Origin of the sequence: Roseomonas chloroacetimidivorans (genome assembly GCF_049629625.1) — a bacterium.
Lineage (GTDB): Bacteria > Pseudomonadota > Alphaproteobacteria > Acetobacterales > Acetobacteraceae > Roseomonas > Roseomonas chloroacetimidivorans.
Genome location: NZ_JBNBZS010000022.1, coordinates 55,463 through 100,100, shown reverse-complemented (window position 1 = coordinate 100,100; position 44,638 = coordinate 55,463). Strand labels below are relative to the sequence as shown.

Here is a 44,638-nt window from a genome sequence, read left to right as displayed (position 1 = left end):
GCCGGGGCGGACAGCTTCGTCCTGACGCCGGAGGCCTTCTACGCGGCCACCATCACCGACTTCCAGGACGGCATCGACCACCTCGTGATCGATGACGCCCTGATCCCGGCCTCGCTCGACACCCCGGACGAGCGGACCGCCCTGATCCAGTCGATCGCAACCGACATGGATGGCGGCGTGCTGCTGAACGGGCACGAGATCGGCGAGAACGGCACGCTGTTCCTCGCCGGCATCACCACCGCCCAACTCTCGGTCGACGACTTCCTCTTCACCTGATCAAACCAGGGAGGCGGGTGAAAAAGCCCGCCTCCGGACTGGCAGGCAACCCGGCGACTGACACACGTCCTTCATCGAACGGCAATGCGTATGACAGATTTGCCCCCTACTGCGCGACCCGATCTCCTCGGGGGCTGATGGTGGACGGAATTACGGTCACGGAGTTAGGTAAGCGCTTTGGCGCTACCGAGGTGCTGCGGGGCGTGTCGCTGGCTGTGGCCGCTGGCGAGTTCGTGGCGCTCGTCGGCCCCTCCGGTTGTGGCAAATCCACGCTTCTGCGCTGCATCGCCGGGATCGAGCAGCCCGACACCGGCCGGATCCGCATTGGCGGGCGTGAAGTGACGGGCCTGCGCCCGTCTCAGCGCGACGTCGCCATGGTGTTCCAGTCCTATGCCCTCTACCCCCACCTGACCGTGGAGGAGAATATCGCCGTCCCGCTCGCCATGGGTCGGCTGAGCGCGGCGCAGCGACTACCCCTGATCGGCGCCATGCTGCCTGGTACGCGGGCCATGCGGGATTCCATCACGCAGGAGGTGCGCCACGCCGCACAGGCGCTGGGCCTGAACGGGTTGCTGGACCGCCGCCCCGGGCAACTCTCCGGCGGGCAGCGGCAGCGTGTGGCACTGGCCCGCGCCATTGTACGCCGCCCCGCGGCCTTTCTGATGGACGAGCCGCTGTCCAATCTCGATGCCAGCCTTCGGGTGCAGACGCGGCGAGAGATTGTGGCAATCCATCGCGCTGCCCGTGTCGCGACCGTCTATGTCACGCATGACCAGTCCGAAGCCCTGACCATGGCGGATCGGGTAGCGGTCATGCAGGCCGGCGAAATACTCCAGATTGCACCCCCGACCGAGATCTATGCGGACCCACAGGATCTGCGTGTCGCCACCTTCATCGGCTCACCCCGTATCAACACCCTGCTGGCCGAGGCGGATGCGGAGGGGGTGCTGCGCGTCGCCGGCCAGGCCGTGGGGCTGCGCGTGGCAGGAAGTGGCCCCATGACCCTCGCCCTGCGGCCGGAGGACCTGCAGCCTGCCGGCGCAGGTCTGCCCGCCGTGCTGGAAGGGGTGGAGTTTCTGGGGGAGAGCCTGCTGGTCCATCTGCGCCACGGCGCGCTGGGTGCCCCGCTGGTGCTCCGCCTGGCCCCGGAGGAGCGCGATACACTGCCGCCCGGAGGGGAGGTGGCGCTGCGCTTCCCGCTCGGCCGCGCGCTGGTCTTCGATGTCGCGGGCAAGCGCGTGGCTGTGCGAGCCCTGTCGCCGGAGGCGGCCCTTGTCTGATGCTGCCTACGCCGTTCCTGCGCCGCGCCTTTCGGCCGGGGAGGCGATGGCCGGCTGGTTGCTGACCGCCCCGGCCGCTATCGCCTTCGCACTGATGCTGCTGGCCCCGACGTTGGCGACCGTCGCACTGGCCTTCACGGATTACGAATTGGGTGCCGCGGGCGCGTCCTGGGTCGGCCTTGATAACTTTGCGGAGCTTCTGCGGGACCGTGGCTTCGGCATCGCACTTCGCAATACCATCCTCTACGTTGCGGTCGTGGCACCCGTCTCGGTGCTGGGCGGTCTGGTACTCGCATTGCTGATCGAGGCCGGAACGCGCGGCCGCACTCTGTTTCGTGCCGTCTTCTTCCTGCCTGTTATCTCTCTGCCCGTGGCAATGGCATCGGCATGGCAGTACCTGCTCCACCCGACCATCGGGCCACTCAACGCGGCGCTGCGCACGGTCGGTGTTGAAGGGCCGGCTTGGCTCTCCTCCTCCGACACGGTGCTGCTGTCGCTCGCCGCCATCGGTGTGTGGGAGAATATCGGTTTCAACCTCGTTCTCTTTCTGGCTGGGCTGACGGCCATTCCGCGGGAGCTGTACGCGGCGGCTGAGGTGGATGGCGCGACGCGCGCCTGGGATCGCTTCCGCCTCGTCACATGGCCGCTGCTGGGGCCGACCACTCTCTTCGTGATCACCATCACCATGACACGCGCCATACGCGTCTTCGACAGCGTGGCGGTGCTGACGCAGGGCGGGCCGAACAAGGCTTCCGAGGTGCTGCTCTACACGATGTACGAGGAAGGCTTTACCTATTTCCGGCTGGGTTACTCCGCTGCCATTACCCTCGTTTTCCTCGCCATCGTCCTTGCCCTGGTCTGGCTACAGACGCGGGTTATCGAGAAGCGGGTGCATTATGTCTGATCGCCCGCTTCTCCGGGACCTGCCACGGCTCGCGCTACTGGCTCTGCTCGGGCTGGTCGTTCTGATGCCCTATATCTGGATGATCGCCGCCAGCCTGAAGCCGCTGGACGAGATCTTCCGCGCCTCGCTCTCCCTTCTGCCAGAGCGCTTCTACGCCGTGGAGAATTACGGGAAGGTCTTCGCCAAGATTCCGGTCTGGCGCTATTTGTGGAACGGCATTCTTGTCTGCGGTGGGATTCTTTTCTTCCAGCTTCTTTTTGCGGTCCCGGCGGGATACGCGCTGGCGAAGCTTCGCTTTCCGGGTAGTGGGCTCGCTTTTGGCGCGGTGATGCTCGGTCTGCTGGTGCCCTATCACGTTCCCGCGTTACCGCTCTATGTCGGTTTCAGCCAGCTGGGGCTTCTCGATAGCTACACGGCGCTCATCGCGCCTGCCACCATCTCCGTCTTCGCTATCTTTCTGTTCCGCCAGTTCTTCAAATCACTACCTGATGACCTGATCCATGCCGCCCGCATGGATGGGCTGGGTGAGGCAGAGATTGTCTGGCGAATCGTGCTGCCGAACGCCTGGCCTGCCGCGACGGCCTTCGCGATCTTCTCTGTTGTTGCGCATTGGAACGACCTGTTCTGGCCGCTGATCGTGGTGAACGGCCCGGCCCACGCCACCCCCGCGCTCGGGGTCCTCTACTTCCGCTCTGATGAGGCCGGCGATGATTTTGGCGCGCTGATGGCGGCCGCGGTGTTGATGACTGCGCCTCTCGTCATCGCCTTCCTGCTGGCCCAGCGCCGCTTCATCGAAGGCATCGCCACCACCGGCCTCAAGGGTTGAGGCTTATTATGGAGAATCTCATGCTCACCACCGCCCAGATCAGCCGGCGCATTGCGCTGGCTGCGCCCGCCGCCATGCTCTTCGCCCCGCGCGTCCTGCGCGCCCAGGTGCCGGTCGAGATCACCGTCCACTACGCCCAGCCCTTCATCTATAAGGAGGCTTATGACGCGATCCTGGCCGCCTTCGCGAAGCGCGAGCCGAACATCAAGGTGAATTACGTCACCACGCCGAACTATGAGGAGGGTGCGCAGCTCATCCTCCGCCAGACCGCGACCAACCAGCTTCCCGATCTCTCCTATCAGGGCTTCAATCGCCTCCGCGTTTTCGCGGAGCGCGGCATTGCCCAGGACCTAACGCCACTGCTGAAGGCCGAGGCCGCTGATCCGGCCACCGTCGGCTACACGCCGAACCTGCTGGCACTCGGCCATTTTGGCGGCTTCCAGTCCGGCCTCGCCTTTGCCGCCTCCAACCCCGTCACCTACTACAATGCCGACCTTGTCCGCCGGGCGGGTGGTGACCCCGACCACTTCCCGACCGACTGGAACGGCGTGCTGGAACTCGCCGGGAAGATCGACCGTCTGGGCGACGGTGCCGAGGGCATGTGGTTCACCTGGAATGGCGACGACTGGATGTTCTCCTCCCTGCTCTTTGGCCATGGCGGCCGGATGCTGACGGAGGATGAGCGCGATGTCGGTTTTGCCGGGCCGGAGGGGCTGGGCGCGCTGAGGCTGATCGACCGCATGGTGAAGGAGGGCGGCATGCCCAACCTCTCCGCCGTTGCGGCGCGCCAGGCCTTCACCGCCGGCAAGCTCGGCATGATCTTCCAGACCACCGCGCTGGTGCGCGGCATGAAGGAGGGCGCGGGCAACAATTTCGTCATGCGCACCACCGGCATGCCGGTGATCGACGCGCAGAAGGGCCGCCTGCCCACCGGCGGCGCCGCCGGCATGCTGACGGCGAAGGACCCCGCGAAGCGCGACGCCGCCTGGAAGTTCCTGCGCTTCTCCACGGGGCCTGAGGGCCAGGCGCTGATGGTGAAGAACACGGGCTACCTGCCCTGCAACCAGATCGCGATCGACGATCCGCAGTATCTTGGTCAGTTCTACCGCGAGAACCCGCTCTTCCTGGCCGCGGTGAAGCAGATCCCGATCTCCATCCCCTGGTATGCCTTCCCCGGCAGCAATAGCGTGCGCGTGACGCAGACGATGGTCGACAACATCGCCCGCATCGTTGAGCAGCGCGCGACGCCAGAGGAGGTTCAGCGCGACATGGCCGCCGAGGTACGCCGCCTGCTGCCGCGCCGCGCTTGATGCAGCCCCTTCGCATCCAGGAAACGGACCGATGACCTTCCGCCTCGCGCAGATCAGCGATACCCATCTTTCCGATCGCGTGCCCGGCTTCCGCGCGAATTTCGATGTCCTCGCCGAGCATTTGCGCGATCATCGGCCGGACCTGGTGGTGAACACTGGGGACATCTCGCTGAATGGCGCGGATGACGCGGCGGATCTCGCATTGGCCCGGGCCGCGCATGACGGGCTCGGCCTCGACTGGCTGGCCGTGCCCGGGAATCACGATATCGGCGACGATCCGCTCCCCGGTTGCCGCCAGCCTGCGAATGCCGAGCGCCTGGCCCGCTGGCATGCGCATCTCGGCGCCGACCTCTTCCTAAGGGACGTGCCGGGCTGGCGGCTGATCGGGCTCGACAGCCAGATCACCGCCACCGACCTGCCGGAGGCCGAGGCGCAGATGGAGGCGCTGGCCCGCGCGCTGGAGGGCGCGGCCGGCCGCTCTGTTGCGGTTTTCATGCACAAGCCGCTCTGCCAGGAGCGAATGGACGAGACGGACAGCACCTACTGGTGCATCCAGCCCGGGCCGCGCCGTCGTCTGGTGGACCTGCTCCTGCCGCAGCGGCCGGCCTTCCTGGCCACGGGGCACGTGCATCAGTGGCGCGACCGTGGCGTCTGCGAGGGTCTTCGGCAGATCTGGGGCCCCTCGGCCGCCTTCATCGTGGGCGATGCCTATCAGGAGACGGTGGGCGAGAAGAGCGTGGGCTTCGTTGAGCACCTTCTCCACGCGGATGGAGGCTTCCAGAGCCGTATGGTGCCGCTGCCCGGCTTAGTGCGGCACGATATCGGCGAGATGCCCGAGATCTACGGACCGCAGAAGCTCTTGGCGGCCTGACCGCGGGCCGGGAGGCGGCTGCGCCGTGTCGGTCAGCCGCGGACGGAGCTTCGGCACGAAGTCAATGATGGCCTCGTGCCTAAGGAGGGCTTGGGCGAGGCAACGGCGCCCCTGCTCCCCTCATGCCGGATGCCGGTCGCGCCATGGTGCGGCGCGCTCGTAGGCCGCGGCGGCTTGGTACAGGCGCGCCTCCTCGAAGTAGCGGCCTGCCAACTGGACGGAGAGCGGCAGTTGCTCCGGTTCCGCCAGCCCGCACATGAGGGTGATGGCGGGATGGCCGGTGACGTTGAACACGGTCCGCGCCTGGCGCGGATAGGTCCGCTCCACCTCGGCCGCGTCGTCGATCCGGCAGGCCGGGTCCATGGAGGAGGCGGTGAGCAGCAGGTCCACCTCCGCGAAGGCCGCCTGGACCGCCGCGGTCAGGGCGGCGCGGCGGCGCTGCGCCTGCACATAGTCGGCGCCCGACAGGAACAGGCCGGGCAGCAGGCGACGAAGGGTGATATTGGCATAGCCACCCGGTTCCTCGCGCAGCCAGCGCTCATGCACCGCGGCTGCCTCCGCGCCCATGATCACACGGTTCACCGCGTAGAATTCGCGAAGCGACGGCAGGGTCACGTCCCGGATGTCCGCGCCTTCCCGCGCCAGGGTTCGAACCGCTTCCTCCAGGGCAGCGGCCATGCGGGGCTCCGCGGGGTCGTCGCGCTCATGGAAATGACGCACGAAGCCGATACGCAGGCCCCTCGCGCCACCACCTAACAGGCGCGTGTAATCCTCGCCCGGTCGCATCGCGCTACCGGGATCGCCCGCATCGGGGCCGGCGAGCGCATTGAGGAGGATGGCGCTGTCTTCCACCGTGCGCGTCAGCGGGCCGACATGGTCCAGGCTGAAGGCGAGCGGAAAGACACCGCGCCGCGAGATCAGCCCGTAGGTCGGCTTCAGCCCGACAATGCCGCAATGGCTCGCCGGGTGTCGCACCGAGCCACCGGTATCCGTGCCCAGCGCCGCCGGCAACATGCGCGCCGCGACCGCCGCGCCAGAGCCGGAGGAGGACCCACCGGGATGGTGCAGCCGGTTCCACGGATTGCGTGCAGGAGGGAAGGGACCGTCGAAAGCCGGGCCGCCGACGGCGAATTCATGCGTCGCGAGCTTGCCGGGAAACACCGCGCCCGCCTCCCGTAGCATCGCGACCACGCGCGCATCCTCCGCCGCGACACGATCGAGGCAGAGCCGGGAATGGCAGGTGGTGGGATGACCGGCCAGGTCGATGATGTCCTTGATGCCGACGGGAATGCCGTGAAGCGGGGAGCGAGGTCCGTCGGCCATGATCTCGGCCTCGGCCCGGCGGGCCGCGTCGCGTGCTTCCGCCTCGTTCAGCCGGATGAAGGCGTTGAGATCCGGTTCCTTCTCGGCGATCCGCGCCAGCAGGGCGTCCAGATACTCCACTGGAGAGAGGCGCCGGGCGGCGATGGCGGTGGCGGCCTCCGCCAGGGTCAGGTCGATCGGTTGGGTCATGGCGCCACCGGCGGCCGGAAGGTGATGGCAGGCTCCTCGGCCGCGTTCTGCGGGCGGATCAGGCGTTCGCGCATGGCGGCGGCGGTGCGCAACGCCCCCAGCACCTCAGCAGGATGGGCCGCGAAGGTCGCGTCCAGCCCGGCAGCGGTGATCAGGACCCGTTCCTCCGGCGTGGGGGATCCCGCCGGCGCGCTCATGCTTCGATCCTGACGGCCGTCATGACGACTCCTGATCCCGTGAGCGAACTGGTTGGCCGGAATGCCGGTCCATCCACTGCAGATAACTGCTTGATGGCAAGCTTCATGCCATCTGTCCTCTACGAGCCGGCCATGGGCAGGGCGGGATCACCGACGTCATGGCACGGAGTTTGCTGCGTTGCACAGCTGGCCGGGGATCATCGCTGTTCCTGTGCGCGACGGAGGATGTGGAATGCAGGTTGGCGTGTTCATCCCCATCAACAACAATGGCTGGCTGATGTCCACGACATCGCCGCAATACCTGCCGAGCTTCGACCTCAACCGGGAAATCGTGCAACGCGCGGAGCGCTACGGCCTGGATTTCGCGCTGTCGATGATCAAGCTGCACGGCTTCGGCGGCCCGTCCCAGTTCTGGGATTATGGGCTGGAGAGTTTCACCTTGATGGCGGGCCTTGCCTCCATCACCACGCGGATCAAGCTCTTCGCTTCCGTCGCCGTGCTGACCATGCCGCCGCCGATCGCCGCCCGCATGGCCGTGACGATTGATTCAATTTCGCATGGGCGCTTCGGCGTGAACATCGTCTCCGGCTGGCAGGAGGCTGAGTACAGCCAGATGGGCATTTGGCCCGGCACCGCCCACTTCGCCAAGCGCTACGAGTTCTGCGCCGAATATGTCGAGATCATGCGCGAGCTATGGGAAACCGGGCAGTCCGACTTCAAGGGAGAGTTCTTCCGGATGGATGACTGCCGCCTGCTGCCGCAGCCCAGTACGCGCATCCCCATCATCTGCGCCGCGCAGAGCGACCGCGGCACGCGCTTCGCCGCCGAGTATGGCGACTACAATTTCTGTGTCGGCTTCGGCGTCAACCAGCCGCAGAGCGTTGCGCCGAGCATCGCCCGGCTGGTGGAGGCAACGAAGCAGAGCGGCCGCGATGTTGGCGCGCTGGTGATGACCATGGTGATCGCGGCGGAAACCGACGAGGAGGCCATGGCGAAATGGCAGCTCTACTGCGACGGCGTCGATCACGAGGCCCTGGCCTGGCGCAATCGTGCCGCCGGCGCTGACCCGAACCCGGACCCCTACGCGACGCCCAACCGCCACAAGATGCAGCAAGGTCCCGCCTACCCCACCAATCAGGGCGTGATGGTCGGCTCCTATGCCACCGTCGCGCGCCTGCTGGATGAGATGGCGGAGATTCCGGGGTTGCGTGGCGTGATGCTGACCTTCGACGATTTCGTCCAGGGCATGGACCAGTTCGGCCGGCACATTCAACCGTTGATGCGCAGCCGAACGGGTGTCCTGGCCACGGCCTGACCTGCTACGCCAATGGCCTCTGGGCGCCGCCGCCCAGAGGCCAAGTCACCTTCCTGTTCCGGAACGAATGTTCCGCGTCGTTCCGGCTGGCGGATCAGTTGATCCGCGGCGCCGCCTTTGCGTAGAGCGGGGCCGAGACGTCCAGCGGATTGCGGAATACCAGGCCCGGATTGGGGTAATAGTCGACGAACAGGTTGATCCGGTGATTGCGCCCCTTGTTGCGCACGGAATGCCGGATGCGGTTGTTGAAGTCGTAGGCGTGGCCCATCAACATGTTGAACTTGCGGCCACCGATCTTGTACTCGACCGTCGGCGTGCTGCTCAGCGAGACATGGATGCGGTGCGCCTTGGTCGCCATGACCTGGCCGTCGATATGCGGCGCGATCGTGGCGCCGCCGCGGAGCCGCACCAGCGCCAGCCGCGTAATGACACCCCCGGGTGCCCTCAGCGGGGCGATGGCCTGCTCGATCACAGGCTCCAGAACCTCCTTGAACCGCAGCCAGTCCGGCATGGTGTAAACCGGCCAGACATCGGTGTCCTCGCGGGCGATCGGGATGTACTTCTCCGGTTCGCGGCCGGTCTCCCTGGCCCAGACATGCGCCAGGTCCTCAAGGTGCTGCAGCCCGCTCGTGGAAGCGGAGGGATGCCACTCCGTCTTGATCAGGATGGTGTCGGCCGCGGCGTGCTCGCCGCCGGCCAGCGCGTCCTGCCGGAAGGTGTTGCTGGTCCAGTCCTCCTCCGTGAGCCCCTCCACCACTTTGAGGAGAGGCTTCACATCGACGGGTCCCAGGTCCCTCAACGGCACTCCGATATCCATGGGCACCTCCGGCCAGTCTTGGAACATTGTCACCGCTCCCGCGCCAAGCAGCAGCGCGTTCCAGGGTGCGGGCTCGTCAGGGTCATGCGGACGAGAAAGCGAAAATACGCGAGATGACGCCCCTTTGACCATCTCCAGAGTCGTGCCCCAGGCGGGGCTGCGGCTGGGAAGCTGCCGGAAGCCACCCCGATCCGCTCTCAGGACTGCGGGCCCGTTCCACAGCCTGGGCCGGGTGTGAGGAGGCCCGGGAATGGTCACGACCCTGTTGACGCGACTGATCTCCTGCGTGGAGACATGGAACATTGATGGAACATGTGCCATATATGGGGGGTACGCCGGACCGCTGAAGCCGGACCGCCTCAAGAGGACCCCGACCATGGCCCGACAGCCCTCCGCTGCCGCCCCGAAGCGCGCTCCGTCGCCTGAGCGTGCCGCGATGAACCGCCTTGCCGCCGTCATGCAGCGCGGCGCGACCCCGGACCGGATGGCGCGGGAAGTGGACGCCGTGGTGGCCCAGCTCCGTGAAGCCGCTGATCTCGATCAGGTGCAGACCTGGTTGGAGGAGCTGCGCGACGGCTTCGCCGAGAGCGCCGATGCCGCCGCGGAGGCGGTGGACGAGGTAGAGGTGACCGAGAAGGCTGCGCGCCGCCATGCCGAGAACGCTGCCCTGGCCATGGCCGCGACCCGCGACGCCTTTGCACGGCATCTGGCCGGGGCGTGATCCGGGCGGCCGTCGGGCAGCATTGCTGCCGTTCCCATCGCTGAAGGAGCCACGCCATGCTGACCCTTCGCCCCGGCACCCCGGAGCCGATCCGCACCGCACCGGGCCGTGCGGAGCTTCTCGCTATCTGGGACGCGCTCGACCAGGACGGACGGCGGCTTCTGATGGCGCAGGCGCGGGCCGTGGCAGAGGTGACTGGGCGAACACCACCTCCGCCATCGGAAGGAAAGGCGCGGCCATGAGCTGGTGCTTGCAGGTGCGGGGTGGGCGGCCCGCCGGAAATGCCCGGTGCTGATCGAGCCCGCGCTCGCCTGGATTGCCGAGCATCGGACCGGGATGGTCATCCTGGTCATCGTGATGCTGCTGACGCTCTGGACCCGCAGGCGTTAGATCGGCCTGCTGAAGGTCGGACCCCTAGGGGCTTGTTCTCGCCCATGACCGGTGCGGGCGTTACTTCCACTCAGACGGCAGGAAGCTCCGTCTCCATGGCGGCGGGCCCTGCAAGGCCATAGCTCGCCAGGCTGGCCGCAATCCTGGCCCGCACCTGCAGCGCTGTCATGACAGGCCCGTCGATGGGGGCGGTCACGAGGCAGCGCTCCAGCTCTTCGCGCAGGTCGCGCAGGGCCCTGGCCCGTCCCTCGGGGGCGATCCGACCGAGGATCAGGTCGATCGCGTTCTCGATGGCGTCCTCCAAGATCCGGTCTTGGGCCGGGTCTGCCGGATCCGGTTTGGTGTTCGGCACGGGAAAACTCCGGCGCTGGACTACGGAGCACGCATCGTGCCGCCCCCGGCCTGGCAAGGCACGTCATTCCTCCGTGATGTCGGACCGATCTGCTTCGCCGGAAGCCATGCGGTCTTGTTCCTGGCGCGCGAGGAAATGGACCGCCATTGACCGCCGCCCCATGCTACCCCGGTTGGCATAACGGCCATGGCCCGCTGCCAAGGGCAGCGTTCAGGGAGATGGGTGATGAGCGTCGAGACCGATCCGACCGGAACCATGCCCGAATGCGCGGGGCGCGATGCAGTGGGGCAGGTGATCCTGCCCCGTGCGCATGACATTGGCGGCTTCGAGGTACGCCGGGCCCTTCCGGCGAAGGAGCGCCAGATGGTCGGCCCCTTCATCTTTTTCGACCAGATGGGGCCGGGCGAGTTTCTCTCCGGCAAGGGGCTGGATGTGCGACCGCACCCGCATATCGGCCTCTCCACCGTGACCTATCTTTTCGAGGGCGAGATCCAGCACCGCGACACGCTCGGCTCCAACCAGCCGATCCGGCCGGGTGACGTGAACTGGATGACGGCCGGCCGCGGCATTGCCCATTCCGAGCGCACGGACCAATCCCGGCGCAGCCATTCCAACCCACTCTACGGCATCCAGTCCTGGGTGGCGCTGCCGCGCGCGCAGGAGGAAGCGGTGCCGGATTTCGCGCATCATCCCGCCACCACCCTGGCGGTGATCGAGGATGGCAAGGTCCGGCTGCGCCTGATTGCCGGCCATGGCTGGGGCGCACGTTCCCCGGTCGCGACGCCCTCCGACCTTTTCTATGCCGATGCCGTGCTGGCGCCCGGCGCCGCCTTGCCACTGCCGGATCATGAGGAGCGCGGCGCCTATGTGCTGGACGGCGAGGTGACGGTTTCAGGCGACCGCTTCGAACCGGGCCGCATGCTCGTCTTCCGTGCGGGGGACGGGCTGGCTCTTTGCGCAGGGCCGCAAGGTGCCCGGCTATTGCTCCTCGGCGGCGCCGCGATGGATGGGCCACGTCACCTGTTCTGGAACTTCGTTTCCTCCTCCCGCGAGCGGATTGAGCAGGCGAAGGAGGACTGGCGTGCGGGCCGCTTCGGCCTGGTGCCGGGCGACGAAGAGGAGTTCATCCCGCTGCCGGTGGAACGGGTCCGCGGCGGCGTTCAATCCCCTGGCGCCGGATCGCCGACGACCTGACGGCGCGGAGGGACCCGGCCCGTCCCTTTCGTTAGCCCAGCAGGCGTGCGCGCAGGGCACGCACCGCACTGTCTGGCGTCGTCAGCACCGGCTTGCCCGTGGCGGCCGTGACGAGAGGGGCCGCACGGGCGAGGCTGAACTGAGCGAGGGCGATGGCGTCGCAATCGGCCAGCTCCCGCGCGGCTTCAGCGGCTAACCTGTCATGGGTTTCGGCATTGCCACGGTTCAGGGCGTCCAGGGCGCCCTCGGCCAGCTTGGGGACCAGCACGACATTCTCCGGAAATTCCGGGGGCATGCTGTCCAGCGTGGGGCCGAAGCTGGCGAGCAGGCCAATGCGGCCACCCATCGCCGCCGCCTCCGCCACCATGGCCTCATTCGGTTTGAGGACGGGGATGGGGCCGAGTGCGGCGGCGCAGACTTCGATACAGGGGCCGAAGGCGGAGCAGGTGAAGAGGATGGCGTCCGCCCCCGTGCCCACAGCGTAGCGGGAAAGGGTAAGGAAGCGCTCCGTCATCGCCGGGGTGATGGAACCAACGCGGGCGAGGTCGGCGGAGAGGCTGTCATCGAGCAGGTTCATCAGCACTGCCTCGGGCCAAAGCCGGGCGAAGGCGGCCTCAATGGGCGGAGGGGAGTGGCGCAGGGCGTGGATGAGGGCGATCCGCATGGGCGGAATTCTGTCGCAGATCTTCGTTTGAAACAAATGTTGCATTGAGGTGGGATTGGTGCATGGTATGTTTCATGTCGCTGGATGCGCCGCTTGAACGCCTGCGCCTCGCCCTGCCGGAGCTGCCGCCCCGGCTTCAGGATGCCGCGCGCTATCTGGTGGACCACGCCTTCGACGCGACCACGCGTTCCATGCGGGAACTGGCGGCGGATGCGGGGGTGAGCCCGGTAAGTTTCACGCGGCTGGCCCAGGCGCTGGGCTATTCCGGGTGGGAGCCGCTGCGGGCCGTGCTGGTGGAGGCGCGCCGGCCGGCGGCCCCCTTCTCCGCGCGTGCCCGCGCGCGGGACGACCTGCCGGCAGCGATGCTGACTGCCGATTCAGCGGCATTAGCTGCGCTGGATGCGGGGCCGGTGGCGGTAGCCGCGGCGGCGCTGCATGGGGCGCCACGGATCTGGTGCGCCGGCTTCCGGTCCTGCCGCGCGGTGGCGGGGCTCCTTCATTATCAGCTTCGCCTGTTCCGGCCGGAGACGCGGCTGGTCGGGGCGGAGGGCCCCGAAGAGCTGGACCTGGATGCCTTCTCCTCGCGCGATGCGGTGGTGCTGGCGAGTTTCGCGCCCTATTCGGCCGAGGCGGTGCGGACGGCGGCCGCGGCGCGCGCCGCCGGATCGATGCTGGTCGCACTGGCCGATTCGCCCGCCGCGCCCGTGGCGCGCGGCGCGGCCCATCTGCTGCGCTTCGAAGCCGATGGTCCCGGCTTCTTCCATTCCCTGACAGGTGCCGTGTCGCTGGCGCAGGCGCTGGCGGCGGCGGTCTTTGCCCAGGGGGGCGCCGCCGCGCTGGAGCATCTACGCCAGGCCGAGGCGCGGCTGGCCGAACTGTCCCGATACGCATCCGATGAGGATTCCCGATGACCTCCCGTCTTCTGCACCGCAGCCGCAATGCGCCGCCTGTCGCCACGGGCGGAAAGGGATCCTGGCTGCAGCTTTCCGATGGAAAGGCGGTTCTGGATGCCTCGGGCGGTGCGGCGGTGTCCTGCCTCGGGCATGGACACCCGGATGTGGTGGCCGCGGTGCAGAAGCAGGTCGGGGCGTTGGAATACGCGCATACCGGCTTCTTCACGAACGAGGCCGCCGAGCGGCTGGGCGAGGTGCTGGTCGGGCATGAGCCCGGCGGGCTGAGCCGCGCCTATTTCGTCTCCGGCGGGTCAGAGGCGATGGAGGCGGCGCTGAAGCTGGCGCGGCAGCATTTCGTAGAGGCCGGGCAGCCCCAGCGCACACGCTTCATCGCGCGCCGCCAAAGCTATCACGGCAATACGCTCGGCGTGCTGGCACTGGGCGGGAACGCCGCGCGGCGCGCGCCCTACGCGCCGATCCTGGCCGATGCCTTCAGCCATGTGTCGCCGGCCTTCGCCTATCGCGGCATGCGGGAGGGGGAGAACGAGGCCGCTTTCGTCGCGCGGCTGGCGGCCGAGCTGGAGGCGGAATTCCAGCGGCTTGGCCCGCAGAACGTCGCCGCTTTCGTGGCGGAGACGGTGGTCGGCGCCACGGCCGGCTGCGTGCCGCCGCCTGCCGGGTATTTCCGCGCCGTGCGCGAGATCTGCGACCGGCATGGCGCGCTGCTGATCCTGGACGAGGTGATGAGCGGCATGGGCCGTACCGGCACGCTCCACGCCTGGGAACAGGAGGGCATCTCGCCGGATATCCAGGCCATCGCGAAGGGGCTGGGCGGCGGCTACCAGCCGATCGGTGCCATCCTGATGAATGATCGGGTGTTGGCACCGATTATGGCGGGCTCGGGCGCCTTCGCGCATGGTCACACCTACCTCGCTCATCCCGTGGCCTGCGCGGCGGCGCTGGCGGTACAGGAGGTGATCGCGCGGGACGGGCTGCTGGAGCGCGTGCGCGTGCTGGGCGCGCGCTTGGAGGCCGGGTTGACCGAGCGCTTCGGCAACCACCGCCATATCGGCGATATCCGCGGGCGCGGGCTGTTCCAGGCGATCGAACTGGTGCAGGACCGTGGCAGCCGCGAGGCCTTCGATCCCGCCCGCAAGCTCAACCTTCGCATCCGCGACGAGGCGCTGGCGCGCGGGCTGGCCGTATATCCGGGCGGCGGCACGGTGGATGGGCGCGTGGGCGATCACATTCTGCTGGCGCCGCCCTATACGGCCAGCGAGGAGGAGATCGATCTGATCGTGACGCGCCTGGGCGAAGCCGTGGACGCGGCCCTGGCAGCATGACGCCGCTGGCCTTGTCCTTCCATGCCGGCATGGCTGGCAGAATACCGACATTCCCAGCCATCGCGGTTCCGTTCCTCGCGGCGGCCGCGCTGGCCTTCGTCAAAAATCCATAACAGAAGGAACTTTCCATGAAGCGCTTCCTGCTGGCGGCTTGCGCGGCCCTTGGTCTGGCCGGCATCGCCAATTCGGTTACCCCGGACGCGGCAGAGGCCGCGACCCTGGATACGGTGAAGCAGCGCGGCACGCTCGCCTGCGGCGTCTCAACGGGCTTTGCGGGTTTCTCGGTACCCGACAGCCGCGGCGAAGTGCGCGGGCTGGATGCCGATTACTGCCGCGCCATTGCTGCCGCCGTGCTGGGCGATGCAACCAAGGTGCGCTTCGTGGGCCTGACCGCGCAGAACCGCTTCACCGCGCTGCAGTCCGGCGAGGTCGACGTGCTGCTGCGCAACTCCACCCAGACCTTCCTGCGCGACGCCTCCATCGGCCTGAACGCCGGACCCGTGAACTTCTATGACGGCCAGGGTTTCGCCGTGCGGCGCGATGCGGGCGTGACAGAGGTGAAGGGGCTGGATGGCGCGACGGTCTGCGTGGCCCAGGGCACGACCCATGAGGTGACCTTGGGTGATATCGCCCGAGCCCGTAACATCCGCTTCCAGCCCGTGGTGTTCGAGAGGGTGGACACGATGCAGCAGGCCTTCTTCTCCGGCCGCTGCGACGCCATGACGCAGGATGCCTCGGCCCTGGCCGGCGCGATCGCCACCGTGGCGCCAAATGCGGCGGATTACATGGTGTTGCCCGAGACCATCTCGAAGGAGCCGCTGGGTCCGTTTACCCGCAATGGGGACGACCAGTGGAGCAACATCGTGGCCTGGGTGCATTACGGCCTGGTGGAGGCCGAGGAGGCCGGGATCACGCAGGCGAATGCCGACCAGATGGCCGCCGGGCCCAACCCGGTGGCTCAGCGCCTGCTGGGGACGAGCGGCGAGTTCGGCTCCCGGATCGGGTTGGACAACCGTTGGATGCTGAACGCCATCAAGGCTGTGGGCAACTATGGTGAGGTGTTCGAGCGGAATGTCGGCCAGGGCAGCGCCCTGAAGCTGCCGCGTGGCCTGAACGGCCTATGGACTGCGGGCGGCCTGATGTACGCTGTCCCGTTCCGGTGAGGTAACTCCCGGGGATGCGGGCGCATCCCCGAACTTGCAGAACAAGAAGGGGCCGGGGAAGTTCGCTCGCCCGGCCCTTTTTCTTTCCCGCCCTGTCTTGACGCAGCGCCCCAAGAAGCGACCCTCGGTGGACCAGAGGGGAAGACGCCCATGACCCAGCCGACCGCCGCCCTGATCATTATCGGCAACGAGGTGCTCTCAGGCCGCACCCAAGATGCAAATTTGAAGTTCATTGCGACCCGTCTGGGCGAAGTGGGTATCCCGCTGCGGGAGGCGCGGGTAATCCCGGATGTGCCGGAGACAATCATCAACACGGTGAACGAACTTCGCGCGCGTTTCACCTATGTGTTCACCACGGGCGGCATCGGGCCGACCCATGACGACATCACCAGTGAATGCGTCGCCCGCGCCTTCGGTGTGCCCTGGGAGGTGCACGAGCCTTCCCGCGCCATCATGGAGGCCGACTATGCGCGCCGCACGCCGCCGGTGGAGATGAATGCGGCGCGGCTGCGCATGGCCACGCTGCCGCGCGGCGCAGAGCCCATTCTGTGCTCCGAGACCTCGGCGCCCGGCTTCCGCATGGAAAATGTCTACGTCATGGCCGGCGTACCGCGGATCATGCGCAGCATGTTCGAGGTGGTGGCGCCAACACTGCAGGGTGGAACCCCCGTGAAGTCGCGCGCACTACATGCGCATGGCCTGCTGGAGGGGCAGATCGCGGCGGGGTTGTCGGCGATCCAGGACCGGTACCCCACGCTCGATATCGGTTCCTACCCCTATTATCGGGAGAGCGGGAACGGCGTGGCACTGGTGGCCAAGGGCACTGACGAGGCGGCGCTGGAGGCGGCGGCACAGGAAATCGCGGCGCTGATCCGTGCGGATGGAAAAGAGCCGATGGAAGGAGAACCCGCCACCTGAGAAGAGATCGGGGGAAGGGCTTCTTCCCCCGGCCTTTTCAGAAAATGAAGTCGCTGGCCGAGAGGTTCGGATGGCCGGCCAGCGCGATCTGGAAGTCCGCCTGGCCATCCCCGTTCACATCGCCCTCCACTACGGAGTAGTTCCCGTCCTGGACGACATGCAGTTCGCCCGCGCGCTCCGTGAAGTCCTTCGTGCCGATGAAGGTGAAGTCCTGGTCGCCGCCCTTGCCGGTCTGGGCGTCGATCCCGCTCAGGTCGATCACGTCGCCCGCGCCGAAGTCAGTGATCACGTCCCGGTGGGAGCCGACCGCGCCATCCTTGATGCTGGTAAAGACGAACTGGTCGCGTCCATCTCCGCCGGTGAGGGTGTCCGTTCCCGCCCCGCCCGTCAGCTGGTCGTTGCCCGTATCCCCGGACAAGGTGTCGTTGCCGTTCCCGCCGGACAGGGCATCGGCATTCGTGCCGCCGGACAGCCTGTCATTGCCGGCTTCGCCGGAGATCGTGTCCTTGCCGCCAAGGCCCTTGATGGTGTCCGCGCCGGAGGTGCCGACCAGATCATCCGCGCGCGAAGTCGCCACAGAATCCGAGGAGTCATGGTCACCCGACGAGGTATCGCCGCCGGCGGAGGGCTTGTCCCCCGATGAGCTGTCCTCCGGGGTCGGCTTGCTGATGACGGTGCCGGTGCCGTCATCGGATACATCGAGCTTGCCCACACCCGCATGGGCCGTGACATAGGCCTTCACTGAGGAGGTGTCATCGAGCGTGTACTTGTAGGGCGCGGTATAGTCGGAGGTGGACTTGCCGCTCTGCGCGGAGGCCTCGCCCTTGCCGATCTTGCCCCAGGTGATGTTGTCGAACTCGTTTCCGCTGAGATTCCAGTAGCCGATCTTGTTGCTGTCGACGCTGACGATCGGATCCCGCACGTTCTCGAAGACGTTGTTCTGAATCTGGCCTTCCGCGCCCATGCGCAGGTTGATCGCGGAGGTTTCCACGTCCTTGTAGTAGTTCTCGTAGACATGGACATAGCCGTCGCGGACGCTCGGCGCGCGTGAGCCGATGTCCTCGAACATGTTGTGGTCGTAGGTGACGTAACGCGCACCCTCGTCGCTGTCGCTGTAGCCGTTCAGCGAGACCTTGTGGTGGTCGTGGAAGTAGTTGTTGGAAACGGTGACGTACTCCACGCCGCGCTTCATATCGAGCAGGCCGTCGTAATAGTCCTTGCCGACGGACATGGAGCTGTAGAACTCGTTGTGGTCGATCCAGATGTTATGGGATTCGCCCTCGATGCCGATTGCATCCTTGGGCCCGCTTTTCACGTCGTGGATCGACAGATTCTGGATGATCAGGTTCGACGAGTCACCCTTCACGTGGATGCCGATGCCATCGAACTCCGCGCCTTCACCTGTGCCGATGATCGAGAGGTTGTGGACGCCATCGAGAGTGATCTCATTGGCGCCGGAGTTGGACGTCGTGATCTCCCCCTTCACATAGATCGTCAGCGGCTTGGAGCCCGCACTCTCGATCGCCTCGATCAGTTCCTTCCCCGTTGACACCGTAACAGTCGCGCCGCCGGCTCCCCCGGTGGTGCCGCCATTCAGCGAAGCGAAGCCGTGGGCTGCGTTTACGGTCATCAACTAGGTCCCCCAAAAATTACGCCAACCGAACACGTACTGGTCGCGGAGGTGTTACCGGCGGCTGGGAAACCGGGACAAGTCTCATCCGTTGATAACGTCCTTTTTTAGACGCACTTCGCGGATGCGGTAGGAACGAACCTTTCAGAAGAAGGAATTTTTACTCATCATTAGTCTTTATGTCGAAATGAGAGACGGTGTGGCGGTATTTGAGCAACAAAGCTCTGGTTTGCTTACACGGCGGCGTGATGAATCCGAAAGCATAGGTGAATGCGTGCTGCCTACCGCCGGCACGAACCCGTGCGAGGCGGACGCGGCGCTGATTGGCTAGGCGGAAGCAAGGAGCAGTGAGCCGGCTCCCAAGCGGGCGGCGAGCCGCTTCCGCTCTCAGGGGCCTCCATGCGGCCAGCAGGGGGCCGCCGTGCTAGTCCGGTCCATCGGCCGTGGCGGTGGCTCCCGCATCCAGCCCGACAGCATCGCGTCAGGCCATGGCGCGAGGTAATGGGCCCATTCGGTGGAACTCGCGAAGACCGATTGCCGCGCGGCCTCCAGAAGGTCGCACTCGGCGCTCGCCTGCCAGGGCCGCTTGGCGAGCAGGCTGGCCTCCATCGCCGCGCCGGGCAGGGCCAGGATGCTGCAGGCCAGTAGCCCCGCGCGCGCCAGGCGCTGGGCACGTCCTGCGACAGGCGCCAGCAGCGCCGCGGCGGCTACCACGGCCAGCACGGCCAGAGGGGCCATGCCGCCGCGCGCGGTCATCTCATTGCCCGGGCCGAAGACATAACCGGGCAGCAGGCAGAGAAGGACAACAGCGACCTTAAAGGTCCAACTGCGGACCAGGACGGCCGCGGGCACCGCCCAGCACAACACCTCCAGCACCAGGAAGAGCGGCCAGACCCACAGGACCTTCAAGGCCGGATGGACCACGAAAACGAGGCCGTGTGGGACTTCCGAGGACCCGGCAACAAGATAGACGCAGAGCGGCAGGGCGAAGACGACGGCAAGGAAGTTTGCGGGCGTGACGGCCCGCCATACGGCGCGCATGCCCTGCCGGAGCAGTACGGCCGCGGCCAGGATGGCGGCCCCGGCGCTTCCCAGAGGGCTCCAGAAGGCGCCCGCGGCGAAGGGCAGGGCGAGGCCACGTGCAAAATCCGGATGCCGCCCGTATCGCAGTACCATCAACGCCAGCAGCCAGGCCGGCATGGCGTGGTTCGGCGCCCAGAGGATAGCGGTGACGTGCCCGGTATACTGGAACAGCCGTGCCCACCATTCGCCGCCGCGCCCCCAGCTTGCCAGCGGGCCAGTGCCGAAATTCCAGTCCAGCCAGATATTTGGCAGGATGTCCAGGCCGTGGAACAGCACGAAAATGCCCGTCATCACGGCAAAACCGCGGCCAGGCTGCCCCGGCGACACCGCGCGCGCCACCAGGGCGAGCAGCATGAGAACCAGCGCGAATCCAAGCCCGGTCCAAGCCCAGAGCGATGCCTGCGCCGCCGGAAAACCCGCCAAACGGCCGATCAGCCCGGCCGGTATGTAGAAGCCGAGCGGCGCGCGAAGGAGCCACAGGACGCCCCGGTCCATATCCGGGTAGGAAACCGGCCAGGGCTCCGCCATGAGGTCCCGCAGAACGGCGTCCCGGATTTCCCAGTCGGCCGAGCTGTAGACGAGGTGGTGCGCCCCGGTCGCCCCCGCCCAGAGCAGCCCGAGGGCAAGGCAGAGCGCCGTCATTCCCCCTGAAAGCGGCCAGGGCCGGCTCCATCCCGGTGCGAGGACGAGCGCCGCGGCACCGGCCAGCCCCGTCAGCAGCGCGGCCCAGGGGGCCGCCCAGCCGCCCAGGAACAGCAGGTCGGGCAGCGTCAGATAGAGGAGGATCGAGATCGCCAGGCGATCCGGCGCCACATCGCCGAGCACGCGGTCGAGGTCGAGGAGTGGCGCGCGGCGCAGGCTGGCGGCCTGCTCCGGCGGGGGCAGCGCGTCAGCCGGGGCCATGGGACAGGCGGGCTTCCTGGTTTCGCATCGGGATCGCCCCGCTGACTTCGCAATTGGGGTTCCCGGCCACCCGGCGTCGGCACGCACGGAATGGCGGAGCGGACGGGGTCGCGAGGAACCGTTCGAGTCGGTCTAGAGCGGATCGCTGCCAGGAGGAACCGCACGTCTGCGCGAATCCGCTCTGCGAACAACAAACTGAGAGTTGGGCTGGCTGACCTGAACCGACGTGGAAGCGAATGCTCCGGCCCATCATGGCCGGGGCGAATGGGCCAGGGCCACAGGGCGCGTCCTCATGAAAACACCCGAAGTGGTCGCGCCTCAGCCGGTCCGTCGCGCCAGGCGCACCGCCACCCAGCCGCACATCGCGCGCGGGCTCGGCATGACCAGCATACAGTCATCATAGGGGGTGCGAATCTCGGCCTCCCCGTCGCACGCGATCAATGTACCGGCGAGGGGAATGACCGTGCCGCCGCGGAAGGCCTCGGTGAAGGCGAAGTGCCGGGACGTGGCACGGATGTTCTCCGTCACGGTCCAGCATGCGGGCGGCGGGCAGGGCGACTGCGGCACGGGCGGAAGCATTCCGAGGGCGCGCAGCAGGCCGGTGGCACAGGCTTCCGCCATCATCTCCGTCTCCGGCTCCCAATGCTGCCCCGCCTCGGCCAGCAAGGCCGCGCGCGGCCCGTCAGGGGTCGCGAAAGGGGCGTGGTCGATCAGGCGTGGTCCTTCCGGGCGGGGGTCATCAGACACGATGGTCGGCGGCGCGCCAGTCGCGCGGGCCAGCTCCAGCGCCAGGCTTGAACGGCCCGTCAGGATCAGTGGATCAGAGGGCCAGGGCATGGAGTGCAGATCCAGAAGCACATCCGCCGCCTCCACCACGGGCCGCAGGGCACGGGCACGCCGCAACTCCCGACTGTCCCGCCCCCCGTCCAGGATCGCGGGGCTCCAGATCCGGTTCAGGTCCTCCTCCACATAGCGGGAAAGGGCAGGGTCAGCCGGGTCGAAGCGCGCGAAGGCATCGAGATTGGCGAAAACCAGAGTCAACGTGCCGCGCAGCGGCCGCATGTCCGCGCGCAGCCAACGCGCCAGCACCGCTGCGCCTGCGAATTCGTTGCCATGGATGAGGGAAACGAGAACGGCATGCGGCCCCGGCGCGCCAGAAGCGAAACGCCAGACACCGGGGATGCCGGTATTGCCCCGCGCGGCGTCGCGCAGGTCGGGCACAGGCAGACGAACAGCAAGCGGCGCGTTCAGGACCAAGGCGTAGGATACCTCGCCGCCGATCCGGCCTGTGCCGGGGCGGGGCATCGCGCCCATGGGCTGCCAGCCTCTCGCCATTCCCGGCCTCCAGCGGTCACTCTATACACTGGCGTCACGGCGACAATCCGCGGCCCCCGGGCAAAGCTTCTCAGGGGCGGCGTGGGAGCCCCGAGGAGACCCGGTATTGGACCTGCGCGCGCATTTCTCCCGCTTCCTCGCGGCAGAGCCGGGGCGTCTGCACTTCGCGGCGCACAGCCACCACCCCTGGCCCGACGTGACGCGCGAGGCGCAGCTCCGCGCCTGGGACCAAGCGGCACAGCTGCAGGATGATAAATGGGAGGCGGTGCTTGGCCCGGTGCTGGAGTCCTGCCGCGCGCGGGTGGCCGGGCATCTGGGGCTGCCCGATCCGGCGACCCTGGCCTTCGCGCCAAACACCCATGAGTTCGTGCGGCGCATTCTAAGCGGCATGCCCCTGGGGCGCCCGCCCCGGGTGCTGACCACGGATGGGGAATTCCATTCCTTTGCCCGCCAGGCCGCGCGGCTGGAGGAGGAAGGGCTCATCACCGTGACGCGCATCCCCTCCGAGCCCGGCGCCGAATGCCTGGCCCGCCTGGCCGAGGCGGCGCGCGGCGGATTCGACCTGATCTGGGTCAGCGAGGTCTTCTTCCATTCCGGCTTCGCTCAACTGGGGCTCGAGGCCCTGGCCGAGGCCGCCAGAGAGGCAGTGCTGGTGATCGACGGCTACCACGCCTTTATGGCGCGCCCGGTGGACCTGTCGCGCCTCGCGCACCGGGCCTTCTACACGGCGGGCGGCTATAAATATGCCATGGCTGGGGAGGGCTGCTGCTTCCTGCACTGCCCGCCCGGCTGGCTGCCCCGTCCGCGCGACACGGGCTGGTTCGCTGCCTTCGGGGCGCTGGCCGCCAGTGACGGCAAGCTTGGCTATGCGCCGGATGGTGGCCGCTTTCTCGGCGCCACCTTCGATCCCTCAGGCCTGTACCGGCTGGATGCGGCGCTGGGCTGGCTCGAGGCGGCCGGGGTGACGGTGGAAACGGTCCATGCGCATGCCCTTGCCCTGCAGGAGCGCTTCTGCGCGGGCCTGCAAGGCACGGGCCTGGATCCCGCCCGCCTGGCCGTGCCGCTGTCAGAGCCGCGCCGTGGCAACTTCCTGGCCTTCGACCTGGACGACGCCGAGGCATGGCAGGCCCGGCTGGCGGAGCTGCGGATCATCACCGATCGCCGTGGCCGCCGGCTGCGCTTCGGATTCGGGCCCTACCAGACTGGCGAGGAAGTGGATGAGGCGTTGGCACGGATGCGCCGGATCGCATGACCCGTCTTCGCCGCGCCGCGAGACGTGTCTGATCCGGTTGAGCGAGAAGGACTAACCTCCCCGAATCAGCCCTCCGGGAGGTCCTCCATGATTCTCCAGGCCAAGAGTACGCGTCGTCTCCTGCTGGCCGGCGGAGCCGCCCTGCTGGCGCCGAGCCAGCGCTCGGCGGCCCAGCCCGCGCCGAAATCGCGCATTGGCGTCATCGGCTCCGGCCGGCTCGGCGGCACGGTGGGCACGCTCTGGGCCAAGGCGGGGCACCCGGTCTTTTTCTCCTCACGCCACCCGGAGCGGCTGAAAGAACTCGTCGAGGCGGCAGGGCCGATGGCGCGGGCCGGCACCCCCGCCGAGGCAGCGGCCTTCGGGGAGGTCGTGTTGGTAGCCGTTCCCTATGGCGCGCTGCCGGAGGTCGGGCGCGAGTTGGGGGAGGCACTGCGGGGTAAGGTCGTGCTGGATGCCTGCAACGCGGTCGTGTCTCGCGACGGCGCGGTAGGGCAGGCCGCGATCGAGCGCGGCATCGGCCTCGCCTCGGCTGGACATCTGCCAGGCGCCCGTCTGGTGCGGGCTTTCAACACGCTGGGCTCGCGCGTGCTGGCGGAGCAGGCCCATCGGGCAAGCGCGCCGGTGGCTATCCCGATCGCGGGTGACGACCCCGGGGCACTGGAAGTGGCGTCGGGATTGGTGCGGGACGCGGGCTTCGAGCCTGTCGTCGTTGGCCCGCTGGCGCGGGCCACGGAGTTCGCGATGGGCGCGCGGGGCTATGGCCAGGTCGTCACGGCGCCGGAACTGCGCCGCATCCTCGGCCTGCCATCATAGCCGCTGGTCCAGCGCCATCCCCGTCCGGGGAGAACTGAGGCTCACATCACCACGCCGCCGCTCACATGCAGCGCCTGACCGGTGATGTACGCGGCCCCCGGCGAGGCAAGAAACGCCACCGCCGCCGCCACATCCGCCGGCGTTCCCAGGCGCCGCAGCGGGATGCGCGGCAGGATCGCGTCCCAGGCCGCCGGGTCCAGGGCGGCATGGGCGCCGGCATCCTTGCGGGTATAGCCCGGCACCACGGCATTCACCGTCACATCCGGCGCCCATTCAATGGCAAGCGACCGGACCAGCGCTTCCACCCCCGCCTTGGCCGCCGCGCTGGCCGGGAAGACTGTCGTGTCCGTCCGGAAAGAATGCGCGACGAAGGAGGAGATGGCGACCATCCGTGCCAGCCCGCCAGCCTTTCCGGCCTTCACCAGGTGCGGCCCTGCCGCCCGGGCCAGGCGCAGGAAGCCCCAGAGCACCGTATCGGCGCTGCGGGCAAAGCCTTCATCGGTCAGGGCGGAAACCGGCGTCCGGTCCGCGAAGCCGGCATTGGCCACCACCACCTCCAGCCCGCCCAGTGCCGCGACGGCCTGCTCGACCAGCCTTGCGGCGGTGGCGGGCTCGGTCAGGTCGCCCATCAGCACCACCGCTTCCGCCCCCGCGGCCCGCAACTCGGCGGCGACCAAATCCGCCCCGGCACGATTGGCGCGGCAATGGACGGCGATGGCTGCACCCGGCACCGCCATGGCCCGCGCCGTGGCCGCGCCGATTCCGCTCGACGCCCCGGTGATCAGGATTCGACGCTCGGCCATCTACATTCCTCTCCTGCGCCGCCTGATTGGACGGCCGCGTGCCCTAGCGGCAGATTGCCGCGCCTAAGGCCAGGGAGGGAGAGGCGCATGACGATTACGGTGATGCAGGCGGAGGGGCTCTATCCCGACGACTCCGTAGAGCGGGAGGTTCTGGGCCCCGATATCCGCATCCTGCAGCCCCGGGCGGAGCGCCTGGCCGACCTGCCCGACTCGCTTCTCGCCGAGGTGGAGGGACTGTTCATCTTCCGCCATTGGCTCACGGCGGCGGACATAGCCCGCTTTCCGAAGCTGCGCTGCGTCGTGCGGATGGGCGTGGGCTATGACCGGCTGGACCGCGTGACCTTGGCCGGGCGTGGCATCACCGTTTGCAACCTGCCGGATTACGGCACCACCGAGGTGGCGGACCACGCGATCGCCCTGGCTCTGGCCCTTCGGAGGGGGCTGCTGCTGCATCATGAGGCGCAGCGCACCGATCCGCCCGCCCTGTGGGAGCCGATCGATTCGCCCCTGATCCAGCGTCCCTCCACCCGGACCTTTGGCGTGCTTGGACTCGGCCGTATCGGCACGGCGGCGGCGCTGCGCGCGAAAGCCTTCGGCTGGCGGGTGATCTTCTATGACCCGCATTTGCCCAATGGCGTCGATCTGGCCCTGGGCGTCCAGCGCGCCCGCCGAATCGAGGAGCTGTTCGAGCAGACGGACACGCTCTCCATCCACACGCCTCTGACCCGCGCTACCCGCGGCCTGGTGAATGAACGCCTGCTACGCCTGATGCCGCCGGGCGCCGTGGTGGTGAACACGGCGCGTGGTCCGGTGCTGGACCTCGATGCCCTGGAACGCTGCCTGCGCGACGACACCATCGCGGGCGCCGGGCTGGACGTTCTGCCGGAGGAGCCGCCACGCTCCCCCATTCCTCCTCTGCTGGCCGCCTATCGGAACCGCGCGCCCTGGCTGGCCGGGCGGCTGATCGTCACGCCGCACAGCGCCTTTCACTCGCCCGAGGCCTTGGCCGACATTCGACGCAAGAGCGCGGAAACGATGCGGGATGTTCTGCTTGAAGGAGGAGCCTCGAATGTTATATCGCCTGATCACGACTAGTTGATGGCGGGGCCTGCCGACTGCGTGGGCGTTAGTTGGTGAAGCCGCGAACTGACTTCCTGTCATCCTGACGATTATTCTGGTGGTCTAGTGCAACTCACGGTGGCAATCGCCTTCGCAGTTGCGGTAGACCAAGTCTCCAATCCGAAGGAGAGACGGGTGCCGCGCGGCGACGAACTCCCGATGCATGAGCGTCAGCTGGCTGTTCAGCCGCATGTCGTTCTGGACGTTTCGCGCCTCCTGGCCTGCGGTGCCAAGGCTGCGCCGTCCGGCATCGACCGGGTGGAGATGGCCTATGCCAGGCGGTGGGCCAGCATGCCCGAAGGATGTTGCACATTCGTTGCCAAGCCCCCGGCCGGTGATTATGTCGCCCTGCCCTGGCGGGCGGTGGTCGGCCTCATCGCCTCCCTGACTCAGGCCTGGAACCATCGGGATCCCGAGGGGCGGGCCGCCCGGCACGCCCGGCGCCTGTCGGTCGGGTTGCGCTGGCGGGTCATGGCCCGGCTGGGGCAACGCCAGCTCAGCCTTCGGTTGCGGGAAGCCGGGCAGAAGGTCTTCCTCCTCGTCTCCCACCAGGCACTCGAGCGCCAGCGGCCGATCCAGGTCCTGCGGAACGCAGGCTGCGCCTTCGTCCCCCTGATCCATGACCTGATCCCGGCCACCCATCCGGAATACGCGCGGCCCGGCCAGGCCGAGCGCCACATGCTGCGCATCAGCACGGCTGCCGCGCTGGCCGATGCGGTCATCGTCAACTCGGCCCATACCGAGGCGGCGTTCCGTCCCCATCTCCGGGGACGCAGCACCCCGCCCAAGGTGATCGTCGCCCCCCTCGGCATCGATCCTCAGCCTGCCCCCGTCCAGGCCCTGCCGACGGAGCCCTATTTCGTCGTGCTCGGCACCATCGAGCCACGGAAGAACCACCTTCTTCTGCTGCATCTCTGGCGCGACATGGCCGCTCGGCTGGGCGGCCGGACCCCGCACCTGCTCGTCATCGGGCGTCGCGGCTGGGAGAACGAGAACGTCGTGGACATCCTTGAACGCTGCGACGCCTTGCGCGGCACGGTGCGGGAGGTCGGCCAGGTGCCGGACCGGGAAGTGTGGGAGATCCTGCGCGGCGCCCGCGCCCTGCTCTTCCCCTCCTTCGCCGAGGGTTACGGCCTACCACTGGCCGAGGCCCTGGCGTTGGGCGTGCCCGCCATCTGCTCGGACCTGCCCGCCCTGCGCGAGGTCGGTGGCGCCGTGCCGGACTATCTGGACCCGCTGGACGGCGCAGGCTGGCGCGCGGCGATCCTGGATTACGCGGCCCCGGACAGCGCGGCGCGCGCGGCGCAGCTGGAACGGCTGGTCGGCTGGCGTGCCCCGCGCTGGGAGGACCATTTCGCGCAGGTTGACCATTTGCTGGCCGAGCTGGCGCACCGGCCGGTCCGGCTTCCGGTCAGGACGATTGCCTCTGGCGGAATCGGCCGCCGGTCTGTTCGTTCGGGGGCCGTCGGCTGAGCCATCAGACTGCAACGCCCCGGATGACCCGATCCGGAGAGCGGTCCCGGCGGGCCGGGGCGCTAACCCGTGGAGAGAGGGTGGGACCGGCGGAGCCGGTCGCCATCGTCGGTGCTGCTTGCCGTTTTCCGGGCGCGCCGGACCTCGCCAGCTTCTGGTCTCTGCTGGCGGAAGGACGGGACGCGGTCACCACCCTTCCGGCCGACCGCTTCAACCAGGAGTGGTTCTTCCATCCGAACCGGTCGGAGCCGGGCCGGTCCTACAGCTTCGCCGCCGGCCATATCGGTGATGTGACGGGCTTCGATGCCGGCCATTTCGGCCTCTCCCCGCGAGAGGCGGCCGAGGCAGACCCACAACAGCGCCTCCTGCTCGAAGTCGCGGCTGAGGCGCTGGAGGATGCCGGCTGGCCCGCGTCTTCCGTCGCCGGGCGGGCGATTGGCGTCTTCGTTGGCGGCTCCTCCACCGATTACGCGGAACTGCGCCTGTCGGACGCCTCGGGCGCCGACCGGTATTTCATGACCGGCAACACCCTTTCCATCCTGGGGAACCGGATCACCAATGTCTTCGACCTGCGTGGCGGGGCGCAGACGATCGACACCGCCTGCTCCTCCTCCCTTGTCGCCCTGTCCCATGCGGTAGACGCGATCCGGGCTGGCCGGATCGAGGCGGCACTGGTGGGCGGCGTGCAGCTTCTTCTCTCGCCCTACTCGTTCACCGGCTTCTCCCGGGCGGCCATGCTTTCCCCCACGGGGCGCTGCCATGTTTTTGCAGAGGCGGCGGACGGCTATGTCCGAGGGGAAGGGGCGGGGGCGGTCATCCTCAAGCCCCTCTCGGCCGCGCTCGCGGATGGGGATGCGGTCCGCGGGGTGATCCTCTCCGTAGGAGTGAACACGGTCGGCCGCTCCATCGGCCTTTCCCTACCAGACCCGCAGGCGCAGGCGGCGCTGCTGCGGCAGGTGCTGGTCGAGTCCGGCCTGCAAGCCGAGCACATCGCCTATTTCGAGGCCCATGGCACCGGCACCCAGGCCGGCGACCCGGTGGAGGCCGCCGCCATCGGCGAGGTGCTGGCAGGCGCGGGGCGCCACACCACGCTGCCGGTCGGCTCGGTCAAGTCCAATATCGGCCATCTCGAGACTGCCTCGGGCATGGCGGGGCTGCTCAAGGCCATGATGATGCTGGAGCAGCGGGTGATCCCGCCTAACCTGCATTTCACCGCGCCAAATCCGCGAATCGATTTCGCCGGGCTGAACATCCGCGTGCCCACCACGCCGGAGCCGCTGCCGGGACAGCAGCCCATCATCGGCGTGAACTCCTTCGGCTTTGGCGGAACCAACGCTTCCGTCCTGCTCGCGCCGCCGCCCACGTCGCGGCGAGTTGCCCGGGAAGAGGCGGGGAAGCTCCTGCCGCCCCTCCTTCTCTCCGCCCGGTCCGCCGAGGCGCTTCGCCGTGCCGCCACTGCCTGGTCTGCAACCCTGCGCACCCGGCCGGCCGAGGCTCCTGCCCTGCTAAGGGGCCTGGCTCGCCACCGGGACCTGGCGCACCACCGGCTGATCCTCCGCAGTGCTGACGCTGAGGCGCTGGCGGAGAAGCTGGATGCGTTCGCTGCGGGCCAGCCCGTCGATGTCGAGGGCACTGTTCCCCGGCACGCCTCGGGCCAGGGCATGGGCGGTATCGCCTTTGCCTTCTCCGGCAACGGGTCCCAGTTCCCGGGCATGGCGCGCGAGGCGATGCTGCAATCCCGTGCCTTCCGCGAGGCGGTGGAGGAGCTCGATGCCGAACTGATGCCTCGCCTCGGCTGGTCCGTTGCCGCAGCGCTGGCCGATGGGATCACCTCAGAGGCCCTGGCCGCGACCGAGATCGCCCAGCCCGCCCTCTTCGCCGTCCAGCACGGGCTGGTCGCGGCCCTGGCGGGGGAGGGGATCACGCCCGGCCTCGTCCTCGGCCACTCCGTGGGCGAGGTGGCGGCGGCGCTGGCGGCAGGCGTGCTTGACCTGACCGGCGCGGCCCAGCTGATCGTCGCCCGCTCGGCCGCGCAGGCGCGCACGCGCGGCAAGGGCCGCATGGCCGCCCTCAACGCGACCGAGGCGGAGGTGGCGCCGCTGCTGGCCGAATGCGGGCCAGGGCTGGAGATCGCCGCCCATAACGGGCCGCGCGCCCTGACCGTCGCGGGCCCGGCAGCCGCCATCGCGCGCCTGGCCGCCGCCGCACGGCGTGACCGGTTGACGATGAAGGAGCTGGATCTCGACTACGCCTTCCATTCTGCGGCGATGGACGAGGTGGAGACGGCGCTCACCGCTTCGCTGGAAGGGCTGCAGCCCGCCACGCCGCGCCTGACTTTCCTCTCCAGCGTGACCGGCAGCGCCTTGGCGGGGCCTGCGGATACCACCTATTGGTGGCGCAACCTGCGCGCCCCGGTGCGCTTCGCCGAGGCTGCGACGGCGGCCGCCGCCCATGGCGCCCGGCTGGTGATCGAGATCGGCCCCAACCCGATCCTGCAATCCTATCTGCGGGAGGCGCTGCGGGCGGCGAAGTCGGATGCGCCGATCCTCGCCAGCCTGTCCCGTCGCGACATGTCGGGCGACCCCATTCCGCGGATCGCCGACCGGGCCACGGCGCTGGGGGCCGACCCGCGCGGCGCCCCCGCCTTTGCCGGCCCGGCCCTGCGCCGCGGCCTGCCGCCCACGCCCTATGTCCGCACGCGGTATTGGCTCTCGCCCACTCCCGAGGCGACGCGGCTGCACGACCCGGTGCTGGACCATCCGCTGCTGGGTTTCCGGCACGAGGCGGACCCGGCCGGACAGGGCTTCGCGCAATGGACGCGGAACATTGATGCCGCCCTGTTTCCCTGGCTGGCCGATCACCGGCTGGGCGACGAACCCGTGCTGCCCGCCGCCGCCATGGTGGAGATGGCGCTCGCCGCCGCGGCCCGCCGCTTCCCGGAGGCGGCGGCATTGGAGCTTTCCGCCTTCCAGATCCTGCGTCCCCTGCCGGTTCCCCCGGGGAACCGGGAGGGCGGCAGCCAGCAGATCCGGTTCCGCCTGGCCGATGACGGCAGCTTCCGCCTCGAATCGCGCCGGCGGATGAGTGGAGACGCCTGGTCGCTGCATGCGCGGGGCCTGTTGCGCCCCACCACCACCAAGGTGTTTCCCGATTTCCTGCCGCCTGCCCAGCCCGCGCCGGGATTCGTGGTGGGAGGAGCGGCCCTGCAGGCTGCCGCGGCCCGCCACGGGCTGGATTATGGTCCGGCCTTCCGTCCGGTGCGGCAGGTCGCCCTGGATCCCGCAGGCCTCACGGCCGAAGTGACGCTGGATCGCCCGGCGGAGGCCCCTCCGGATGAGGGTTTCCTGCTGCATCCCGTGCGGCTGGACGGCGCGTTGCAGGGCCTGATCGCGCTTTTCACCCATCGCCGTGCCGGCGCCGGGGACCTGCCGGCTGAAGCCTCGCGAGAGGCCTTCGTACCCGTGCGCTTCGAACGCCTGGTGGTGCATCGCACCCCCGCCCCGGCGGCTACTGCCTCCCTCGCCCTGACCCATGCCGGGACACGGGCCGCCGAGGCGCGCCTGGTCCTGCGGGATGCCGGGGGACACTCAATCGCGGTGGCCGAGGGAGTCTGGTTCCAGCGGGCCCGGCTTGGCCGGGCAGAGGCCGCCGAGGCGGTGGCCTTTCGCCTGGAGGACCGGCCCACTCCTGACCCGACCTTGCCCGCACCCGGCCCCGTCCTGGCACCGGCCCTGGCCGCCGCCGAGGCGCGCGACGCCGCGCTGGACCTTTCGGAACCCACCCTGTTGCTGGAAGGCTATATCGTCGCCGCTGCAGCGCGGGCTTTCGCAGCTGTGGCGCGGGACGGCGTGGTGGCTCCGGCCACCCCCTTCGCCGCCGCCATGCTGGAAGGGATGGAGGAGGACGGGCTGGCCGTCCGGGAAGGTAGCGTCTGGCGGCTTCTTCCCGCCGACGACCTGCCGGAGCCGGAGGATATCTGGCTTTCCGTCCTGATGGAGTGCCCTGTCCTCGCGCAGGATCTCGCGGCCCTCGCCCTGGCGACGGAGCAATTGCCGGAGGCCCTGGCAGGCCATCTTCCGCCCGACGAAGCCCCGCTTCTTCTATCCGACGAGGCTGCGACGCGTGTCCGGCTGGCGCAGGTCCTGGCGGATGCGGCTGGCGCTATCGCGACCGCCTGGCCAGCCGACCGGCCGCTGCGCGTGCTCGATCTCGGTCCTCCGTCCCTCACCCGGAGTCTGGCCGCCGCCCTGCGCCGGTCCGGGCGCCACATCCATTATATAATGGCGGGCGAGGCCCGCGTGGCTCCACCTGCGCATGAGACGATGGAGGTGGTCGCGCTGGACTGGAATCCAGCCGGTGGCGGCACGCCGCCAGTGGTGGTCGATCTCGTCGTCGGGCTGCACCAGGCTTCGCATGCGGCGCTGGGAATCTCCCTGGCAGCCATGCTCGCCGGCACGCTGGCGGAGGGCGGCACGCTTCTCCTGGCCGAACCCCTGCCGGGCCGGGTCACTGATTTCCTCTTCCGGCGGACGCCGGCGGGCTGGTCGCGCCCGCCATTCCCTGGCCCCGGAGCCTGGCGCGGCGCCCTGGAGGCTGAGGGCTGGCTCGCTGCCCGGGCCGAACCGCTGCGGGCCTCCCCCATTCCGTCCCTGATCGTCTCGGCCTGCCGTCCCCCCCCGGCGCCAGTACCCCTTCCTGACCCGTCGCACCCCTTCCGGATCTTCGCCGATGCCGGTGCCGCCGGCTTGGGCGAGGCTATCCGCGACGCCCTGAACCGCGCGGGCGCAAAGGCTGAGCTGCAGGGCCTGGAGGAGGCTGTCGCCCTGCTGCCCCGGGCCTTGCGCGCGACGGCCGTTATTGCCCTCGCCAATCCGGCGGCGCCTTCCCTGTCCAGCACACTGGCCAACCTTGCGCGCCTGGCCGATGCCGCCTCGGGCAGCGCCGCCGCCTTCATGCTGGTGGCCCAGGGCGATGCCGCCACCCCGGCGGCGGCGGCCGTGCGGGGGCTTGGCCGGGTGCTCGCCAATGAGATGCCGGATCTCGCCCCGCGCCGGATCCTGCTGGACGCCGCCCTGGCGCCCGCCGCCGCGGCACGCCGCCTGATGCCGGAACTGCTTTCCCCAGGGCCGGAGCCGGACCTGGCACTCGGCCTCTCCACCCGCCATGCGCCACGGGTCACGACGGGCGTCGCACCCTCGCGCCCTGGGACGGCCATGCGCCTGTCCGTGCGCCATGTCGGTGCCCTCGCCTCTCTGGGCTGGGAGGGGATGGAAGCGGCGCCGCCAGGACCCGGCGAGGTACAGCTTCGGGTCGAAGCGGCGGGCCTCAATTTCCGTGACCTGATGTGGGCCCAGGGCCTGCTGCCCGAGGAAACGCTGAAGGACGGCTTCGCCGGTGCGGGCCTCGGCATGGAATGCGCGGGAGTGGTGGTGGCCGCCGGCCCCGGCGTGCCTCTCCATCCCGGCACGCGGGTCTTTGGCTTCGCGCCGCAGGCTCTGGCGAGCATCGTGACCACCCGGGCCGAGGCCCTGGCGCCGGTTCCGGAAGGGCTGACCTTCGCTGCCGCCGCCACCATCCCCGTCGCCTTCCTCACCGCCGTCTATGCGCTGGAGACCTGCGCACGGCTGGGCCCCGGGGAGCGCGTGCTCATCCATGGCGGCGCCGGCGCCGTCGGCCTCGCCGCCCTGCAGGTGGCCCGCGCGGCTGGGGCGGAGGTGGCGATGACCGCGGGCAGCCCGGCCAAGCGCGCCTTCCTGCGCGCGGGCGGTGCGTCGCTGGTGCTGGATAGCCGCGACCCCGGCTTTGACGACGCGCTGCGCCGCCATTGGCCGGATGGGGTGGACGTGGTGCTGAATTCCCTGGCCGGAGAGGCGATGGAGCGGTCGCTGGCCCTGGTGAAGCCGTTTGGCCGCTTCGTGGAACTCGGCAAGCGCGACTATGCCGAGGACCGGCGCATCGCGGTCCGTCCGTTCCGCCGCAACGTGACCTATTTCGGCGTGGACGTGGACCAGCTTCCGCGCGCGCGCCCGGCCGAGGCGGCACGATTGCTGGAGGCCATCCGGGGGCGGCTCGCCAGCGGCGATCTCCGTCCCATCCCCTATACCCTCCGCGCGGCGGAGGAGGTGGAGGATGCCTTCCGGCTGCTTCAGGCCAGCGCGCATATCGGCAAGATCGTCATCACGCCGCCCCGGCCGGGGGCGACCCGTGCGGCAGCCTGGGCTCCAGGCCCGGGCACTAGCCTCACCCCCGGCGGACCCGCCGCCGGCGGGCTGGAATGTGCAAAAGGGGTGGCGGCGCGCGGCGCCGCGCGGCTCGCCCTGCTTTCCCGCCGCGGCCCGGCCACGCCGGGCGTGGGGGAGGCGATCACGGCACTTGCCGCGCTCGGGGCACGGGCCAGCGCCCATGCCGTGGACGCGGCCGATCCAGTCGCGCTGGACGCGCTGCTGGCCGCATTGCGGGCGGAAGGGCCGATCACCGGGATCGTCCATGCCGCAGCGATCTTCGACGATGGCGCCGCCACGGCCATGAACGCGGCCCGCTTCGCCCGCGTCCTCGGCCCGAAGCTCGCGGCGGCTGAGAACCTGGACCGTCTCACGGCCGGGGACCCGCTGAATCTGTTCCTGCTCTTCTCCTCGGCCACCACTGGCCTCGGCAATCCTGGCCAGGCGAACTACGTCGCGGCGAATGCGGCGCTGGAAGCCCTGGCGAGGCGGCGCTGCGCCCGGGGTCTTCCGGCGCTGGCCGTGGGCTGGGGTCCTATTGCCGATGCCGGCATCCTGGCACGGGAGACTGGAACGGCCCGCACCCTCGGTCGCCGCCTGGGGGTCGAGCCGATGGCGGCGCAGGAGGCGCTGGATGCCCTGCCCGGACTGATTGCCGGCGGCGCCCCCGTTGTCGCCCTGGCCCGCATCGCCTGGAAGCGCGCGGGCGCCGCCCTGCCGGTACTGCGCGAGCCTGCCTTTGCCGCCCTGCATGGGCGGGCCGAGGAGGCGGATGCCGGAATCGCCGATATGCGCGCCCATCTCCTCGCCTTGCCAGTGGAGGAGGCGCGCGCGCTGCTGGTCCGGATCGCGGTGGAGGAGCTGGGCCGCATTCTGCGCCTGTCGCCCGAAGGTATCGCCGCCGATACTCCCGTGGCCCGGCTCGGCCTCGACAGCCTGGGCGGGCTTGAGCTGCGCGGGGCGCTGGAAGCACGGCTCGGCCTGCCCGTGCCGCTCTCAGCCGTGACGGAGGAGCTGACCATCGCGGGCCTGGTCGCCCGCATGGTGGAAGGGCTCACCGGAGGCGCCGCGCGGGAGGCCGGGATCGACACGCTGCTGGACCGCTTCGAGCCCGGTGCGCTACCTCCTCCCACGCCGGAACCGACCCCGGCCGATGTGGCCGTGCCCGCCGGAACGGATCCGGCTGCCGGCCAGGTGGAGAGCCAGGAGACCGAAGCGTGACCCTGGGCAATGGTTTGTCAGCCACCGCCCGCCTCGCCTTGCTTCAGCGTCTCTCGAAGCGCCGTGCGTGGCAGGAGGAGAGCGGCACAGGCGAGGGCGCGCGTTCCTTCGCGGACCTGCCGTCGCTGCGCGACTTCGAACTGATGAAGACGGCGATGGAGGCGCTCAACCTTCCCAATCCCTTCTTCCGGCAGCATGAGGGCGCCGCCTCGGCCACCACGGTGATTGGTGGGGCGGAGTATCTGAACTTCTCCTCCTATAATTACCTCGGGCTGAATGCCGACCCGCGCGTGCGTGCCGCCGCCCATGCGGCGATCGACCGGTACGGCGTCTCTGCCTCCGCCTCCCGCATCGTCTCCGGGGAGCGGCCGCTGCATGCGGAACTCGAAGGGGCGCTGGCCCGGCATTACGGGACGGAGGCGGCCATCACCCTCGTCTCCGGCCACGCGACCAATGTGACGGTGATCGGCCACCTGATGGGGCCGCGTGATGTGATCATCCACGACGCGATGATCCACAACTCCTGCGTGGAGGGAGCCCGCCTCTCCGGCGCCCGCCGCATCCCGTTTGCCCATAACGACCCCCAGGCTGCCGAGCGGGAACTGGCCGCTGCCCGGCGAGGGGCCGAGCGTGCGCTCATCCTCATCGAGGGGCATTACTCGATGGAAGGGGACGTGCCGGACCTCGCCCGCTTCATTGAGATCGCCCGCCGCCACGATGCCTGGCTGATGGTGGACGAGGCGCACTCCATGGGCGTGCTCGGGCCGACTGGCGGCGGCATCTTCGAGGCCCAGGGGGTGGACCCGTCCGGGGTGGACATCTGGATGGGCACCCTTTCCAAGACCCTTTCGGCTTGCGGCGGCTACATCGCAGCGAAGCGCCAGCTGATCGACTGGCTGCGTCACACCGCGCCGGGCTTCGTCTACTCCGTCGGCCTGCCGCCGGTTCTGGCGGCCTCTGCCCTCGAATCCCTGCGCATCCTGGGGGAGGAGCCCTGGCGCGTCGTGCGGCTGAACGCCAACGCTGCCCGCTTCCGGGACGGGCTGCGCGCAAGGGGGTTGGACGCCGGCGCCTCGGGCGCGCATGCCATTGTGCCGCTGATGACCGGTTCCTCCGTGCGCGCCGGGCGCCTCTCGGCCGAGTTGTTCCAGCGCGGCGTCAACGTGCAGCCCATTACCTTCCCCGCTGTACCGGAGCGCGCGGCGCGGCTGCGCTTCTTTCTTTCCACGGAGCACAGCGAGGAGCAGATCGACCGGGCGCTGGACATCGTCGCGCGGACGGTGGCCGAGATTGGCCCGGTGGAAGTGGCAGGCTGAGCAAGATCAGGGAAAGCCGGTGAAAGAGAGAATTTTCGCCCGGGATCCCTATCACTCTCTTCTTCGATCCCGGGGTGCATCAGTGTCACTGACCTGCCAGCGCCTCAGATAAAGGAATGGGGTCTGAGGGAATTCTAATAGGGCACCGCTGCCGGTCCCCGGCTTTTTCCCGGGTATGAGCGACGCACTGGCCATCCGCGCCGCTTCCACATCGGCCGAAATCGCCGCCTTCGAGGGCCTGCCCGCCATGCTCGGCGGGGAGGGGGCCGGCTGGCCTGTGCCGCTGGCCCTGGAAAACCGGATGGTCTTCGACCCCGCCCGGAATCCGGCCCTGGCCGAATGGCACTTGGCACGCTTCGTGGCCTGGCGCGGGAAGAGGCCAATCGGCCGCATTCTGGCCGCCATGCCCCGGGAGGGTGCCGAGGGAATCGGCACCTTCGGCCTCCTGGCGCTGGAGCGGGATGCGGGGGTGCTGCGCGCGCTGCTGGATCAGGCCCAGGACTGGCTGGGGAGACTGGGCGCGCGGTGGCTGCGCGGGCCCATGAATTTCAGCATCAATCACGACATCGGCCTACGGGTGGAGGGTGGTGAGGCGCCGATGCTGCGGATGCCGCGCAACCCGCCCTGGCTTCCCGCCATGGTGGAGGCGGAGGGGCTGGCGCGGGAGAAGGACGTACTGGCCTGCACCCTGACCTTGGCGGAAGAGCGGCACCGCGCTCGCTTCCGGCCCCTGCTGGCCCGCTGGGAAGGCGCGAAGAGCCTGTCCGTTCGTGCTCTGCGTCTCTCCCGGTTGACGGAGGAGGTCGCTCTGGTGGTCGATCTGTACAACGACGCCTGGGCGGAGAACTGGGGCGCCCGGCCGGTTTCAGCGGCGGAGGCAGCGATGATGCAGCGCCTGCTCTCGCCGCTGCTGCTCTCCGGCCGGGTTTTCTTCGCGGAGTGGCAGGGGGAGGCGATCGGGGTGCTCTCCATCGTGCCGAATATCGAGGAGGCAGTGGCCGGGCTGGGAGGGCGGCTTCTGCCCTTCGGCTGGGCGGCGCTGGCGGGAGCTTTGATGGGGCGGACCAGCAGCGCCCGCGTACCGATGCTGGGCATAAGGCGGGCCTGGCGGGGCACCCCGGTATCCGCCATGGCAACGGGAGCGTTGCTCGATGCAGCGATTACCCTGGCCGAGCGGCGCGGCTGGGAGGCAATTCAGATCTCTTGGATTCTCGAGAACAATGTTGCGATGCGGAAGCTGATGACGCGGCTGCCCGCGCCAGTAACCGGCCGCTGGCGGCTCTGGGGCATGCCATTGAAGCAGGTGTGCCAGAAAACCGGGACGAATCAGGGATAACACAAAAGAGAGTAAGCTGGGTTGGACCACCGTCCCGGTTGACCCCTACCAAGTGGGAAGGCATGGCGGGGCCGGAGCTTCCGCTTCCGATCCGATCGGCGCGTGGCCGCAGCAAGAAGGGCACCGTGGATCCCGCGCCGAGAGTATTTCTGTTCTTGCAAGGTCCGGTCAGCCCCTTCTTCTCAGAGGTCGGCGCAGGGCTGCGTGCGCTCGGCCATGCCGTGCACCGGATCAATCTTTGCCTTGGCGACAAGTTGATCTGGCGCGGACCGGGGGCGGTGGACTTCACGGGCCGGCCGGCGGAATGGCCGGACTTCATTGCACGCTTTCTGGACCTGCACGGGATCACCCACGTCGTCCTGCTCGGGGAGCAGCGCTTCTATCACCGGGTGGCGATTGAGGCGGCGAAGGCGCGGGGCGCCGCCGTGACAGTCACCGACTTCGGCTATCTGCGGCCCGACTGGATCGTGCTGGAGGCTGACGGGATGAACCGCGACAGCCGCTTCCCGCGCGATCCCGCCGCTATTCTGAAGCTGGCCGAAGCCCTGCCGCCGCCGGATTTCGCGGTCCACCACCGCGACAGCTTCCGCAACCAGGCGGCCTGGGATGTCGGCTACAATCTTGTCTCCCTCATCCCAGGCTTCTTCCGGCACTATGACAGCCACCAACTCTACCATCCCATCCAGGTCTATCTCGGCACGCTGCTGCGGATCCTGACGAGACGCCGGGTCAACCGGCGGGCCGACCAGGTCCTGGCAGAGGTTAAAGGGCGCGGTCCTCTCTTTCTTATGGCGATGCAGATGGAAACGGACTTCTCCGTCCGCGCCTACTCTGCCTATCCCAACCTGGACGCGGCGATCGAGGAGGTGACGCAATCCTTCGCAGCCCATGCGCCGGCAGATGCACAGCTTCTCTTCAAGGTGCATCCGCTGGACCCTGCGATGAAAAACTGGCGCCGCCGGGTGAGGCGGATCGCGGTGCGGGCGGGCGTCTCCGATCGCGTGCACTATCTGGGCGGCGGCAATCTAGGCTCCATCACGGAAAGCGTGCAGGGCGTCGTCACGATCAACAGCACGGTCGGGCTGCGGGCGATTGTGGACCATCTGCCCACGCACGCCCTGGGGGATGCGCTCTACAAGATTACCGGCCTTACCCATGATGGGCCGCTGGACCGCTTCTGGACCGAAGGGCGGCCACCCGATCCCGTGTTACGGGAAGCCTTCCTGCGTGGCATCGCCTACTGCCTGCATGTCCGCGGGGTCTACTACGCCCGGCCCGGCCTGGACGCGGCGGTGGATGCGGCGGTGCACCGCCTGCATCATGGTCTCGTCAACGCTCCGGTCGTGGAGCCGCCGGCCATTTTCTGAGCGGGCGCTGCAAGGACCCTCCAGCAAGCTTCAGCCGGGCTTCGCCGTGTGCGACCAGGCCGAGGGAACACGCCGCGCGGCAAGGTGCCCAGAGAAACAAGGTGCCCAAAGAAAGCGCACCGCTTGCGAGGCCGTTCACCGTCGTCTCACGATCCGCGCCAGCGTGCCGCGCACCAGTCCTTCCAGCCCGCGATGCAGGGTCAGGGGCGAGAGCCGCCAAGCCGAGGGGTCTTCCAGCCGGTCCAGCATCACCTCGACTGGGCACGGGAGGAGGGTCACGGGGTCGATGTAGCGGGGGTAGAGGATCAGGGCAGCAGCCACCAGCTCATCGAGGCTGCGGGAGAGGCCGCGCCGGCCAGGCGGGAAGGGGGCGCGATCCTCGGTCAGGCCCCAGCCCGCATAGAAGGGCTGGCCCCAGCAGGTGACGGACACGCCGCGCAGCAGCGCTTCGAAACCCGAGAGGGAGGTGAGGGTGTGCAGCGCGTACACATGTGGCAGGAGCGCCGGCACGGGAACCCGCCCCACCACGGCATCCGCCAGCCCCGTCAGCTCGGCGGCGCGCAGCCGCCCTCGCCGGAAGCCCGCCTGCAGGTCGGGATGCGGCTTGTAGAGGATAAAGGCGTCCGGCTCCGCAGCCCGCACGGCCTTCAGCAGGGCCAGGTTGGAGCCGATCGCCCCACCGCCGAGCCGGACGGAGGCGTCGTCCTCCACCTGGCCGGGAACCAGCACGACGCGGCGGCCCGGCGGGATGGGGGGCAGCGCGTCCTCGGCCCGCAGGTTGTACTTGGAAACGCCGCGCCGAACGATCGCCGAGCGCAGCGCCGCCGCCCGGGCGAGGAGGTCCGGCGCGAAGCCGCCCTCAGTCAGCAGCCTCTCCAGGGTGGAAGGCTGGCGCGGGTCGTAATGCGCACCGAGCGGGTCGAGGCAGTAGGAGGCACCCGGCAGGAAGCGCGCGCCCAGCCCGCGGGAGCGGATGAAGCCGTCCTCGACCAGCCGCAACTCCACGCCCTGGCGGCGGATCGCCGCTGCCACGGTGTCCGGGCAGCTGGCGGCCCAGGCAATGATGGCCCCACCCTCGGCCCGTGCCCGCTTGATGGCGTGGGAGATGTCATGGGTGAAGGCGGGGGTGCCGCCCTCATGCGCCAGCAGCGCGCCGACCTGCCGGCGCTTCCAGCGGGCAATGCCGATCGCGACGGAGACGCGCCTGTTGGACCGTTCCGCGGCTATCCAATCCGCCAGCAGCGCGAAGCCCTCAGCCCGCGTCCAGGGACGGCGGCGGAAGGGATCGGCCGCGCGAGTACGGGCGAGGAGGCCAGGCAGGTGCTTCCCCCCTAGATCATGCGGCACCCCCGCGGCCTCGGCCAGCGCGGCCATGGCAGGGGTGGCCCCATGCAGTGCGGCGGCGGCGTCCAGCAGCGTCCAGGGGGAGAGCGGCTGGGGAAGGTGCCGGGCACCGGGCGGGGCGCGCAGCACGGGTGCGGCCCTGTCATGTGCGAAGGGGTCGCGCGCCAGGAGCACGGGGCGGCCGGATGCGGCGGCAGCGGCCAGCGCTGCCTCGGCCTCGCCGAGCCGGGCGGAGTTGCAGGGATCCAGCACCAGCGCCATGGTTCGCGCCGCCAGGCCCAGCGCGGCCATGCCCGGATCCGGCTGACCGGGTGGTCCGCCCAGCCTGGCCCGCGCGATCAGGCGCGTCAGGGCGGCACCCTCATCGGGGGCCAGCGGCCCGGCCTCCTCTGTGAGAATCAGGGGCGGTGCCGTCCGCCCGGCGAAGCGGGGTGGGGCGAAGGGGGCCAGGGCGATGCGCATCACCGGCCCGGTCCAGTCCTTCGGGGGCGAGGCTGTCGTCTCCAGCACCAGCACGCCGCCTGGACCGCCGGGCAGCACGGTGCGCTCCGGCCAGAAGGCAGGCAGGTGAGGCCAGCGGGCCAGGAGGGCAGGTGGAAAGACCAAGGCCGGCAAATCGGCACGGAGGACCCGGGCCATCATGTCGTTATGTTTTTGCCTGTTGCATCGCGGTAGTGATAAACAATCACCAACACGCGAGCCATGGCCGATGGCTCAACCGGGGGTTTTGCCCCGTCTCCACATATCGGCGTCGATAGGAATCATGGCTCAGTTTCATCGCTTCTCGCTTCTGGCTGTTCTGCTGCTTTCCGCCTGCGCGACCGGCACGGATGGGTCAAGCTGGTGGAAGTCGGCGGGCCTTGGTGCCGGGCGCGACACGCCGCCGCCTGCTACGGGCGTCGTGATGCCGGTCCGTCCGGCCGATCCCGTGGCCGCCTTCGTCGCCCAGGCCCAGCCCGGCCAGGCCGCGATGGTCCCGCAGCCCGGGAGTGGCCAGATGACGCCGGTGCGCCTCGTGCGGGCCTATAACGCCGCATCCGGCCGTGAGTGCCGGGAGGTGCAGTTCGGTCCGGCGGCGACTGTGGGTGGGGCGCCTGGCGCCACCTACTGCCAGGATCCGGCCCAGGGCTGGGTTGCAGCGCGGGCGCTGCTGCGGGGCGGGGCGGTCTACCGGCCGTGAGCGGCGTCGGCACCCTGCCGGAACCGCCGGCGCGGCGGGAACGGGGGCATTGGCTGGTCGAAGGAATCGCCACCCAGATGCGGGTGGTCGGCGCCTTGATCATGCGCGAGATGCAGACGCGCTTCGGCAGGCACAATCTCGGCTTCCTCTGGATGTTCTTCGAACCGCTTTTCCTGGGCACCATGGTCGGCCTGATCCACTATGCCCATGGGCAGCGCCTGCCGGGCGGGGTGGACCCGTTCGTCTTCAGCATCGTCGGCTATGTGCCCTTCTTTATGTTCCGTAGCATCGTGAACCGAGCAGGGGCGGCGCTGCATTCCAATCTCACCCTGCTCTTCCACCGCCAGGTCACGCCGGTGGACGTGATGATCGCCCGCAACCTGCTGGAAGCCGCCGCCGTTTTCGGGGTGATTGCGATCATCCTGACGGTCGCGGCCTGGATCGGGGATATCTGGCCGGAAAGTCCCGGACTGATCTTCGTCGCCCTGGTGTTGAGTTTCCTGCTCTGCCACGGGCTGTCGATGCTGCTGGCTGCGGCCGTGTCCCACTGGGAGGGATTCGACCGCATGATCCATCCCATCACCTATCTGCTGATGCCGCTGTCCGGTGCCTTCTATGCGCTGCACTGGTTCCCGCCCTCGCTCCGCGAGTTGCTGCTCTGGAATCCGCTCGTCAGCATTCATGAGGCGATCCGGGAAGGCATGTTTGGTCACCGCCTCCCGTCCTATTACGACCTGCCCTATGTCGGCCTGTGGATCCTGGGCACCAACCTGCTTGGCCTGGCTTCGCTGCGGACGGCGCGCCGCAAGCTGAACGTCTTCTGAGCTTCCCATGGCGCTGATCCTGGAAGACGTCTGGAAATCCTACCCGGTGCGCGGCGGGCAGCGGGAAATCCTGCGCGGCATCAATGCCGTGATCGAGCGCGGTGACGCGGTGGGCATTCTCGGCCGTAACGGGGCGGGCAAATCCACCCTCATGCGCGTCATGGCGGGGGTCGAGGCCCCGACGCGCGGCCGCGTACGGCGGGAGATGTCGGTGTCCTGGCCCCTCGGCTCCGGCTTCGGCCTCCAGGCCAGCCTGTCCGGGGCGGATAATGCCCGCTTCATCGCGCGCATCTACGGCCAGGACGTGGCCGAGACCCTCGAGTTCGTGCAGTCCTTCTCCGAGATCGGGCAGTACTTCTTCGAGCCGGTCCGTACCTATTCCGCCGGCATGATGGGCCGTCTGCTGATGGGCCTGTCCTTTGCCGTGAAATTCGACTGTTACCTGGTGGATGAAATCATCTCCGCCGGCGACCAGCGCTTCGTCCAACGCTGCCAGACCATGCTGGAGGAGCGGTTGAATAACGCTTCCCTGCTGATGGTCTCGCATTTCGCCGACCATATCAGGCAGTACTGCCGCACCGCCGTCGTGCTCCGGAACGGCCAGCTCGAGCTGTATGAGGACATCGATGAAGGTATCGCCGTCTATCAAAGCCTTTGATCCCTCACAGGACGCGGCGAATGTCTCGGTGCCCGCGCAGAGGCGGCCCTCGCGGCTGGCCAGGCGCCTGCGCAAGTGGCGCGGCTTCCTGCTGATGGTCGTGCTGCCCACGATGATAGCCGCCGGCTACTACTGGGGTGTGGCGGCCGGCCAATACGCCAGTGAGACGCGTTTCCTCGTGCGTGGGAACAGCGGTGCGGGCAGTGGCGGGACAGGCGCGCTCGGCGCGATGCTCGGCAATGCAGGCTTCAGGCCCGTGCAGGAAGAAGCCATGGCAGTGCGGGATTACCTCAATTCCGAGGACGCCGTGCGCGAACTGCGCAAGTCGGTTGACCTCGTCTCGATCTGGCGCCGGCCGGAGGCTGATCTGCCCGCCCGGCTCTGGTTTGACGACCCTACGATCGAACGGCTGACCCGCTACTACCGGCGCATGGTGACCGCCGATTACGATACCGAGTCAAGCGCGGTTACCGTTCAGGTGCGCAGCTTCCGCCCAGACGATTCCAAGGTGCTGGCCGATGCGGTGCTGCAGACCGCCGAGAAGCTGGTCAACGAGTTGAGCGAGCGCCAGCGCGAGGACACGCTGAACACCGCGCGGCAGGAGGTGGCGCTCGCCGAACAGCGGGTGATGGCTGCCCGCGAGGCGATGATCACCTTCCGCCAGGCGGAGCGTGCTATCGACCCGACGAAGGAGACCGGTGCCAATGTCGAGGTGGTAAGCCAGCTCGAGGGCGCGCTCACCCAGGCCCGCGCGGAACTGCGGGAGAAGAGCGGTTTCATGCGGTCAGACAATCCACAGATCGGCGTGATCCGGAACCGCATCGCGGCGCTGGAAGCCCAGATCGCCAATGAGCGCCAGCGCCTGACCAGCGGTGAGCAGGCCGTGCCGCGGCAACTCGCCAGCTATGAGCGCCTGATGATGGAGCGCGAGTTCGCGGAGAAGCAGCTTACCTCCGCCGTCATCAGCCTCGAGACCGCACGGGTGAACGCAGTGCGTCAGCAGATTTATCTGGCGCGCGTCACGCAGCCCCAGGTCGCGGAGAGTGCGCAGTATCCCAAAGGCGCCTTCGCCGTGGGCAGCCTCTTCGTCGTGCTCTGTGTCGTCTATGGAATTGCTTCCCTGATTTTCGCTGGATTCCGCGAACATGCTGCTTGACCGCCGTCCGATGAGCCGGCCCGCCCTTCTCCTGAGCCTGCTTGCCACGGCTTTCGCGCTCGCCCCTGCCCTGGGCTATGCACAAAGCGGGCTGCTTCAGCAGCCCGTGCCCGGCCGCCTGGGCCCCACGCTGGCGCAGGCAGCGCCTGTCCAGGCCGAGACGCTGCTGCCTGACGCCACCGCGACCAGCCGCGCCGGTACGACGACCGAGGCGGAGGGTGGGCCGGTCGTTTCCGGTCCGCTGGGGGCGCTGGACCGCGCGCCCGGGCCCTCCACCGCCGTCTTTGGGGCGAGCCTGTTCAATCGCGCGGCGCCGACCTCCTCCGATGCGCCCAACCCGAATTACCGGATCGCGGTGGGCGACCGTGTGTCGATCCGCGTCTGGGGCGCGGTCGAGGCCGAGGCGATCGGCCAGGTGGACGGGGATGGCAACCTCTTCATCCCTTCCATCGGGCCGATCCGCCTCGCGGGGGTAACCGCCGGCAATCTGCAGCGGGTGGTCGAGAGCGAGGTCCGCCGCATCTACACGCAGCAGGTCCAGGTCTATGCGGTTCTGCTGAATGTCAGCCGGATCGGCGTCTTCGTCACCGGCTTCGTCCGCAGCCCTGGCCGCCACACCGGCACGGGGATGGAGGGCGTGCTGGATTACCTGCTGCGC

Annotated in this window: 37 protein-coding genes (1 of these 37 only partly in view); 27 read left to right on the top strand and 10 right to left on the bottom strand. The window is 68.9% G+C overall.

What is annotated here, in order from left to right:
* The 6 genes from ACO1BU_RS17875 to ACO1BU_RS17850 all read left to right on the top strand — a co-directional run.
* Window positions 1–276: hypothetical protein (locus ACO1BU_RS17875; protein WP_424137327.1), on the top strand; the 276-nt coding region annotated here is incomplete at its 5' end.
* Window positions 277–413: 137 nt separating this feature from the next.
* The gene (locus ACO1BU_RS17870) at window positions 414–1,556 is read left to right on the top strand and encodes an ABC transporter ATP-binding protein (protein WP_424137326.1); all 1,143 of its coding nucleotides are present in this window, start codon (window positions 414–416) and stop codon (window positions 1,554–1,556) included.
* A complete protein-coding gene (locus ACO1BU_RS17865) occupies window positions 1,549–2,460 on the top strand; it encodes a carbohydrate ABC transporter permease (protein ID WP_424137325.1) in 912 nt (303 codons plus the stop codon). The genes ACO1BU_RS17870 and ACO1BU_RS17865 overlap by 8 nt, the downstream gene beginning before the upstream one ends.
* On the top strand, window positions 2,453–3,286 hold the full coding sequence (locus ACO1BU_RS17860; protein WP_424137324.1) for a carbohydrate ABC transporter permease: 834 nt from the start codon (window positions 2,453–2,455) through the stop codon (window positions 3,284–3,286). Before ACO1BU_RS17865 ends, ACO1BU_RS17860 begins: the two co-directional genes overlap by 8 nt.
* A gap of 20 nt (window positions 3,287–3,306) precedes the next feature.
* Window positions 3,307–4,596, top strand: coding sequence for an ABC transporter substrate-binding protein (locus ACO1BU_RS17855; RefSeq protein WP_424137323.1), 1,290 nt, complete (start codon window positions 3,307–3,309; stop codon window positions 4,594–4,596).
* 31 nt (window positions 4,597–4,627) lie between these two features.
* Window positions 4,628–5,467: a metallophosphoesterase family protein gene (locus tag ACO1BU_RS17850; RefSeq protein ID WP_424137322.1), complete on the top strand. Its 840-nt coding sequence runs from the start codon at window positions 4,628–4,630 to the stop codon at window positions 5,465–5,467.
* Between the two features lie 120 nt (window positions 5,468–5,587).
* On the opposite strand, the gene ACO1BU_RS17845 is transcribed toward ACO1BU_RS17850, so the two are convergent.
* Both ACO1BU_RS17845 and ACO1BU_RS17840 read right to left on the bottom strand, forming a co-directional pair.
* Window positions 5,588–6,979, bottom strand: coding sequence for an amidase (locus tag ACO1BU_RS17845; RefSeq protein WP_424137321.1), 1,392 nt, complete (start codon window positions 6,977–6,979; stop codon window positions 5,588–5,590).
* A complete protein-coding gene (locus ACO1BU_RS17840) occupies window positions 6,976–7,176 on the bottom strand; it encodes a hypothetical protein (protein WP_424137320.1) in 201 nt (66 codons plus the stop codon). Before ACO1BU_RS17840 ends, ACO1BU_RS17845 begins: the two co-directional genes overlap by 4 nt.
* A 232-nt stretch (window positions 7,177–7,408) precedes the next feature.
* Here ACO1BU_RS17840 and rutA point away from each other — a divergent pair, with 232 nt between their 5' ends.
* A complete protein-coding gene (gene rutA, locus ACO1BU_RS17835) occupies window positions 7,409–8,491 on the top strand; it encodes a pyrimidine utilization protein A (RefSeq protein WP_424137319.1) in 1,083 nt (360 codons plus the stop codon).
* Window positions 8,492–8,585: 94 nt separating this feature from the next.
* Here the strand turns inward: rutA and ACO1BU_RS17830 are convergent, their stop codons facing one another.
* Window positions 8,586–9,335, bottom strand: a complete 750-nt coding sequence (locus ACO1BU_RS17830) for an aspartyl/asparaginyl beta-hydroxylase domain-containing protein (protein ID WP_424137318.1) — start codon at window positions 9,333–9,335, stop codon at window positions 8,586–8,588.
* A gap of 349 nt (window positions 9,336–9,684) precedes the next feature.
* Here ACO1BU_RS17830 and ACO1BU_RS17825 point away from each other — a divergent pair, with 349 nt between their 5' ends.
* Both ACO1BU_RS17825 and ACO1BU_RS17820 read left to right on the top strand, forming a co-directional pair.
* A complete protein-coding gene (locus tag ACO1BU_RS17825; protein WP_424137317.1) occupies window positions 9,685–10,029 on the top strand; it encodes a hypothetical protein in 345 nt (114 codons plus the stop codon).
* A 56-nt stretch (window positions 10,030–10,085) separates the two neighbouring features.
* Window positions 10,086–10,271: a hypothetical protein gene (locus tag ACO1BU_RS17820; protein ID WP_424137316.1), complete on the top strand. Its 186-nt coding sequence runs from the start codon at window positions 10,086–10,088 to the stop codon at window positions 10,269–10,271.
* A gap of 218 nt (window positions 10,272–10,489) precedes the next feature.
* Here the strand turns inward: ACO1BU_RS17820 and ACO1BU_RS17815 are convergent, their stop codons facing one another.
* Window positions 10,490–10,771 carry a hypothetical protein gene (locus ACO1BU_RS17815; protein ID WP_424137315.1) on the bottom strand — a complete coding sequence of 94 codons (282 nt, stop codon included), beginning with the start codon at window positions 10,769–10,771 and terminating at the stop codon, window positions 10,490–10,492.
* Window positions 10,772–10,996: 225 nt separating this feature from the next.
* Here ACO1BU_RS17815 and ACO1BU_RS17810 point away from each other — a divergent pair, with 225 nt between their 5' ends.
* Entirely contained in the window at window positions 10,997–11,965 is a 969-nt protein-coding gene (locus tag ACO1BU_RS17810) for a pirin family protein (protein WP_424137314.1), read from the top strand.
* Between the two features lie 31 nt (window positions 11,966–11,996).
* Here ACO1BU_RS17810 and ACO1BU_RS17805 read toward each other — a convergent pair whose 3' ends face one another.
* On the bottom strand, window positions 11,997–12,629 hold the full coding sequence (locus tag ACO1BU_RS17805; RefSeq protein ID WP_424137313.1) for an arylsulfatase: 633 nt from the start codon (window positions 12,627–12,629) through the stop codon (window positions 11,997–11,999).
* Between the two features lie 62 nt (window positions 12,630–12,691).
* On the opposite strand from ACO1BU_RS17805, the gene ACO1BU_RS17800 reads away from it, so the two are divergent.
* The 4 genes from ACO1BU_RS17800 to ACO1BU_RS17785 all read left to right on the top strand — a co-directional run bounded on the left by ACO1BU_RS17800 (window position 12,692) and on the right by ACO1BU_RS17785 (window position 16,946).
* Entirely contained in the window at window positions 12,692–13,540 is an 849-nt protein-coding gene (locus tag ACO1BU_RS17800; protein WP_424137312.1) for a MurR/RpiR family transcriptional regulator, read from the top strand.
* Window positions 13,537–14,865, top strand: a complete 1,329-nt coding sequence (locus ACO1BU_RS17795; RefSeq protein ID WP_424137311.1) for an aspartate aminotransferase family protein — start codon at window positions 13,537–13,539, stop codon at window positions 14,863–14,865. The genes ACO1BU_RS17800 and ACO1BU_RS17795 overlap by 4 nt, the downstream gene beginning before the upstream one ends.
* A gap of 128 nt (window positions 14,866–14,993) precedes the next feature.
* Entirely contained in the window at window positions 14,994–16,028 is a 1,035-nt protein-coding gene (locus tag ACO1BU_RS17790; RefSeq protein WP_424137310.1) for an amino acid ABC transporter substrate-binding protein, read from the top strand.
* A 150-nt stretch (window positions 16,029–16,178) separates the two neighbouring features.
* Complete coding sequence (locus ACO1BU_RS17785; protein ID WP_424137309.1) at window positions 16,179–16,946, top strand: competence/damage-inducible protein A; 768 nt, start codon at window positions 16,179–16,181, stop codon at window positions 16,944–16,946.
* Between the two features lie 37 nt (window positions 16,947–16,983).
* Here ACO1BU_RS17785 and ACO1BU_RS17780 read toward each other — a convergent pair whose 3' ends face one another.
* The 3 genes from ACO1BU_RS17780 to ACO1BU_RS17770 all read right to left on the bottom strand — a co-directional run bounded on the left by ACO1BU_RS17780 (window position 16,984) and on the right by ACO1BU_RS17770 (window position 21,897).
* The gene (locus tag ACO1BU_RS17780; RefSeq protein WP_424137308.1) at window positions 16,984–18,576 is read right to left on the bottom strand and encodes a pectate lyase family protein; all 1,593 of its coding nucleotides are present in this window, start codon (window positions 18,574–18,576) and stop codon (window positions 16,984–16,986) included.
* Window positions 18,577–18,963: 387 nt separating this feature from the next.
* Complete coding sequence (locus tag ACO1BU_RS17775) at window positions 18,964–20,562, bottom strand: hypothetical protein (protein WP_424137307.1); 1,599 nt, start codon at window positions 20,560–20,562, stop codon at window positions 18,964–18,966.
* Between the two features lie 318 nt (window positions 20,563–20,880).
* Window positions 20,881–21,897 (bottom strand): M14 family metallopeptidase, encoded by a 1,017-nt coding sequence (locus ACO1BU_RS17770; RefSeq protein ID WP_424137306.1) that lies wholly within the window; start codon window positions 21,895–21,897, stop codon window positions 20,881–20,883.
* A gap of 106 nt (window positions 21,898–22,003) precedes the next feature.
* Between ACO1BU_RS17770 and ACO1BU_RS17765 the strand changes: the two genes are divergently transcribed.
* Together ACO1BU_RS17765 and ACO1BU_RS17760 are read left to right on the top strand one after the other, a co-directional pair.
* The gene (locus ACO1BU_RS17765) at window positions 22,004–23,149 is read left to right on the top strand and encodes an aminotransferase class V-fold PLP-dependent enzyme (RefSeq protein WP_424137305.1); all 1,146 of its coding nucleotides are present in this window, start codon (window positions 22,004–22,006) and stop codon (window positions 23,147–23,149) included.
* Window positions 23,150–23,236: 87 nt separating this feature from the next.
* Window positions 23,237–23,962 (top strand): NADPH-dependent F420 reductase, encoded by a 726-nt coding sequence (locus tag ACO1BU_RS17760; RefSeq protein ID WP_424137304.1) that lies wholly within the window; start codon window positions 23,237–23,239, stop codon window positions 23,960–23,962.
* A gap of 41 nt (window positions 23,963–24,003) precedes the next feature.
* Here the strand turns inward: ACO1BU_RS17760 and ACO1BU_RS17755 are convergent, their stop codons facing one another.
* Window positions 24,004–24,765: an SDR family NAD(P)-dependent oxidoreductase gene (locus tag ACO1BU_RS17755; RefSeq protein ID WP_424137303.1), complete on the bottom strand. Its 762-nt coding sequence runs from the start codon at window positions 24,763–24,765 to the stop codon at window positions 24,004–24,006.
* A gap of 87 nt (window positions 24,766–24,852) precedes the next feature.
* On the opposite strand from ACO1BU_RS17755, the gene ACO1BU_RS17750 reads away from it, so the two are divergent.
* From ACO1BU_RS17750 to ACO1BU_RS17725, 6 genes are all read left to right on the top strand, one after another.
* Entirely contained in the window at window positions 24,853–25,860 is a 1,008-nt protein-coding gene (locus tag ACO1BU_RS17750) for a C-terminal binding protein (protein ID WP_424137302.1), read from the top strand.
* Window positions 25,861–26,043: 183 nt separating this feature from the next.
* Window positions 26,044–27,357, top strand: coding sequence for a glycosyltransferase family 4 protein (locus tag ACO1BU_RS17745; RefSeq protein WP_424137301.1), 1,314 nt, complete (start codon window positions 26,044–26,046; stop codon window positions 27,355–27,357).
* A 23-nt stretch (window positions 27,358–27,380) separates the two neighbouring features.
* Window positions 27,381–34,799 (top strand): type I polyketide synthase, encoded by a 7,419-nt coding sequence (locus tag ACO1BU_RS17740; RefSeq protein ID WP_424137300.1) that lies wholly within the window; start codon window positions 27,381–27,383, stop codon window positions 34,797–34,799.
* Entirely contained in the window at window positions 34,796–36,115 is a 1,320-nt protein-coding gene (locus ACO1BU_RS17735; protein ID WP_424137299.1) for an aminotransferase class I/II-fold pyridoxal phosphate-dependent enzyme, read from the top strand. Before ACO1BU_RS17740 ends, ACO1BU_RS17735 begins: the two co-directional genes overlap by 4 nt.
* Window positions 36,116–36,290: 175 nt before the next feature.
* Window positions 36,291–37,451, top strand: coding sequence for a GNAT family N-acetyltransferase (locus tag ACO1BU_RS17730; RefSeq protein WP_424137298.1), 1,161 nt, complete (start codon window positions 36,291–36,293; stop codon window positions 37,449–37,451).
* Between the two features lie 38 nt (window positions 37,452–37,489).
* A complete protein-coding gene (locus tag ACO1BU_RS17725) occupies window positions 37,490–38,818 on the top strand; it encodes a capsule biosynthesis protein (protein ID WP_424137297.1) in 1,329 nt (442 codons plus the stop codon).
* Between the two features lie 135 nt (window positions 38,819–38,953).
* On the opposite strand, the gene ACO1BU_RS17720 is transcribed toward ACO1BU_RS17725, so the two are convergent.
* Window positions 38,954–40,804, bottom strand: a complete 1,851-nt coding sequence (locus tag ACO1BU_RS17720; RefSeq protein WP_424137296.1) for a capsular polysaccharide export protein, LipB/KpsS family — start codon at window positions 40,802–40,804, stop codon at window positions 38,954–38,956.
* Between the two features lie 121 nt (window positions 40,805–40,925).
* Here ACO1BU_RS17720 and ACO1BU_RS17715 point away from each other — a divergent pair, with 121 nt between their 5' ends.
* The 5 genes in view from ACO1BU_RS17715 to ACO1BU_RS17695 are tightly spaced (at most 10 nt apart) and all read left to right on the top strand, a layout consistent with a single transcriptional unit that may run on beyond the window.
* Window positions 40,926–41,342 (top strand): DVU3141 family protein, encoded by a 417-nt coding sequence (locus ACO1BU_RS17715; RefSeq protein ID WP_424137295.1) that lies wholly within the window; start codon window positions 40,926–40,928, stop codon window positions 41,340–41,342.
* On the top strand, window positions 41,339–42,166 hold the full coding sequence (locus tag ACO1BU_RS17710; RefSeq protein ID WP_424137294.1) for an ABC transporter permease: 828 nt from the start codon (window positions 41,339–41,341) through the stop codon (window positions 42,164–42,166). Before ACO1BU_RS17715 ends, ACO1BU_RS17710 begins: the two co-directional genes overlap by 4 nt.
* A gap of 7 nt (window positions 42,167–42,173) precedes the next feature.
* Window positions 42,174–42,824, top strand: a complete 651-nt coding sequence (locus ACO1BU_RS17705) for an ABC transporter ATP-binding protein (RefSeq protein WP_424137293.1) — start codon at window positions 42,174–42,176, stop codon at window positions 42,822–42,824.
* Window positions 42,793–43,980, top strand: a complete 1,188-nt coding sequence (locus ACO1BU_RS17700; RefSeq protein ID WP_424137292.1) for a KpsE/RkpR family capsule polysaccharide export protein — start codon at window positions 42,793–42,795, stop codon at window positions 43,978–43,980. The genes ACO1BU_RS17705 and ACO1BU_RS17700 overlap by 32 nt, the downstream gene beginning before the upstream one ends.
* Before the next feature lie 10 nt (window positions 43,981–43,990).
* On the top strand, window positions 43,991–44,638 hold the 5' portion of the coding sequence (locus ACO1BU_RS17695) for a polysaccharide biosynthesis/export family protein (protein ID WP_424137291.1). Its footprint extends 1,092 nt past the window's final position; the window shows 648 of its 1,740 coding nt (coding positions 1–648); it begins with the start codon at window positions 43,991–43,993; its stop codon lies beyond the right edge, outside the window.

What these genes read in the sequence shown, in the direction of transcription:
- ACO1BU_RS17870 (WP_424137326.1), top strand. Translation starts at nt 414, where the DNA reads ATGGTGGACGGAATTACGGTCACGGAGTTAGGTAAGCGCTTTGGCGCT.
- ACO1BU_RS17860 (WP_424137324.1), top strand. Translation starts at nt 2,453, where the DNA reads ATGTCTGATCGCCCGCTTCTCCGGGACCTGCCACGGCTCGCGCTACTG.
- ACO1BU_RS17855 (WP_424137323.1), top strand. Translation starts at nt 3,307, where the DNA reads ATGCTCACCACCGCCCAGATCAGCCGGCGCATTGCGCTGGCTGCGCCC.
- ACO1BU_RS17850 (WP_424137322.1), top strand. Translation starts at nt 4,628, where the DNA reads ATGACCTTCCGCCTCGCGCAGATCAGCGATACCCATCTTTCCGATCGC.
- ACO1BU_RS17845 (WP_424137321.1), bottom strand. Translation starts at nt 6,979, where the DNA reads ATGACCCAACCGATCGACCTGACCCTGGCGGAGGCCGCCACCGCCATC.
- ACO1BU_RS17840 (WP_424137320.1), bottom strand. Translation starts at nt 7,176, where the DNA reads ATGAGCGCGCCGGCGGGATCCCCCACGCCGGAGGAACGGGTCCTGATC.
- rutA (WP_424137319.1), top strand. Translation starts at nt 7,409, where the DNA reads ATGCAGGTTGGCGTGTTCATCCCCATCAACAACAATGGCTGGCTGATG.
- ACO1BU_RS17830 (WP_424137318.1), bottom strand. Translation starts at nt 9,335, where the DNA reads ATGTTCCAAGACTGGCCGGAGGTGCCCATGGATATCGGAGTGCCGTTG.
- ACO1BU_RS17825 (WP_424137317.1), top strand. Translation starts at nt 9,685, where the DNA reads ATGGCCCGACAGCCCTCCGCTGCCGCCCCGAAGCGCGCTCCGTCGCCT.
- ACO1BU_RS17820 (WP_424137316.1), top strand. Translation starts at nt 10,086, where the DNA reads ATGCTGACCCTTCGCCCCGGCACCCCGGAGCCGATCCGCACCGCACCG.
- ACO1BU_RS17810 (WP_424137314.1), top strand. Translation starts at nt 10,997, where the DNA reads ATGAGCGTCGAGACCGATCCGACCGGAACCATGCCCGAATGCGCGGGG.
- ACO1BU_RS17805 (WP_424137313.1), bottom strand. Translation starts at nt 12,629, where the DNA reads ATGCGGATCGCCCTCATCCACGCCCTGCGCCACTCCCCTCCGCCCATT.
- ACO1BU_RS17800 (WP_424137312.1), top strand. Translation starts at nt 12,692, where the DNA reads ATGGTATGTTTCATGTCGCTGGATGCGCCGCTTGAACGCCTGCGCCTC.
- ACO1BU_RS17795 (WP_424137311.1), top strand. Translation starts at nt 13,537, where the DNA reads ATGACCTCCCGTCTTCTGCACCGCAGCCGCAATGCGCCGCCTGTCGCC.
- ACO1BU_RS17790 (WP_424137310.1), top strand. Translation starts at nt 14,994, where the DNA reads ATGAAGCGCTTCCTGCTGGCGGCTTGCGCGGCCCTTGGTCTGGCCGGC.
- ACO1BU_RS17785 (WP_424137309.1), top strand. Translation starts at nt 16,179, where the DNA reads ATGACCCAGCCGACCGCCGCCCTGATCATTATCGGCAACGAGGTGCTC.
- ACO1BU_RS17780 (WP_424137308.1), bottom strand. Translation starts at nt 18,576, where the DNA reads ATGACCGTAAACGCAGCCCACGGCTTCGCTTCGCTGAATGGCGGCACC.
- ACO1BU_RS17775 (WP_424137307.1), bottom strand. Translation starts at nt 20,562, where the DNA reads ATGGCCCCGGCTGACGCGCTGCCCCCGCCGGAGCAGGCCGCCAGCCTG.
- ACO1BU_RS17770 (WP_424137306.1), bottom strand. Translation starts at nt 21,897, where the DNA reads ATGGCGAGAGGCTGGCAGCCCATGGGCGCGATGCCCCGCCCCGGCACA.
- ACO1BU_RS17760 (WP_424137304.1), top strand. Translation starts at nt 23,237, where the DNA reads ATGATTCTCCAGGCCAAGAGTACGCGTCGTCTCCTGCTGGCCGGCGGA.
- ACO1BU_RS17755 (WP_424137303.1), bottom strand. Translation starts at nt 24,765, where the DNA reads ATGGCCGAGCGTCGAATCCTGATCACCGGGGCGTCGAGCGGAATCGGC.
- ACO1BU_RS17750 (WP_424137302.1), top strand. Translation starts at nt 24,853, where the DNA reads ATGACGATTACGGTGATGCAGGCGGAGGGGCTCTATCCCGACGACTCC.
- ACO1BU_RS17745 (WP_424137301.1), top strand. Translation starts at nt 26,044, where the DNA reads ATGCATGAGCGTCAGCTGGCTGTTCAGCCGCATGTCGTTCTGGACGTT.
- ACO1BU_RS17740 (WP_424137300.1), top strand. Translation starts at nt 27,381, where the DNA reads ATGACCCGATCCGGAGAGCGGTCCCGGCGGGCCGGGGCGCTAACCCGT.
- ACO1BU_RS17730 (WP_424137298.1), top strand. Translation starts at nt 36,291, where the DNA reads ATGAGCGACGCACTGGCCATCCGCGCCGCTTCCACATCGGCCGAAATC.
- ACO1BU_RS17720 (WP_424137296.1), bottom strand. Translation starts at nt 40,804, where the DNA reads ATGATGGCCCGGGTCCTCCGTGCCGATTTGCCGGCCTTGGTCTTTCCA.
- ACO1BU_RS17715 (WP_424137295.1), top strand. Translation starts at nt 40,926, where the DNA reads ATGGCTCAGTTTCATCGCTTCTCGCTTCTGGCTGTTCTGCTGCTTTCC.
- ACO1BU_RS17705 (WP_424137293.1), top strand. Translation starts at nt 42,174, where the DNA reads ATGGCGCTGATCCTGGAAGACGTCTGGAAATCCTACCCGGTGCGCGGC.
- ACO1BU_RS17700 (WP_424137292.1), top strand. Translation starts at nt 42,793, where the DNA reads ATGAAGGTATCGCCGTCTATCAAAGCCTTTGATCCCTCACAGGACGCG.